The organism is Paenibacillus sp. NPDC058071 (assembly GCF_042885235.1).
Taxonomy (GTDB): Bacteria; Bacillota; Bacilli; order Paenibacillales; family Paenibacillaceae; genus Pristimantibacillus.
This window is the reverse complement of the sequence record NZ_JBHVSK010000003.1, coordinates 416,303-473,973: the sequence shown is the minus strand read 5'-3', so window position 1 is coordinate 473,973 and position 57,671 is coordinate 416,303. Positions and strand designations below refer to the sequence as shown.

Annotated in this window: 53 protein-coding genes and 5 tRNA genes (2 of these 58 running past the window's edge); 50 read left to right on the top strand and 8 right to left on the bottom strand. The window is 45.9% G+C overall.

From position 1 onward, the window contains the following. From ACFVTB_RS07635 to cls, 20 genes are all read left to right on the top strand, one after another. Positions 1-741, top strand: the 3' portion of a protein-coding gene (locus ACFVTB_RS07635) for a class I SAM-dependent methyltransferase (protein ID WP_387746972.1). Its footprint begins 159 nt before the window's first position; the window shows 741 of its 900 coding nt (coding positions 160-900); the start codon falls outside the window, past its left edge; it ends in the stop codon at positions 739-741. Further along, a complete protein-coding gene (locus ACFVTB_RS07630; RefSeq protein ID WP_387746969.1) occupies positions 741-4,034 on the top strand; it encodes a glycosyltransferase in 3,294 nt (1,097 codons plus the stop codon). Before ACFVTB_RS07635 ends, ACFVTB_RS07630 begins: the two co-directional genes overlap by 1 nt. After that, a complete protein-coding gene (locus ACFVTB_RS07625; RefSeq protein WP_387746966.1) occupies positions 4,027-5,394 on the top strand; it encodes a mannose-1-phosphate guanylyltransferase/mannose-6-phosphate isomerase in 1,368 nt (455 codons plus the stop codon). Before ACFVTB_RS07630 ends, ACFVTB_RS07625 begins: the two co-directional genes overlap by 8 nt. A 27-nt stretch (positions 5,395-5,421) precedes the next feature. After that, a complete protein-coding gene (locus ACFVTB_RS07620; protein ID WP_387746963.1) occupies positions 5,422-7,458 on the top strand; it encodes a YfhO family protein in 2,037 nt (678 codons plus the stop codon). A gap of 25 nt (positions 7,459-7,483) precedes the next feature. After that, positions 7,484-7,894, top strand: coding sequence for a sugar 3,4-ketoisomerase (locus ACFVTB_RS07615; protein ID WP_387746960.1), 411 nt, complete (start codon positions 7,484-7,486; stop codon positions 7,892-7,894). A 98-nt stretch (positions 7,895-7,992) separates the two neighbouring features. Beyond that, complete coding sequence (rfbC, locus tag ACFVTB_RS07610; RefSeq protein WP_387746957.1) at positions 7,993-8,550, top strand: dTDP-4-dehydrorhamnose 3,5-epimerase; 558 nt, start codon at positions 7,993-7,995, stop codon at positions 8,548-8,550. Positions 8,551-8,577: 27 nt separating this feature from the next. Next, positions 8,578-9,450, top strand: coding sequence for a glucose-1-phosphate thymidylyltransferase RfbA (gene rfbA, locus ACFVTB_RS07605; protein WP_387746955.1), 873 nt, complete (start codon positions 8,578-8,580; stop codon positions 9,448-9,450). Positions 9,451-9,453: 3 nt separating this feature from the next. After that, complete coding sequence (gene rfbB, locus ACFVTB_RS07600; protein ID WP_387746952.1) at positions 9,454-10,473, top strand: dTDP-glucose 4,6-dehydratase; 1,020 nt, start codon at positions 9,454-9,456, stop codon at positions 10,471-10,473. Between the two features lie 43 nt (positions 10,474-10,516). Beyond that, complete coding sequence (locus ACFVTB_RS07595) at positions 10,517-11,608, top strand: DegT/DnrJ/EryC1/StrS family aminotransferase (RefSeq protein ID WP_387746950.1); 1,092 nt, start codon at positions 10,517-10,519, stop codon at positions 11,606-11,608. Further along, positions 11,598-12,530: a glycosyltransferase family 2 protein gene (locus ACFVTB_RS07590; RefSeq protein WP_387746948.1), complete on the top strand. Its 933-nt coding sequence runs from the start codon at positions 11,598-11,600 to the stop codon at positions 12,528-12,530. Before ACFVTB_RS07595 ends, ACFVTB_RS07590 begins: the two co-directional genes overlap by 11 nt. 9 nt (positions 12,531-12,539) lie before the next feature. Next, complete coding sequence (locus ACFVTB_RS07585; protein WP_387746946.1) at positions 12,540-13,223, top strand: acyltransferase; 684 nt, start codon at positions 12,540-12,542, stop codon at positions 13,221-13,223. A gap of 20 nt (positions 13,224-13,243) precedes the next feature. Continuing rightward, positions 13,244-14,242 (top strand): ketoacyl-ACP synthase III, encoded by a 999-nt coding sequence (locus ACFVTB_RS07580; RefSeq protein ID WP_387746944.1) that lies wholly within the window; start codon positions 13,244-13,246, stop codon positions 14,240-14,242. A 20-nt stretch (positions 14,243-14,262) separates the two neighbouring features. Continuing rightward, positions 14,263-14,493, top strand: coding sequence for an acyl carrier protein (locus ACFVTB_RS07575; protein ID WP_387746942.1), 231 nt, complete (start codon positions 14,263-14,265; stop codon positions 14,491-14,493). Positions 14,494-14,496: 3 nt separating this feature from the next. Beyond that, positions 14,497-14,910 (top strand): GtrA family protein, encoded by a 414-nt coding sequence (locus ACFVTB_RS07570; RefSeq protein ID WP_387746939.1) that lies wholly within the window; start codon positions 14,497-14,499, stop codon positions 14,908-14,910. A gap of 82 nt (positions 14,911-14,992) precedes the next feature. Next, positions 14,993-15,850 carry a dTDP-4-dehydrorhamnose reductase gene (gene rfbD, locus ACFVTB_RS07565; RefSeq protein WP_387746936.1) on the top strand — a complete coding sequence of 286 codons (858 nt, stop codon included), beginning with the start codon at positions 14,993-14,995 and terminating at the stop codon, positions 15,848-15,850. Between the two features lie 56 nt (positions 15,851-15,906). Continuing rightward, positions 15,907-17,235 carry a glycosyltransferase family protein gene (locus tag ACFVTB_RS07560; RefSeq protein ID WP_387746933.1) on the top strand — a complete coding sequence of 443 codons (1,329 nt, stop codon included), beginning with the start codon at positions 15,907-15,909 and terminating at the stop codon, positions 17,233-17,235. Positions 17,236-17,278: 43 nt separating this feature from the next. Further along, a complete protein-coding gene (locus tag ACFVTB_RS07555) occupies positions 17,279-19,558 on the top strand; it encodes a YfhO family protein (protein ID WP_387746931.1) in 2,280 nt (759 codons plus the stop codon). Positions 19,559-19,659: 101 nt separating this feature from the next. Beyond that, positions 19,660-21,066 carry an undecaprenyl-phosphate glucose phosphotransferase gene (locus ACFVTB_RS07550; RefSeq protein ID WP_387746929.1) on the top strand — a complete coding sequence of 469 codons (1,407 nt, stop codon included), beginning with the start codon at positions 19,660-19,662 and terminating at the stop codon, positions 21,064-21,066. Then, positions 21,056-22,036, top strand: coding sequence for a glycosyltransferase family 2 protein (locus ACFVTB_RS07545; RefSeq protein ID WP_387746927.1), 981 nt, complete (start codon positions 21,056-21,058; stop codon positions 22,034-22,036). Before ACFVTB_RS07550 ends, ACFVTB_RS07545 begins: the two co-directional genes overlap by 11 nt. Before the next feature lie 190 nt (positions 22,037-22,226). Further along, positions 22,227-23,660, top strand: a complete 1,434-nt coding sequence (gene cls, locus ACFVTB_RS07540; RefSeq protein WP_387746925.1) for a cardiolipin synthase — start codon at positions 22,227-22,229, stop codon at positions 23,658-23,660. A gap of 49 nt (positions 23,661-23,709) precedes the next feature. Here the strand turns inward: cls and ligD are convergent, their stop codons facing one another. Genes ligD through ku form a run of 3 tightly spaced genes read right to left on the bottom strand, consistent with a single transcriptional unit; the run spans position 23,710 to position 26,707 of the window. Next, on the bottom strand, positions 23,710-24,615 hold the full coding sequence (gene ligD, locus ACFVTB_RS07535) for a non-homologous end-joining DNA ligase (RefSeq protein ID WP_387746923.1): 906 nt from the start codon (positions 24,613-24,615) through the stop codon (positions 23,710-23,712). Continuing rightward, positions 24,612-25,775, bottom strand: coding sequence for an ATP-dependent DNA ligase (locus ACFVTB_RS07530; RefSeq protein ID WP_387746921.1), 1,164 nt, complete (start codon positions 25,773-25,775; stop codon positions 24,612-24,614). Before ACFVTB_RS07530 ends, ligD begins: the two co-directional genes overlap by 4 nt. After that, a complete protein-coding gene (ku, locus tag ACFVTB_RS07525) occupies positions 25,775-26,707 on the bottom strand; it encodes a non-homologous end joining protein Ku (RefSeq protein ID WP_387746919.1) in 933 nt (310 codons plus the stop codon). The genes ACFVTB_RS07530 and ku overlap by 1 nt, the downstream gene beginning before the upstream one ends. Before the next feature lie 149 nt (positions 26,708-26,856). On the opposite strand from ku, the gene ACFVTB_RS07520 reads away from it, so the two are divergent. Then, positions 26,857-27,060: a hypothetical protein gene (locus tag ACFVTB_RS07520; protein WP_387746917.1), complete on the top strand. Its 204-nt coding sequence runs from the start codon at positions 26,857-26,859 to the stop codon at positions 27,058-27,060. 17 nt (positions 27,061-27,077) lie between these two features. Further along, the gene (locus ACFVTB_RS07515) at positions 27,078-27,260 is read left to right on the top strand and encodes an H-type small acid-soluble spore protein (protein WP_387746915.1); all 183 of its coding nucleotides are present in this window, start codon (positions 27,078-27,080) and stop codon (positions 27,258-27,260) included. 195 nt (positions 27,261-27,455) lie between these two features. Here ACFVTB_RS07515 and ACFVTB_RS07510 read toward each other — a convergent pair whose 3' ends face one another. Continuing rightward, positions 27,456-27,767: a dehydrogenase gene (locus ACFVTB_RS07510; RefSeq protein ID WP_387746913.1), complete on the bottom strand. Its 312-nt coding sequence runs from the start codon at positions 27,765-27,767 to the stop codon at positions 27,456-27,458. A 606-nt stretch (positions 27,768-28,373) separates the two neighbouring features. Here ACFVTB_RS07510 and uptA point away from each other — a divergent pair. From uptA to ACFVTB_RS07480, 6 genes are all read left to right on the top strand, one after another. Continuing rightward, positions 28,374-28,982 carry an undecaprenyl phosphate transporter UptA gene (gene uptA / locus ACFVTB_RS07505; protein ID WP_387746911.1) on the top strand — a complete coding sequence of 203 codons (609 nt, stop codon included), beginning with the start codon at positions 28,374-28,376 and terminating at the stop codon, positions 28,980-28,982. A 52-nt stretch (positions 28,983-29,034) separates the two neighbouring features. Then, the gene (locus ACFVTB_RS07500) at positions 29,035-29,604 is read left to right on the top strand and encodes a thioredoxin family protein (protein ID WP_387746909.1); all 570 of its coding nucleotides are present in this window, start codon (positions 29,035-29,037) and stop codon (positions 29,602-29,604) included. 24 nt (positions 29,605-29,628) lie between these two features. Beyond that, positions 29,629-30,261, top strand: coding sequence for an MBL fold metallo-hydrolase (locus tag ACFVTB_RS07495; RefSeq protein WP_387746907.1), 633 nt, complete (start codon positions 29,629-29,631; stop codon positions 30,259-30,261). 102 nt (positions 30,262-30,363) lie between these two features. Beyond that, complete coding sequence (locus ACFVTB_RS07490; RefSeq protein WP_387746905.1) at positions 30,364-32,676, top strand: Tex family protein; 2,313 nt, start codon at positions 30,364-30,366, stop codon at positions 32,674-32,676. An 82-nt stretch (positions 32,677-32,758) separates the two neighbouring features. Then, a complete protein-coding gene (locus ACFVTB_RS07485) occupies positions 32,759-33,223 on the top strand; it encodes an RrF2 family transcriptional regulator (RefSeq protein WP_387746903.1) in 465 nt (154 codons plus the stop codon). A gap of 284 nt (positions 33,224-33,507) precedes the next feature. Next, positions 33,508-34,158, top strand: a complete 651-nt coding sequence (locus ACFVTB_RS07480; protein WP_387746901.1) for a nitroreductase family protein — start codon at positions 33,508-33,510, stop codon at positions 34,156-34,158. A gap of 54 nt (positions 34,159-34,212) precedes the next feature. Here ACFVTB_RS07480 and cmpA read toward each other — a convergent pair whose 3' ends face one another. Together cmpA and ACFVTB_RS07470 are read right to left on the bottom strand one after the other, a co-directional pair. Further along, a complete protein-coding gene (gene cmpA, locus ACFVTB_RS07475; protein ID WP_387746899.1) occupies positions 34,213-34,368 on the bottom strand; it encodes a cortex morphogenetic protein CmpA in 156 nt (51 codons plus the stop codon). 84 nt (positions 34,369-34,452) lie between these two features. Next, a complete protein-coding gene (locus tag ACFVTB_RS07470; protein WP_387746897.1) occupies positions 34,453-34,803 on the bottom strand; it encodes a hydrolase/acyltransferase in 351 nt (116 codons plus the stop codon). 145 nt (positions 34,804-34,948) lie between these two features. Between ACFVTB_RS07470 and ACFVTB_RS07465 the strand changes: the two genes are divergently transcribed. From ACFVTB_RS07465 to ACFVTB_RS07440, 6 genes are all read left to right on the top strand, one after another. After that, positions 34,949-35,428, top strand: a complete 480-nt coding sequence (locus ACFVTB_RS07465; protein WP_387747050.1) for a SprT family protein — start codon at positions 34,949-34,951, stop codon at positions 35,426-35,428. A gap of 65 nt (positions 35,429-35,493) precedes the next feature. Next, positions 35,494-35,569, top strand: a tRNA-Asn gene (locus tag ACFVTB_RS07460). Between the two features lies 1 nt (position 35,570). Next, positions 35,571-35,661, top strand: a tRNA-Ser gene (locus ACFVTB_RS07455). A gap of 189 nt (positions 35,662-35,850) precedes the next feature. Further along, positions 35,851-35,925: transfer RNA gene (locus ACFVTB_RS07450), tRNA-Glu, on the top strand. Between the two features lie 51 nt (positions 35,926-35,976). Beyond that, a tRNA-Lys gene (locus ACFVTB_RS07445) sits at positions 35,977-36,052 on the top strand. A 28-nt stretch (positions 36,053-36,080) separates the two neighbouring features. Then, positions 36,081-36,163, top strand: a tRNA-Leu gene (locus ACFVTB_RS07440). 261 nt (positions 36,164-36,424) lie between these two features. On the opposite strand, the gene ACFVTB_RS07435 is transcribed toward ACFVTB_RS07440, so the two are convergent. Next, entirely contained in the window at positions 36,425-36,871 is a 447-nt protein-coding gene (locus tag ACFVTB_RS07435; RefSeq protein ID WP_387746895.1) for a hypothetical protein, read from the bottom strand. Between the two features lie 472 nt (positions 36,872-37,343). Further along, positions 37,344-37,802, bottom strand: a complete 459-nt coding sequence (locus ACFVTB_RS07430) for a GreA/GreB family elongation factor (protein ID WP_387746893.1) — start codon at positions 37,800-37,802, stop codon at positions 37,344-37,346. A gap of 369 nt (positions 37,803-38,171) precedes the next feature. On the opposite strand from ACFVTB_RS07430, the gene ACFVTB_RS07425 reads away from it, so the two are divergent. The 16 genes from ACFVTB_RS07425 to ACFVTB_RS07350 all read left to right on the top strand — a co-directional run. Beyond that, positions 38,172-39,488: an O-acetylhomoserine aminocarboxypropyltransferase/cysteine synthase family protein gene (locus ACFVTB_RS07425; protein ID WP_387746891.1), complete on the top strand. Its 1,317-nt coding sequence runs from the start codon at positions 38,172-38,174 to the stop codon at positions 39,486-39,488. Then, positions 39,463-41,244, top strand: coding sequence for a CocE/NonD family hydrolase (locus ACFVTB_RS07420; RefSeq protein ID WP_387746889.1), 1,782 nt, complete (start codon positions 39,463-39,465; stop codon positions 41,242-41,244). The genes ACFVTB_RS07425 and ACFVTB_RS07420 overlap by 26 nt, the downstream gene beginning before the upstream one ends. A 23-nt stretch (positions 41,245-41,267) precedes the next feature. Then, positions 41,268-41,981, top strand: coding sequence for an HAD family hydrolase (locus ACFVTB_RS07415; protein WP_387746888.1), 714 nt, complete (start codon positions 41,268-41,270; stop codon positions 41,979-41,981). A gap of 17 nt (positions 41,982-41,998) precedes the next feature. Beyond that, the gene (locus tag ACFVTB_RS07410) at positions 41,999-43,603 is read left to right on the top strand and encodes an ABC transporter substrate-binding protein (RefSeq protein WP_387746886.1); all 1,605 of its coding nucleotides are present in this window, start codon (positions 41,999-42,001) and stop codon (positions 43,601-43,603) included. Between the two features lie 21 nt (positions 43,604-43,624). Continuing rightward, complete coding sequence (locus tag ACFVTB_RS07405) at positions 43,625-44,566, top strand: ABC transporter permease (RefSeq protein WP_387746884.1); 942 nt, start codon at positions 43,625-43,627, stop codon at positions 44,564-44,566. Positions 44,567-44,579: 13 nt separating this feature from the next. Next, positions 44,580-45,389: an ABC transporter permease gene (locus tag ACFVTB_RS07400; RefSeq protein WP_387746883.1), complete on the top strand. Its 810-nt coding sequence runs from the start codon at positions 44,580-44,582 to the stop codon at positions 45,387-45,389. 43 nt (positions 45,390-45,432) lie between these two features. Then, positions 45,433-46,476 (top strand): ABC transporter ATP-binding protein, encoded by a 1,044-nt coding sequence (locus ACFVTB_RS07395; protein WP_387746881.1) that lies wholly within the window; start codon positions 45,433-45,435, stop codon positions 46,474-46,476. Further along, positions 46,454-47,431: an ABC transporter ATP-binding protein gene (locus ACFVTB_RS07390; RefSeq protein WP_387746879.1), complete on the top strand. Its 978-nt coding sequence runs from the start codon at positions 46,454-46,456 to the stop codon at positions 47,429-47,431. The genes ACFVTB_RS07395 and ACFVTB_RS07390 overlap by 23 nt, the downstream gene beginning before the upstream one ends. A 184-nt stretch (positions 47,432-47,615) precedes the next feature. Beyond that, a complete protein-coding gene (locus ACFVTB_RS07385; protein ID WP_387746877.1) occupies positions 47,616-49,283 on the top strand; it encodes a GAF domain-containing sensor histidine kinase in 1,668 nt (555 codons plus the stop codon). A 2-nt stretch (positions 49,284-49,285) separates the two neighbouring features. Then, a complete protein-coding gene (locus ACFVTB_RS07380) occupies positions 49,286-49,948 on the top strand; it encodes a response regulator (RefSeq protein WP_387746875.1) in 663 nt (220 codons plus the stop codon). 231 nt (positions 49,949-50,179) lie between these two features. Continuing rightward, positions 50,180-52,894: an LTA synthase family protein gene (locus ACFVTB_RS07375; RefSeq protein ID WP_387746873.1), complete on the top strand. Its 2,715-nt coding sequence runs from the start codon at positions 50,180-50,182 to the stop codon at positions 52,892-52,894. A gap of 182 nt (positions 52,895-53,076) precedes the next feature. Beyond that, the gene (locus tag ACFVTB_RS07370; RefSeq protein ID WP_387746871.1) at positions 53,077-53,700 is read left to right on the top strand and encodes an FMN-dependent NADH-azoreductase; all 624 of its coding nucleotides are present in this window, start codon (positions 53,077-53,079) and stop codon (positions 53,698-53,700) included. Between the two features lie 464 nt (positions 53,701-54,164). Further along, complete coding sequence (locus ACFVTB_RS07365; RefSeq protein WP_387746869.1) at positions 54,165-54,401, top strand: hypothetical protein; 237 nt, start codon at positions 54,165-54,167, stop codon at positions 54,399-54,401. A 310-nt stretch (positions 54,402-54,711) separates the two neighbouring features. Beyond that, positions 54,712-55,440, top strand: a complete 729-nt coding sequence (locus ACFVTB_RS07360) for an N-acetylmuramoyl-L-alanine amidase (protein ID WP_387746867.1) — start codon at positions 54,712-54,714, stop codon at positions 55,438-55,440. A 427-nt stretch (positions 55,441-55,867) separates the two neighbouring features. After that, entirely contained in the window at positions 55,868-57,028 is a 1,161-nt protein-coding gene (locus ACFVTB_RS07355) for an MFS transporter (protein WP_387746865.1), read from the top strand. Positions 57,029-57,361: 333 nt separating this feature from the next. Then, positions 57,362-57,671, top strand: partial view of a hypothetical protein gene (locus ACFVTB_RS07350; protein ID WP_387746863.1) — the 5' portion only. The gene runs 149 nt beyond the window's last position; 310 of the gene's 459 nt are visible here — the first part of the coding sequence; its start codon is at positions 57,362-57,364; its stop codon lies off the right edge, out of view.

Sequence of the window (57,671 nt, the reverse complement as noted above, 5' to 3'; positions counted from 1 at the left end):
CCGCTCAGACGCAATCTTTTAGAATGGTACCCTTTCAAAGACGGAGCCTCCTTACTGGAAATCGGAGCGGGCTGCGGCGCTTTGACGGGGTTGTTTTGTGAGAAAGTAGAGAAAGTTGTAGCAGTAGAATTGTCCAAAAGAAGAGCTGAAATTATTTCCAATAGATGCAAAGGGAAACATAATCTCGAAATAATCGTCGGAAATTTAAACGATATCGAATTTGATCAGAAGTTTGACTATATTACGCTAATTGGAGTGCTGGAGTACGCTGGAAAGTATACGGAAGGGCCGCATCCTCATAAAAGTTTTATTGAGGCAGTCAAGTCGTTATTGAAGCCGGACGGAATGCTAATTATCGCAATTGAGAATAAATACGGGTTGAAGTATTGGGCGGGAGCGAGAGAGGATCATTCAGGTCAATTATTCGAGAGTATTGAGGGTTACAACGAGAAACATGGAGTTGAAACCTTTAGCCGAATGGATATGGAACAATTGTTGAAATCAGTTGGCTTAAGTGAAACCCGTTATTATTATCCTGTACCGGACTATAAATTACCTCATCAAGTTTACTCCGATGAGTATTTGCCGAAACCGGGCGAAATTAAAAATTCGCCTAACTACGATCGCAGCCGTTACCAGCTATTCGACGAGCAGTCTGTCGTAAACGGTTTAATTGATAATAAGCAATTTCCGTTCTTCTCCAATTCCTTTTTAATTTTTACTAACCAAGGTGGTAAGTGATGGATATTTTATTTGCGAAATATAACCGTGAACGGTTGCCAGAATTCCAAACAGAAACTGTTATTTACCGACTCGCGGACAAGATGTATTCCAAGAAAAAGGCGCTGTTCCCAGAAGCGGTTGATCATATAAATGCGATGGGACGCAATTATGAAATATTGAGCCAAACAATGAGCGATGTTGAAGTGGCAAAGTGCTTTATCGAAGGGGAAGCTATTTCTTTCGTTTATTCCGATGCGCCTTTGTTAGACTCCTATTTATACCGGACAATCGTTCAAAATAATAAAGAGCAGTTTTTTCATTATTTAGGTGTATATAAAAAAATGATCCTCAACCAGGCTAATTACGTTGAGGAAACTTTTGAGTCGAGCGAATCGTTTGAGCATGTATTCAAACAGAAGGTGAGTCTGAGGCAGGTTTACTGCATGCAGTATGCCAATGTTGATCTGACTTTTGACAATCTAACGCTCTCTGAAGCTGGAACGCTGACTGTCATTGATTACGAGTGGGTATTTCCCTTCGGAATACCTGTTGATTTTATTGTTTACCGAGCGATCAATGAATTTGTCGCTAAATATATGAAACAGATTACTGGTTTTATTGAAATTAATGCGATTTATAGTTTTTTCGAACTGGACATTGCTCGACTCTCCCTGTATGAGGAGATGGAAAAAGGTTTTCAAAATTATGTGTTTGGAGAAAACCGGTTGTATAAATCGACCTATAGAGTCAGCAACGATGTAATTGCTCTGGAAGGACTGGAGCAGCGCAATGTTCAGTTAAATCATGAAGTGGAATCAAAGAATCAAGAAATTGCATCCACTTTGGAGAAGTATGAGTCTGCCAATAGGCAAATAGAAGAAGCACGCTTGCAAAGTGAGGACTATAAAAACAAGTTAAACCTGTTACATGAAAAATTGGCTGCTGAAGTTGAAGAAAACAAATTATTGGAGCAACAAATGGAGCAGCAAATGGAGCGGCAAAATCAAGAACTGCGCAATAAGGATGGGCATATTGAGCAGCTCTTGTTAAGCGAACGAGAACTACATAATATTCATGGCTCCGGCGGATGGAAATTACTAAAACGTTACTATAAGACTAGAGATGCATTAGTACCTAGTAATTCCAAGCGACGGGTCTTTTTGAAGCTGTTCGCCAGCTTGGCTAGAAATCCAAAGTTCGTTGTTTCCAAAATGAATAAGCAAAATCTGAAAAAGTTGAGATATTACTTAAACGCGGAAGATTCAAGACAACTAGAGAATCGAATTGATTCCTTTGTGGAACGTCATTTACCAGCGGATGAGAGTAAAGCGCCTATTCAACTGTTCAAGCCGGAAAATTATACGAAGCTTATATTTGAGGAGCACGAGACCCCGCTCGTTTCTATCGTTATTCCCGTTTACAATCAGTTTGATTACACATACGCTTGTCTGCAATCGATTTTGACAAATACGCAAGGAATTGCCTATGAAGTTATTATTGCCGATGATATGTCCACTGATGAAACGGTGAATATAGGACAATATGCGGACAATATTAATGTAGTTCGAGATGGAGAAAACCGTGGTTTTCTTTTGAACTGCAATAACGCGGCAAAACAAGCTAAAGGGAAGTATATCTTTTTCTTAAACAATGATACGAATGTACAGTCGAATTGGCTGGATCACTTGTTAAGTGTTATCGAGTCCGATCCAACGACAGGAATGGTAGGCTCCAAGCTGATCTACCCGGATGGCAGGCAGCAGGAAGCTGGAGGAATTATATGGAGCGATGCAAGCGGTTGGAATTATGGGCGACTGGATGACCCTGAGAAGCCGGAATACAACTATGTGAAGGAAGCAGACTATATTTCTGGAGCGGCTATTCTAATTAGAACCTCATTGTGGATAGAATTAGGAGGCTTCGACGAGCGCTATGTTCCAGCATATTTTGAGGATACCGATTTAGCTTTTGCAGTCAGGGCGCTTGGCTATAAAGTATTGCTTCAACCGAAATCGGTTATTGTGCATTTCGAAGGCATATCGCACGGGACCGATACAGGAAGTGGAATTAAGAGTTACCAGGTGAAGAACAAAGAGAAGTTTCTGGAGAAATGGAAAATAGAACTGGAAAAAAATCAGTTTGCAAATGCAGAACATGTTTTTCTTGCTAGAGATCGTTCGCGCAACAAAAAAACGATTGTTGTCGTCGATCATTATGTGCCTCACTATGACAAAGACGCGGGTGGTCGCTGCACTCACCTATATATGAAGCTAATGGTTTCATTAGGTTATCGTGTTATTTTTATAGGCGATAATTTCTTTCAGCATGAGCCTTATACAAGCGAGCTTCAGCAAATCGGCATTGAAGTACTTTATGGAAATAGTTATGCAAAAAATATTCATCAATGGATCAAAACTAATGGCGAGTATATCGACTATGTCTATTTGAATCGGCCTCATATCTCAATTAAATATATAGATAGTTTTAAAAAGAACACGCAAGCGAAGATCATATATTTTGGCCATGATCTTCATTATCTTCGCGAACTGCGTAATTATGAACTGACCCGTAATCCTGCATTGCTGAAGTCTTCGGAAGAATGGAAAGAAATAGAATTTAAATTATTTAGTCTAGCGGATGTTATTCATGTCGTAGGTTCATTCGAGCAACAAGTATTACAAAAACTAATACCGGATAAGCCTATTAGGAATATCCCTCTATTTCCGTATAACGGCCTCTATGATCGCTCAACAAACGATTTTGCCGATCGTAAACATCTGCTTTTCGTAGGCGGTTTTAATCATAAGCCAAACTATGATGGTATCTTATGGTTTATTGAGAACGTATTGCCCGCAATAAAAAGAGAAATCCCGGATATTAAGCTTTTCATTGTTGGTTCGAACCCTCCTAATGATTTATTGGAACAACAAAGCTCAAATATTATTGTGACAGGGTTTGTTTCAGATGAAGAATTGGAGCATTACTATAATAGTTGCCGGGTCGTTATCGTGCCTTTAAGATTTGGGGCGGGCGTTAAAGGCAAAGTAATTGAGGCTTTGTATTATCAAGTTCCAATCGTTACTACTGCAATTGGTGCCGAAGGATTGGAAATTAGCGAAGGCATTATGACGGTTTGTGATTCAGAAACTGAATTCGCGAATGCTGTCGTGAAAAAGTATAATGACGAGTTAGAATGGAAGACAAATGCAAACGCATCTCGTCAATTTATTAATGAGTTCTTTACTGTGGACGCTGCCAAGGAGATATTATCTTTGGATATTTCAAATATCAGGAGAGTTCAAAATGATTAACTTGGTTTTGTGTGGAGGAAATGGAACAAGGCTGTGGCCCTTATCCAGAACTTTATATCCAAAACAATTTAATAAATTTATTTCCAATCGTTCCTTGTTCCAAGAGACAGTGGAGCGCAATAAATTGCTTTGCAGTGATTCTTTTATTGTTTCAAATCAAGAACAATACTTTCTTGTGCTGGACCATTTAGAGGAACTTGGGCATACCGATACCCGATTTCTGCTTGAGCCGGTAGGGAAAAACACTGCTCCCGCGATAGCACTTGCCTGCATGGCACTTGATGAGAATGAGTTAGTGTTGGTTACGCCATCAGACCATATAGTGGCTAATCAAGATGCTTATATGTCCTGTATAGAAATGGCTAAATCAATGGCCGAAGAAGGGTTTATGGTTACATTTGGAATAAAACCGAGTTATCCAGAAACAGGATATGGTTATATTGAGTCTAAAGGCAGCGATGTACTTTCGTTTAAAGAAAAGCCTAGCCGTGAAATTGCAGATAAGTATATCAAGGCGGGAAACTTTTATTGGAACAGTGGTATTTTTCTTTTCAAAGCGGGAGTTTTTCTTCAACAATTGCAGAAACATGCCCCAAGCATTGAACAGGCTGCATCATTGGCTTTTAAGAATGCTTCCAAACAGTCGCTCCTTTATAGAGTTCATGCTGACGATATGGAGACTATTCCAGCCGACAGTATAGATTATGCGGTTATGGAGAAAAGCGATATTGTAAAAGTAGTGCCATCTGATTTCGGTTGGTCGGATCTGGGCAGTTTTGAATCGCTCTACGATCAAATGGAGAAGGACGAAAGTGGCAACTCTCTATCCGAGAAGCATATTAATATCGACTCGCATCAAAATTTGATTATAGCGGACAGCAGAGTCGTAACAACCATTGATGTGGAAAATTTAATCATTGTTGATACACCTGACGCTTTACTAGTTTCTAAACAGGGATCGTCTCAGAAGGTTAAACAAGCGGTAGAAGTATTGAAGCATAGAGGCTCGTTGTTAGTGGACAGCCATGTGACAGCTTATCGTCCTTGGGGTAAGAATACTGTTTTAGACCACTCTTCTAACTACAAAATTAAAAAAGTCATTATCAAACCTGGGCAAAGACTAAGTATGCAAAAACATTTTCATCGTAATGAACATTGGATTGTAGTAAGTGGAACCGCGTTAATTACAGTGAATGGTGAGGAGTCGCTGTTGAGAACGAACGAATCGACCTTTATTAGAATGGGCGAGGAGCACTCCGTTCTAAACCCTGGGAAGATCGATCTGCATTTGATTGAGGTGCAAGTAGGAGAGTATATAGAGGAAGATGATGTGGTAAGAAGTAGTAGTGCTTTGACCTGAAATTCCGTCTACTAGGAGGACTAAAAATTGAAGAAAAGAACCATAGGACATAGGATCGAAAAAATGCTCGAGTCAACGCGATATCCTATTCCTGTTATGATTCTAGTTGTGATTTGCATGTACTATAAAGTGATTATAGGAAAGCTATGGATGAAGTGGGATATGTACGGAGGGATTTTTCCAAGCTTTGTGAGTGTTTCTTCACATCTGAAAGATGGTGCACTACCTCTATGGGAGCCTTTTGTTCATAGGGGAATTCCGATCTCTCATCTGCTGGGCGCTCCAATCTGGTACCCGACAACTATTCTATTTGGATTAATTGGACAGACACAATACCTTCTTCAATTACAATTTTTTCTAATTATATTGTCAGCGGCAATTTTTATGTATTTGGCCTGCACACTATATGTGAATAATAGGTGGCTGTGCGCAATTGGAGGGATTGCCTATTCTTCTTGCGGTCTATTCGTTGCTAATGCAGAGCATATTACCTTTATCATAACGGCAAGTCTTTTTCCTCTTCTGCATTATTCAATAAAAAAAATGGTAGAAAATCAAAGCTCTAAATTTTTTTCGATTTTATTCGGAACGACTGTTGCTTTATTAGTACTAAATAGCTATCCACCATTTGTGATTTTTTGTTTGTTTTATATTGTTTTTGAGCTGATTGTGTCTTACAAGAAAATTAATAAGCTGGCATTAATAAAGCAAATGATTTTAGCGATTATCGTTGCTGTTGCCGGCTCTTTTGTGACGCTGGTTACAACTGTTCAAGTAATGAGCGAGATAACAAGAAGTAAAGTGCCATGGGATATCGCTACTAACACTTCACTAAATATATGGAATTGGTTTGCTTCGCTAACTCCAGCTATTGCACAATTGGCAAAATCATTAAATCCGCCAATGGATATTTCAATGAACAATACGTATATTGCATTGCCATTACTAATGGGAGCCTTTTTAATCGGTTCATTTGAAAGAAATAAAAAAGTTCTGTATGTATTCTTGTTTTTTTCAATATTGCTTTGTATGGGGCGATATGCACCAGTCTATCAGTTCTTCTATCATTTCGTACCAGGAATAGATACCTTTAAATTCCCTGCAGGACTTCGCTATTTTTATTTTTACTTTTTGACAATTATTGCACTGCGAAATATTCAATTTGTTATGGAAAGTAAAGAATCGAACTGGAATGAACAGTACGCGAAGATTGTTAAAGTGTTTATAGGGATATTTGTCGTAATACTGTTATCAATCAGCAGTATGATGATAAAACCAATGGAACCGATGCAACCAACCGAATGGATGATAAAATACTTTGGCGAAGAGATAGTCGTTACAATTATTATTTTGTTTCTATTTTTGATTGCTATTAATAAAAAGAGTAAAGTAGTATTTATTAGTTCATTTATTGTTTTAACTATAGTGTTTTCTGTGTTGGGAGTTTATAGAAACCAGGTATTTACAATCGGTACTGAAGAGAGACCTTTTTCTTATAACGAGGCTATAGATGCCCTTTATAAAGGTGAAAACAATACCATTGCGAATGAATATGCCGAAAATTCTACAATCTTAGAAAGTGATTCTATTTTCTACCAGAGGTTTAATACCGGGGGTTATGTTGGCAGTTTTGATCTGAAAAATTTTGAAGTTGCATTTGTAAATCAAATGCTGCCTAATGTAGGAGAGCCAGCAGTATGGGCAACCGAAACCGAATTATATGATAATGGGGTTAAAAAGATACTTCCTACTAATATTCAGTGGTTTAAAAATAAGTTTGTAGTAGATGTGCAGTCCGATACCTCTCAATCGCTCGTTTTCGAACAAACCTATTTCCCAGGCTGGAGAGCTGAAGTAAACGGTGAAAAGGTAGATGTGAGGCAATTCAGTGCTGCCGGTCTTATCGCTGTACCAATAAATGCAGGAGACAATAATGTAGTATTGGAATACAAGCCTATGCTTGTGATTATATCTGCATACGTTACATTTACAGCATGGCTCGTTTTATTCGTCTATTTTATTGTTACTTTTGTAAGACGATTTAAAGGAAATGCAATCAAATAGTAAATAGCGCTGGGAGGTAGCAAAAATGCAGAGTTCACTATCTAGTAAAATTATTGAAGTCAATGTACTTGGTGATGATAGAGGCCAACTTACTGTAGTCGAAGAAAATAAAACAATTCCGTTCGAGATGAAACGAGTATTTTATATCTATGGTACTGTTGAGGGAGTGCGGAGAGGATTTCATGCTCACTACAAAACAAGACAAGCTTTAATATGCGTTTCGGGTTCTTGCTCTATTCATTTAGATAATACGGAAAGAAAAGAAGAGGTTCAATTAGATTCACCCAATAAAGTTCTCATTTTGGAACCCAATGATTGGCATGAAATGTATGATTTTTCTCCAGATTGTGTATTGCTTGTTCTAGCGTCTCATTTGTATGATCCAGATGATTACATAAGAGATTATTCCAAGTTTTTGGAAGTGTACGGGGCGTGAATTCCAACCTAAAATAAGTAACAGACTAGGAAGATTTGATCCTTAAGTGCATATGATTATAGAGTGTGTCTGTTAATAAAACAAAGAGTAGGTGACGTATGAAAATATTGGATACGAAGCTACTGGATGCAAAGTTATTGGAGCCGGCTGTTTTTAGCGATAATCGGGGTTTTTTTATGGAGAGTTACAATCAGAAAACGTTTAACGAGAATGGTATCGCTACAGATTTTATTCAAGATAATCATTCCTTATCAGTAGAGGCGGGGGTCCTTAGAGGACTGCACTATCAACTTAATCCGCATGCACAAACCAAGCTGATTAGAGTAACTACGGGAGTCATTTATGATGTGATCCTTGATATTCGAAAAGGTTCACCGACCTTTGGACAATGGCAAGGGTTTATTCTGAGTGCATCAAACAAAAGGCAATTGTTAGTGCCGCGTGGGTTTGCTCATGGTTTTTGCACATTAGTTCAGAATTGCGAAGTTATATATAAAGTGGACTCTCTTTACTCGCCTGAATGTGATCGCGGTATTGCATGGAATGATCCGCAGTTAAACATCGATTGGCCGATTACAAACCCTATTACTTCAGATAAAGACAGCAGGCACCCTCTGTTCGCTAATGCAGAAATTAATTTTGTTTATAATGAGTAGTTTAAATATCAATAAAGTAGGTGCGACGTGAAAGGTATAATACTTGCTGGTGGAAGCGGTACACGATTATATCCGCTTACTAAAACGATCTCAAAGCAGCTTCTTCCGATTTATGATAAGCCCATGATTTATTATCCATTATCCGTTTTAATGCTGGCGGGAATAAGAGAAATATTAGTTATTTCGACACCAGAAGATACGCATCGGTTTGAAGCGCTTCTAGGGGATGGAAGTGATTTTGGACTTGCTATTAGTTATGCGATTCAGCCATCGCCTGATGGCCTAGCCCAAGCTTTTGTTATAGGAGAAAGCTTTATAGGTGATGACAATGTGGCGTTAATACTCGGAGATAATATTTTTTACGGGCAAAACTTCACTGAAATGTTGCTTAGGGCCGTTTCTAATGACAGCGGTGCAACTGTGTTTGGATATAAAGTAAAAGATCCTCAGCGTTATGGAGTTGTAGAATTTGATGATAAAATGCGGGCTATATCTATTGAAGAAAAACCGAAAGAGCCGAAGTCAAATTATGCAATTACAGGACTTTATTTTTATGACAATCAAGTCGTCAAGTATGCCAAACAAATAACTCCTTCAGCAAGGGGAGAATTGGAAATAACAGATATTAACAAAATGTATCTGGAGAACGGGACATTAAATGTTCAAATGTTTGGCAGAGGGTTTGCTTGGCTGGATACCGGGACGCATGAATCGCTTATGCAAGCATCCCATTTCATTGAAACGATTGAAAAACGCCAAGGGTTTAAAGTGGCCTGTATTGAAGAGATTGCTTACTTGAAAGGATATATAACGAAAGAACAGCTAGTTAAGCTTGCGGAACCACTTTCTAAAAATGAATACGGTCAATACTTATTGGAATTGGCGAAAAAAGGAGATTGACAAATGAAAATTATTATAACTGGCGGTGCCGGGTTTATTGGAAGTAATTTTGTTTTATATATGGTAAATAAATATCCAGATTACCAGATCATTAATATAGATTCTCTAACCTATGCTGGGAATTTAGAAAATCTTCGTTCGGTAGAGGAACATCCTAATTATCAATTCGTTAAAGCAGATATTACAGATAAAGTAGCATTAGAACCGCTATTTGAAGGAGTCGATGCGGTTCTTAACTTTGCTGCAGAATCGCATGTGGACCGGAGCATTTTGCATCCGGAAATATTCGTACAAACGAATGTATTAGGTACTCAAACCTTACTTGATTTGGCTAGAAAGCATAATGTCTCAAAGTTCGTTCAAGTATCAACCGATGAAGTATATGGAACGCTTGGCGATACTGGTTTATTTACAGAAGAAACGCCGTTAGCGCCGAATAGCCCTTACTCGGCTAGCAAAGCGGCAGCTGATTTGTTGGTTCGCGCGTATCATGAGACGTTCGGATTGGCAGTGAATATAACGCGTTGCTCAAATAACTACGGGCCTTATCAGTTCCCGGAAAAGCTAATTCCTCTTATGATTCAAAATGCACTGCAAGATAAGCCGCTTCCGGTATATGGTGACGGACTTAATGTGCGTGACTGGTTATATGTTGAGGATCATTGCAGCGCCATCGATCTTGTTCTTCATAAGGGAAAAAATGGAGAAGTTTATAACGTCGGTGGCAATAATGAGAGGAACAATCTTCATGTGGTAAAAACAATACTACAGGAGCTAGGCAAACCTGAGTCACTAATCAGTTATGTTAAAGACCGTCCCGGACATGATCGCCGTTATGCTATCGATGCGGATAAAATTCGCAACGAACTTGGATGGAGTCCACGCTTTCCTTATGAAACTGGCATTAAAGAAACGATTCAATGGTATCTAAATAATAAGGAATGGATGGAGCAGGTCGTCTCAGGAACGTATCAGCTTTATTATGAAGCACAATACAAAGAACGGTTTGAGGCGGGAGAATAAAGCAGACTCTTCCAGTATATTTTATTCCTTGAAAGGAGAATATATGATTCCATTTTTGGATTTAAAACAAATTAATGTCCGTCATAGCGCTGAAATAACAGAAAGTTTGGAACGCGTATTGCATTCGGGTTGGTATATATTAGGCAAAGAGGTTGAAGAGTTCGAGCAAGAGTTTGCGAGGTATTGCGGTACTAAATACTGTTTAGGGGTCGCTAACGGATTAGATGCGCTTTCTTTGATTTTAAAAGCACATGACATTGGAGAAAACGATGAAGTTATCGTTCCATCCAATACATACATTGCATCAATACTAGCAATATCAAGCACTGGTGCTACGCCTGTTCTTGTTGAGCCAGACATTTTAAGCTACAATATCGACCCAAAAGCTATTGAAGAAAAGATTACACCACGGACTAAGGCTATTATGGTCGTGCATCTATACGGTCAATCATGTGATATGAGAGCGATAAATGAAATAGCGGCTAAATATAATTTGAAAGTTTTTGAGGATTGTGCGCAATCGCATGGAGTAATCTTTGATGAGGTTAGAGCGGGTAACTTAGGGGATGCTGCTGCATTCAGTTTCTATCCTGGAAAAAACTTAGGAGCGCTAGGAGATGCCGGAGCGATAACATTAAACGATGAAGAGGTTTATGCTAAGTTAAAAGCACTCCGAAACTATGGTTCTCATCGCAAATATGAGAATTTATACAAAGGTGTAAATAGCCGGTTGGACGAAACTCATGCTGCAGTATTGAAAGTAAAACTCAAGTATCTAGATGAGGACAATGAGGTTCGCAGAACGATAGCAGAATACTACTCCGCTAATATAAAAAATAATCGAATTGTATTACCCGCCGTTACTGACAAAGACAGGCTGTCTCATGTTTGGCACTTGTTCGTGGTACGAACGGATAACAGGGACGAGCTTCAAAAGTTTTTGCACAGTAAAGGAATTCAAACATTAATTCATTACCCGATTCCGCCTCATAAGCAAGAAGCTTATAAAGAATGGTCGGAGAGAAGCTATCCGCTCTCGGAACAAATTCATAGAGAAATATTAAGCTTGCCAATAAGTCCGGTTATGAGTATGGAAGATGTGCGCATAGTAACGGAGGCATTAAATGAATACTAAGAAACGATTTAGTATCGTTATTCCAATTTACTATAATGAGCAGAATATTCCCCATACAGTACCGAGACTGAAAAAATTACAAACCTTGTTACCCGAATATGAATTCGAATTTATATTTGTAGACGATGGTTCAAAAGATCGCTCTTTAGAACTGCTACTGTTGGAGAGAGAAAATGACAATCGGATTAAAATCGTCAAATTGAGTCGGAATTTTGGCTCGATGTCTGCTGTTCAGGCCGGACTCAAACAAGCGACAGGTGATTGCGTAGGCATTATATCAGCGGATCTTCAAGATCCGCCTGAATTATTTGCTGAAATGATAGCCAGATGGACAGCGGGAAATAAAGTAGTTATGGCAACACGCTCCGGTAGGGAAGAATCGTTCTCCCAACGTATGTTTTCTAATACCTATTATTATTTAATGAATAAGTTCGCTTTGAGAAACTATCCTGAGGGTGGTTTCGATTTCGTTCTTATCGATAAACAAATTGTAAGAGAACTGAACAGCATCGGTGAAAAAAACACTAATATTATGAGCCTGATTTTTTGGCTTGGACATTCCCAGGATACGATCTCGTATGTGAGACAGGAAAGAAAGCACGGGAAATCGCGATGGACGTTAAGCAAAAAAATAAAGCTATTTGTTGATTCGTTTGTAAGTTTCTCTTATGCTCCGATTAGAATGATGTCCCTAGTAGGTATCTTTACAGCAGCCTTGAGCTTCCTTTACGGAATTTTTGTTGTATTCAATGCTATTTTCGGCTACATTCCGCTTGAAGGCTGGGCAACTATAATTGCATTAATTACATTTTTATTGGGATTAAATATGGTTATGTTGGGGATTATTGGAGAGTACCTCTGGCGGATTCTGGACGAAAGCCGGAAAAGGCCAACCTACGTAGTAGATGAAATTTATGAATAGAGGGATACTATGTTATCTGAAACGGCAAGAATATATTCAAAAAGTATAGGATCTAATGTAGAGGTAAGGGATTATGCTATAATATACGAGCATGCGACAGTAAATGATAATGTGGTTATTGGCGAGCACTCGGTAATTGGCAGAAGCGCTACCCCAACTACAGTTATGAAGAAAGAGCTTTCCAAAAAGAAGGAAACAATCATTTCAGATGAGGTCTCGATTTGTAGCAATGTTATTATTTATGAGGACGTAACGATTGGCAGAGACTCACTGGTAGGCGATAACTCATCCATCATGCCGAATGTTCGAATTGGAGATGAGGTGCTAATTAGCCGGGGTGTTACCATTAATACCGAAGTGGAAATTGGTAGCTTTACACGAATAATGGATAACACTCATATAACAGGTAGAGTGAAAATCGGAAGTCATGTATTTATAAGTGTTGGAGTAAATATGGCAAATGATAATTTATTCGGTAAACATGGCTATAGCGATGATGTGTTTGGAGCTCTAATCGAAGATTATGTTTCGATCGGAGTTGGAGCAACTATTTTACCTGGCGTCAAAATTGGTCGTGGCAGTATTGTTGCAGCAGGATCAGTTGTCAAAAAAGATGTTCCCGAAGATGTTATTGTTTCCGGAAACCCAGCAAAAGTGGTCTCAAAAGTGCCTAGCGCAATGAAGAGATATTAGTTCAAGGAGGTTAGTTGGAGATGGGCAGTTACATTAAGGCAATCGATTACTACTTGCCAGAAAAAAAGGATTACAATGATCCGGAAGACCGAATGACGAAAAAGATCGGAGTATCTGTCAAAAATATTGCTGGCGAAAATGAATATGCCTCTGACCTGGCTTTCCATGCAGCAACCAAACTATTCGACTCAGATGCTATCGATAAGGCGGCAATCGATTTCCTACTTTACTGCACACAATCACCGGATCATTATTTGCCTACAACGGCATGCATATTGCAGGAGAGATTAGGACTTTCGACATCATGCGGTGCGTTGGATTTTAATTTAGGCTGTTCAGGATATGTATATGGGTTATCTTTGGCAAAAGGTCTAATTGAGTCGGGCGTAGCCCGAAATGTTTTGTTTTTAACAGCCGATACTTATAGTAAATATGTGAACGCAAATGATCGCAATGTTAAATTATTGTTTGGCGATGCAGCCTCAGCTACATTAATTTCTTCTGACGACAGTATCGGCAATCATGCAATAGGGCCCTTTGAATTAGGGACGGACGGAAAGGGTGCAGAACTTCTTATTGTCCCTGCGGGGGGCCTTAAGGAGCCGTTAAGTCCAGAGTCCTTAATCGAAGTAGTTGATGAAAAAGGAAATACACGTAATCGAAGTAACCTGTATATGGATGGAAATGCAATATTTAATTTCACGGCGTTGCAGATACCTAAAGCTATTAATGCCCTGTTAGAAAAAAGTCAACAGTCTTTGGAAGATTTTGATTATTTTGTTTTTCATCAAGCCAATCAATACATGTTGGAGACGATAAGAAGAAAATTAAATATTGATAAAGAGAAGTTTTCCATTCAATTTCAGGACTGTGGGAACACAGTGTCCTCCTCTATACCAATAGCCCTTATTAGGGATTTTAAAGAGGGTAGAACAAAGAATGGCGATAAAGTGATGTTGGTTGGGTTCGGAGTAGGTTTATCTTGGGGTATTTGTTCAATTACACTTAATATACATTAACTTAGAGGAGGATTTTGAAAATGAAATTAGAAGAATTTATTGCAAATTTTGAGGATATTGTAATGGTGGATCATGGTACGATCAACATGGAGACTCAGTTAAGTGATCTTGAGGATTGGGATTCCTTATCGAAAGCATCATTACTTGCAACATTTGAAGAACAGTTCTCTTTAAAGCTAGAAGACAGTGCACTAAGAAACTTACAAAGTTTTGCGGAAATTGTTGAATTAATTAAGGATCGTCTAGAATAGACAATGAGTCGATATTTTAATCGTGAGGTTATTAGATATGTTATAGCCGGTATGCTAAATACGGCTATAACCTATCTTTCTTATATCTTAATGCTGTTATTTGTTCCTTATTCAATTGCCTATTTAATTTCTTATCTTCTAGGTATATTATTCTCTTTTTTCATAAACTCCAAAATGGTCTTTCAAACAAAAATGACTTTGTGGAAACTGATACAATACCCTTTAGTCTATGTGGCTCAGTTTTTGCTAGGGTTATTTTTGCTGTATTTATTTATTGATAAGCTTTCAATGAACAATAAAATAGCTCCTCTAATTGTAACTATTGTTTCTCTTCCTGTGACTTACTTTGTAAGTAAATTTATATTATCTGGTAAACTGGGGCATTTACTTCTGAAGTGGATTAGAAAATCAACATAACGGCAAGTATGCCGGGGAGTCAATTACATTTATGAATAGGATATGAAGACGATGCAATACAAATTCGTCTGGAGGCATATATATGAATGTTCAGAAGTTGAAAATAGCGGTTACTGGAGCTAATGGGCAGTTGGGCAAGGAGCTTGCCGAATGGAACACTGAAAATTTGAATATTGAAATCATTGGTTTTGGGCGGGATACGCTTAATGTAACAGATCTGGAAAATTGTCGTGTGGTGTTGGCTCAGCATCGTCCTGATGTCGTCATACATTGCGCTGCATATACTGCGGTAGATCAAGCAGAGTCCGAAGCAGATACGGCCTTTCTTGTTAATTATTCCGGTACTCGCAATATTGCTATTGCCACGAGGGAAATAGGGGCAAAGCTTTGCTACATTAGCACAGACTACGTTTTCGATGGAAAAAGTTCGATTCCATACAATGAATATGATCTTACGAATCCTCAAACTGTTTATGGAAAATCAAAACTTGCAGGGGAAAATTCGGTTCAGACACTGCATGATAAGTTTTTTATTGTTCGTACGTCTTGGGTATTTGGCAAGTATGGCAACAACTTTGTGAAAACTATGATTAAGCTTGGAAGCGAGCGAGATCAGATTTCTGTTGTAGCCGACCAATTAGGTTCTCCGACATACACCTATGACTTAGCACAGTTTCTACTTGAGCTTGTACAGACCGAGTATTACGGAATATATCATGCCTCCAATTCCGAGGTTTGCTCCTGGTTTGATTTTGCGAATGAGATATTCCAATTATCCGAATTGAATCCTCAAGTAATTCCTTGCACAACGGAGGAGTTTCCAAGGCCGGCACCGAGACCAGCTTTTTCCGTTATGGATCATACTGCAATTCGGATACATGGACTTCAGACGCTGCGTACATGGAGAGAGGCATTGAAACACTTTATGCAAATGCAGTAAGGGTAAAGTTTCAAAGTGACTAGGGATTTGTTTATTGAAATAGGAGGTAGCAATAGTTGAATATTTTTTTCAAGAATGAATTAAAAGCTACAAAAAAGGATTATTTGATATTATCTCTAGTTATAATTGGCTCTTTACTGCAGTTGATTTATTACATTAAACAAAACAGTATAGTTAATTATTATGATGAGACTAGATATTATGAAATCAGTAAAATCATATTAGAGAATGGACTATTCAGTATCACTGATGAATTACGTACTTACTTGTATCCTTTATTAATTGCATTAATCCATGTATTCACCGATGGTAATGTGGTTAACGTAAAAATTGCTTTTAGTATATTTCAATATTTAATCTATGCTATTACAATCTTTGAGATTTCCAAATTCGCATTTCGTATAGCTGATCGTAAATTAATATTTCATAGTATTATTTTTTGTGGTTTGTTGAATCCTTATTTGATACAAGCAACCACTCTTTTCTTAACTGATATACTAGCAACTTGTTTAATAATGATATCTCTAATCTACTTAATTAAATCTGATCTTAATAAAATAAGTAATGGTGCTGTAGTCGCTATCACTTTATACAGTTCGGTGTTGATCAGACCTTCAAGTGCCATATTTATGATTTTATTTTTATTGATTGGTCTATATAGATTACTTAAACAAAAAGATTTCAAGCCTTATAAGTTTATTGCTGTTGGGTTAGTCTGCTTAGTTATTTTTTTACCTCAAATCTATATGAATGTTACAAAGTTTAATCATTTTACACCGCTCATTCATTTAAATTTGTTTGAACAACAATCTATATGGGCTAGTCAGTATTTAAAATACAGCACAGTAATAATTGAAGGAGAAACTCCACAGCTGTATTTTCCATCGCCCTGGATACTTGAGAGCAATATGAGCATTTACAAACTAGCTTTCCATAATTTTGGTGCATTTTTGACTGTAGTAAGTTCCCACCTCTTTGGGATGTTGGATTGGGGTTATGTTGATGCATATGTAAAAAATCTGGACGGCACTACCAGACTTTTACCTAGTGTTTTACTTTGGCTGAATTGGTTATTGATATTTATTGGAGTATATCAGTTCAGAATAAAACGAAAAGAAAGCTTATTTATAATCAATTCGTTATTATTTGCTTCAATTTGCTATACATTGTTTATGTCAATGACTGCAATTGAATCAAGATTTGGGTACCCATCATATTTGTTGTTACTAGTACTAGCAGGCTTTGGACTTGAGTATTTAATTGAAAATAGAAAGAGAAAAAAACATATCATAACTATTGGAATAGCGATGATTCTGCTTGTTTGTTTCGTTTTTTATATTAGCTATCTTATTGATATGCAAACAGGAAGAATTACCTGGTTTTAAGCCATCATTCGATATGAATTGATTGAGATGTGAGGGATAATGGTTGAGTTATTTAAAATCAATAAACTATCGAATTTGGATTTTTTTCATATTTATAGCAATAATAGCATGTGGATTTCTGCCTTTTATAGTAGGGGATAAATTTTTTGTTTATAAGAGCTATGGAGCTGATTCCTTATGGTCTTATTGGCCATTAAAACATATTTCACTAGATTGGCTCCGTTCGAATGATAAGGGAGGATGGCTCTGGGAATTAGGATTAGGTACTAATATTTTTGCTATTCAAGGTACCTTGTTTGACCCGTTTAACCTCTTTCTTCTTCCATTTAACAGTAGATTTATTCCAATAGGGTTTCTAATAACGGCAGTATTAAAGTTTGGTATCGCCGGATTTATGTTTTATCGGTGTATGATTTTGAGAGGTAATTCGAATAATGTTTCAGCTCTAACTGCTTTAATTTTAACCTTTAATGGTTATGCCGTCTTGTGGAGTTGTTTGGATGCAAACCTTACTGTTTATGTATTTATTATTGGTATTTTATTTGGCTATGAATACTTTCGAAAAAAAAATAAATCGTTTTTTTTAGTTTTATTCGTAGCTCTGCTTGCTGCCAACTCTCCTTATTATACTTGGATGGCTGGTTTGTTTTTTATCGTATATGTTTTAATTGATTCGTTTTCTTTGTCCTTGATCACTAAATCGATAAAACATTTACTGAAAACTGCAATTTGGGTTATTTGCGGGGTAAGCTTGGTAGGGATCTTATTTATCCCTGGAGTCTATATCTTATTTGATAATCCTCGCCTAACAGGTGGAGTATTACCTAGCTTAATACCCGGATCAATTGCAGATTATACAGGTTTTATTCTTAGGGGGATAAATACAAATATATTGCCTGCTGAATTTGTTCCTGTAAGTTATTTTAGTGGACCATTGTGGACAACCAGCATTATTGTATTAATCACATTGCCTCAATTGTTTAGAAAAAGATTTCATTCTAAAACTATGGCTATCATTATGTCAATTTGCTTCCTTTCCATTTTATTTACTAATATTACAATTCCTTTGTTTAATGGATTTAGTCAAGAAACCTATCGGTGGAGCTGGTTCTTAATTATCCCTATTCTAATGGGGGCGGCCAAGGTATGGTCATCATGGGAGAGCGGGCAACCTTTAAGCGGCAAACTGCTGTGGGTAGGCTGGAGTAGCATTACCATCCTATGGATATCAGGGTTATTTTATCTTAACTTGATTAAGAAAGTTGATTTGAGAGCTGCCGGAAATGAAGCTGTGGTCTATTCCAACATTTTTTTAGCTTGTTTATTACTCGCGATTGTTATGATTATCATCTTACGTGAGCGTGTAAACAAAAAGACATTTGCTACATTAATCACGATATTAGTGGCAGTTGAATTGGCCTTTAGTACAAGTGCGACTTTGCAGTCGAGGCAACCCATGCAATCCAGTGACTTTGAAACAACTTATTATGATGGAACCCAAGAAGCGGTTTCGCAAATTGCAAAACTTGAGGAGGATCGATCCTTTTATCGTATAGATAAAGACTATCAATCTGTATTTCTAGACGATGCACCAATTCAAGGGTTTAAAGGAGTCAAATCCTATTTGTCAAGTAACAACCCTGCTTACTTTGCATTTAGTGAGATAATGGAGGCTAATCCTCATTATAATTTTATTTATGGATTTGACGGTAGGCCTAATATTCAATCTTTGCTTGGTGTGCATTATTTAATTTCACGTAACCAAACTGAGGTTGCAGGGTACCAGATGATAGGTCAGGAAGGTAATTTATATATTTACGAAAATGTACATTCATTGCCTCTCGGTTTTGTATACTCAAACAGGCTGCTGGTAGACGAGTTTATGAAACTTGATGTGGGAAACAAAGAATTAGCTATACTAAATGCCGCTATTGTAGGAAAAGGAATGGCAACAAATTTACCAGCAGTAACAGGCTTTTTCGATCCAGAAATAGCAATCTCTAAATTAAATGAAAGCCCCCTCGTACCAAATCGAATTGATCGAAGTCACGTATCAGGCGAAGTCAACATAAATGAACAGGGGATGCTTTTCTTATCCGTACCGTATGATAGAGGCTGGAAGGCTTGGATAGATGAAACGCCGACACAAGTCAAAAACATTAACATGGGATTTATAGGTCTGGAAGTGGCCCCTGGTAAGCATAACGTTGAACTGCGCTATGTGCCTCCAGGTTTTTATGTCGGACTTTGGGTTACCAGTGCGGTTGGTTTGGTATTGTTGCTAAGATACATATATCTTAAATTAATAAGTAAGAGGAAATAATATGGATATTGATTGGAAAATGGTTTAAAAATATGCCAGGCTCTGATACAATTCTATTAGGTTCCTATTATAAAGCAATGGAATGCGGGTGAATCTGGTGAATGCTTAGGCAAAATCAAAAAATACTAACGCAGCTATACGTACTTGCCGATTTGCTTTGTACGTTGGTTGTTTTTCTAGTTGCTTATTGGTTGAAATTTCAAAGTGGTTTATTGGACTACGTTAAATCGGTGCCCTTCTCGACTTATTTGCTATGGGGAACGATTTATTCATTTTCAGCTGTCGTAATAGGTTTTTACTTGCAATTTTATGCGCCAAAGCGGCGTAAGAGATATACATTGGAAGTATTGAAGATTGTACAAATTCAAACACTCAGTTTTTTAGGGTTGCTAAGTTTGTTTTATTTCACGAAAGAGATACATATCTCTAGGGAATTTCTCGCCATATTCTTTATTATGAATGTCATGGTCATTACGATTTATCGTTTTATGGTGAAGAAGACGCTGTCGGCATTTCGCCGGCGCGGTTTCAACAAACGCTTCGTACTCATTTTAGGAGCGGGTACGGTTGGCCGAAGCTTTTATAACAACTTGAAGAACTATCCAGATCTTGGCTATGAAGTGGTAGGGTTCTTAGATGACTACCAATCAGAACACGCGGAAGAGCATCGTGAAATGATGCCGATTCTAGGATCACTCGACGAACTGCGTGCACAGTTGAATCGTCATCCGATTGATGAAGTCATCATCGCGCTTCCGCTTGACGCACATAAGAAATATGCAGAAATTATCGAAATTTGCGAGCATGCGGGCGTGAAGACGCTGATCATTCCGGATTATTTCGATTTGCTTCCGGCAAAGCCGTTTTTCGATAATTTTGCCGGTATTCCGCTCATTAACGTGCGGGACGTTCCGCTTGATGAACTGAGCAACCGCATGCTGAAACGGACGTTCGATATCATATTCTCGCTTGCGGCGATTTTAGTGACCTCGCCGATTATGCTGGCTGCCGTCATCGGCATCAAGCTGACTTCCCCGGGGCCTATCTTATTCAAGCAGGAACGGGTTGGCCTAGACCGGAAAACGTTCCACATGTACAAATTCCGTTCTATGCGAGTATCTACTGCTAAAGTGGCAGATACGCAGTGGACGGTAGAGAACGATCCGCGAAGGACGGCCTTCGGCAGCTTCTTGCGCCGTACGAGTATCGACGAGCTACCGCAATTTTTTAATGTCCTGTTTGGACATATGAGCGTAGTCGGTCCAAGACCGGAAAGACCATTTTTCGTTAATCAATTTAAAGAAGAAATTCCGAAATATATGGTCAAGCATCAGATTCGTCCGGGCATTACCGGTTGGGCGCAAACAAACGGCCTGCGCGGCGATACATCGATCCAGGACCGCATTCTTCATGATTTGTTCTATATCGAGAATTGGACGTTCTTATTCGATATTAAAATCATTATGAAGACGATTGTGAAAGGGTTAGTTAACAAAAATGCCTATTAGACAGCAAGATGAACTAACGAATCCACTCGTTTCCGTTATTATCCCATCGTTAAACGCAGGTCCGGCATTCACCGAATTGCTTGAGAAGCTGAACGATCAAACTTTACGCCCGCACGAGATTATCGTGGTCGACTCTTCGTCGGAGGACGGCACGCTGGAGCTTGCGCACCAAGCGGGTGCGAAGACGATAAATGTGCTTCGCAGCGAGTTCGATCATGGGGGAACCCGCAACTTCGCAGCTTCCAACGCTATCGGAGATATTCTCGTGTTTATGACACAGGATGCCGTGCCTTGCAACGAACGTATGCTGGAGGCGCTTGTCGCTCCTATTGTCGCTGATGCCAGCGTTTCGTCGGCTTACGCCCGTCAGGTAGCGTATCCGCAGGCAAGCTTGCCTGAACGGCTAGCAAGGGAAGGCAATTACCCGCAGCAGTCTACAATTAAGTCGAAAGCGGATGTCGAGCGGCTCGGCATCAAAACGTTTTTCTGCTCGAATGTCTGTTCGGCAATCCGACGGGACGTCTTCAACGAGATGGGACGTTTTCCAGCTCCAGTTATTTTCAATGAAGATTTATTTATGGCTGCCAAGTGCATTATGGAAGGCGGCTACAAAGTAGCCTACGCGGCGGATGCTGCCGTATATCACTCGCATGACTACACGATTCGCCAACAGTTTAGGCGGTATTTCGATAACGGTGTGTCCATGCGTATGAACGAGTGGATCCTACGGTACAGCGCGGTTGGACGAGCCGGTACGGGCTTGCTGCGAAAGCAGCTTTCTGGCCTCTGGGCTGGACGTTCATGGTATTTGATTCCGAAGCTGATACTCGAAACGGCAGCAAAGCTGGTCGGTTACAAGCTTGGACAGCATTATCATCGTTTACCTAAAGCACTTTGCAGAAGGTTCAGCATGCACAAGCAAATATGGCTGTCGCTGGAGACGAGGCAAGAACGCTCGCTCGGACAATGAAGAAGCATCGGCTTCCCGCTATGGGGAATTGATGCTTCTTTTTCCATTTTCGCGTATAGCCCCGCATATCCCCGACCACACTAGAAACATTTCGCCGAATCGCCTTTTGGCAATTCGCGACTCCACCGCACGAGGCCTGGAGGGGCGCGACGGCTGCCGATCATACGCCGCAGGAAGGGAGGGGCTGTCCATGGGCTGGCTCGTTGCGGGCATTTTATTTTCCTTTTTCTATACGCTCCAGACGGCAATTATTCTTTGGGCGGAGAAGCCACGGCCCGCTAAGATGGCGGCTTGGCTTGTGATCGCCTATGCGGCGCCGCTGATCGGGTTCGTCTTCTGGCTGCTGGCAGGCCGGGCCGGAAATAGCCTAAGCCGAACTTCCAACAGGGTCGGATTTGATACGGCGCTTCGTCGTTCCCGCAGCGCAATTTCGCCGTCCGCGACAGGCAATAAGCAGTTTGACGAGGAGGAAAAGCTGTCTCGTCTGCTGAACGCAACGATTCGACAGCCGCTTACGTTCGGCAACGATACAGTCGTGCTGACCAACGGTAAGGCTTACTTCGGAGCGCTGCTGCAAGCGATTGATGAAGCCGAGCACCACATTCACTTTGACTACTATACATTTCGCGACGATGATATCGGCGGCAAAATAACGGCGAGACTTGCGGATAAAGTCGCAGCAGGCGTTGAAGTGAGGGTCCTATTTGATAGGGTCGGTAGTATAGGCTTGCGTAGGAGGGCCGTTCGAAAGCTTAAAGAAAAGGGGATTCAGGCCTATAGCTTTTTGCCGCCAGGCGCTACGTTCGGCAGAAGGTGGCTGAACAACCGCAATCATAGCAAAATAGCTGTTATTGACGGTCGAACGGCATTTGTAGGAGGAATGAATATTGGCGACGAGTATTTGGGCAAAGACCGGCGGCTTGGCTTTTGGCGAGATACGCAGCTGAAGCTCAAAGGAGATGCGGTATATTGGATCCAAGAGTTGTTTCTCAAGGATTGGGAGCTTGCGTCGGAGGAAAAGCTGATTCCCGATACTTACATGCCTGATCGGGACAGTGAACCGGATGTCGATAGCGGCGAGGCGGTATGGATTGTATCTAGCGGACCTGATGAACCGGGTAAGCCCATATTAACCGCAGCGCTTGGCGCCATAGGTGCAGCCAAAACGAGCATCTGCATGTCTACGCCTTATTTTATTCCGGATGAGAGCTTGCTTGCTGCGATCTGCACAGCTGCACGAAGCGGAATCGATGTCCGCCTTATCATTCCTGGAACAGCGGATACCCAGCTTGTGCTGTGGGCGACGCTCTCTTACGTGGAACGTTTGCTGGAAGCCGGAGTACAGGTCTACCGCTATCAAAAAGGCTTTATTCACGCCAAGGTGCTGCTTGTCGACCGGATGATTGCATCGGTGGGTACGGCGAATATGGATATGCGCAGTCTCCACAGCAATTTCGAGCAAAATGCGCTGCTGTTCGGAGAATCGACCATCGACAGGCTCTATCGCGATTTTGAGCAGGATGTGAAGGATAGCGTGCAGCTAAAGCTTGAAAGCTTTAAAGAGCGATCAGGCAGGCAAAAACGGAAGGAAGCGTTCGCCCGATTGCTTTCCCCACTCTTATAAGAAAACGGCAGATCCCAGGATCAATTCATCTCGGGAACGGCCGTTTTTTTTATTGGCGTTTGCCGCCTATGAAATCGAGCAGCCGGTCGAGGGGCTGGGGAGAAACGCTGTCGATCAAATCTCCTTTCAGCTGCAATCTTTCGCCGATATTCAGCAGATGAAAGTCGGAAGGCCGATAAAGGCCGCTTTTTACCTCGTCCCATAACAGAGGAGTCGATACGGGAGCACCCGGTCTTGCTCTTGGCGTATAGGGAGCGGCGATTGTTTTGCCTGCATAGTGCTGCAAATAATCGACATAGATCAGGTCGCCCCTATTTTTTTTCAGCCGTTCTATTGTGAATAGTTGGGGATGGGCGCCCGCCAAATATTCGCCGATGAACTGCCCTAAAATACGAAGTCGATCGAAGGTTAAGCGACCCTGCTCGATAGGCACGATAATTTGAACGCCGGTCGCTCCGGACGTTTTCGGAATCGAATCGACGCCAAGCGAATGAAGCAGATCGCCGACAAGTCCCGCAGCTTCCATAATGCGCGGCTCCTCCTGCAGCGAGGGATCGAGGTCAAGCACCCATTCGGTCGGATGCTCCGGCTCGCCGATCCGGTCGAACGAAGCATGGAATTCGAGACAGGCTAGATTGCCCAGCCAAAGCAAGGTCGGCACATCCTCAAGCCGCACATAATCGATATCGCCGAGAGTGGCTACGGAGACGAAGTCGGGCGCAGGAGAAGGGCAATTTTTTTGATAAAACGATTTGCCTGAGATACCGTTTGGATAGCGAATCGTCGTCAAGTACCGGTTCCGGCAATGCTTCAACAGAAACGGAGCCAGTACTGCCAGCTTTTCTAAGTACACGAGTTTCGTGATGCCCTGCTCGGGCCAAAGTAGCTTGTCTGGATTGGATACGGCGATTTCATGGCCGTCGCAAGTGACGACAGCTTGTCTGGTGGAGCTCATCGGGGTCTCCCGGCCGTACGGGGAGCGGAGCTTCCTTTTTCGGTGTTCTGTGTGGAGGGCGAGCCGAAAGAGACAAGCTTTGGATGGCGAAGCAGTCCGGCCGATGTGATTTCGAGACCAGTCACCCGGCAAGCCATTGGAGCGGGCAGCCAAACGATTTCCTCGCCTTTCAAATCGGCGGGCAGCATATCGAATGGCATGGGCCACAACGGTATGGCATCAGGTTCGCCGAAACGGAGCATCGTCCCAATGGCGTCACGCATCGCCTCGGTGAGACCGAGCGAGACGCTTCCAAAGTAACGCCCGTCTTCATTTGCCATCACGAAGCTTGCGGCACGCCCGTCGCGCCGTTTGACGCCTACAATGCCGACGTCAAGCACGAGCGCGGTCTTCTTTTTCAGCCAGTCGTCATGCTTTTTGTCCGGCTTATAAGGGCTGCTTAAACGTTTGCTCACAATGCCTTCCCAACGCATGCTACGGACCCAGTCCCATAATGCTTCGCCATCCGTATAGACGGCGGTGGTAAGCAACTCGCGGCCGCCGATTGGTGCTATTTTCGCTTGCAGACGATCATGGCGTTCACTGAACGGAAGACTGCGCAAATCATGGCCGTTCTCGTACAGCAGGTCGAACAGTACGTAAAAAATCCGCCCCTGCACGCTTCGATAGTCTGGCTCCGCTTTTCCAACCTCGTTAAGGCTAACGTGTTCCGAAAGTAGCACATGTTCGGCATCGGTCTCCGCTTCCGTTTGCTTCTCGAGATCAAGCCCGGTCTGAATGTTCGAAGGCTCGCCGTATGGCAAGGAAGAAGAAGATGCGTTTACTCCGCTTCGCTCCCGTTGCAGCACTTTCTGGAAGCTGGGCTTAGCCCCGTCCCAATAAATAACCTCTCCATCCAGCACGCATTCACTAAGGTAAGCGGCATGTCCGGATAAGGCGCGAAGGACTTCGGGATAAACGTCGTTTTTAGGCAGCAGCTTCCGGGAGTAGAGCTGCACGTTTCCGCTAGCGCTGATATCGGCGAGTATTCTTACACCGTCCCACTTCAATTGATAGGCCCATTCGCTGGCGGCCGGAATGCGGCCATTAGTTATCGGAGCCATCGGTGAGCCGCCAAGACGTTCGATAAAAGACAGATCCTTCTCCGCGCTCGCGGCCATTACGATACCGTCTCTTTCTTCTCTTTGGATGATCTAGGCTTGCGCGGCTTCGGCAGCTTAGGCTCGGTGCCGTCTGCAGCTGTTGTATTGGCGGCCGCCTGCGTCGTCGTCGCGGCAGGCTTTTCCCCAGCTCCCGTATCGAGTCCCGCAGTGCCGCCCGGCGGCAGCTTGGCCGCTTCCAGACTGGCTTGCAGCGCGGCCATCAGGTCGATCACATTGGTTTGCTCTTGCTGAGGTGCTATACGAATCTCTTCGCCCGCCACTTTGCGGTTAATAAGGTCGATCATTTGGCTCCGGTACTCGTCTTCGTATTTGGTCGGTTCAAATGGCGTGGATAGCTGTTCAATAAGCAGCTTGGCCATCGTCAATTCCTTGTCATTTGCTTCCGAAGGCTTCGGCAGTCCAGGAACCTGTTCAATCGAACGAATTTCGTCAGGATAAAAGATCGTTTCCATCGCTAGGCAGTTATCGATGACGCGTATCGCTGCCAGGCTGCTTTTGGAGCGGATGGATATTTTGGCGATACCGATTTTTCCGGTTTGGTTCATGGCCTGAAGCAGCAGATTATAGGCGTTTCCACCGGCTTGATCTGGCGATAAATAATACGTTTTCTGAAAATAGATCGGATCGATTTCCTCCAAAGCGACAAAATCGAGAATTTGAATCGTCCTCGACTTTTCCCCGGCAAGCTGGTCGAGCTCTTCTTTTTCAAACAAGACGAAATGGCCTTTGTCGTATTCATAGCCTTTCACGATGTCATCCCATTCCGCCTCGACATCGCAGTTTGGGCAGCGGCGAACGTAAGCGATCGGGCCGCCGCAGGTCCGATGAAGCATGCGCAGCGAAATATCTTTGTCCTCCGTAGCTGAAAACATTTTAACCGGAACGTGCACCAGCCCGAAGCTGATCGCTCCTTTCCAGACGGTATGCATCTGAAATCATCCTCTCCGTTTCGTTATGTTTCTTGTTTTTCGAACGATGTCTCATGGTACTTAGTGTTGCCGGAATGAATGAAATCCAGTCTTTACGGGCATATTTTGCTGGAGCGCACCACGAGAAAGGACGGAGGAGGAAACAAGAAATGAGCGATTCGAATAAACGCACCGACTGTAACGGCGATAATTGCAACGAGGGCCGCGACGATTATTTTATGGATATCGATCGTATGGTCAACGAAGGATTGGGAGGCGGGCAAGTAACGTTGCATAACGGCCTAATCGAGGAAACAACTACCGATACGATGGATTTGGACCGCAAAAATCCAGACAGCATCGAGCTGGAGTAGAAGGGAGACGTTCGAAGATGGACGCACAGCGAGCAAAGCAGATTTACGATTCTGAGACAACGATTGGCGTTTCGCTGGATGGCGAGAAAGCGGTCTGGATTGAGAACGTGGACGTCGAGAACGGCATGGCGACGGTGCAGGTCGGCTCTGATCCGCTCAATACACATACGGTGTCAGTGGACCGTCTTAAGGAAGACTAACGACAAAGAGAGAGTGGTCTTTTCGCGAGCATCTCTCGGCACACGTAATGGCACTGAAGACACCGTGAGTCAGGGCGCAGCACGATGACGGTGTCGGCGATTGCACACGAGTGAATATGAAAAGCCTGTTTCCCATACGGCGCATGCAAGGACAATGCGCCAAACGGAGAAACAGGCTTTTCTTTGTGTGCAAGCTCATCCGCCGAAAGCTTCGCGAAAAGCTTGGCGCAGCCGGTCACCGTCGACTTCCCAGAGCGCGGCGATTTCCTCGCTTACATTTTCGTCCCACCAATCGGCAAGAACTTTGCGGTTGCTTTCGTGCTCGGCAATCCATACCAAATTTAGAATGACCTTCTTGAAGTAGATTGCTTCCGCTTGTTCAAGCTTTTCCTCGGGAACCCATACCTTCATTCGTTTAACCGTACGGTACAGCTCGTTGCTGCAGGCTCGCCTTATTTTACGCGCGGTCGGCAGGCCCGAAGCGTGTTTTTGTGCGGATTGTTTCATGTTTTTGAGTCTCCTCCAAAGTTTTGCATAGCAAAACTTACTTCGAAAGCATGCGCTTAATTTTTTGCGAAGCAAAAAATTGCTTCGGAAGCATAAACTCAAAAGTTTTGCGCAGTAAAACTTACTTCGAAAGCATACGCTTAAGTTTTTTCGGTTCTTCATCAAAATCAGTTCTTGACGGCAAAGAAGAGAGTAGCGAAGGGTCAGAGGGATTCTGGAGAAACGGCAGTGGTCGCTTTTAAAGCATGATTCCTACCTCAAACCTCAATAAAATAAAGGAATCAGGCTTTAATGGCGATCGGAAGAACCCTCTGACCCGCAGCGCTTCCACTCACTTATAGTCAAGCACTGATTCCGGTTTTGATCCCAAAACTGCCTCGAATGCAGCAGCTTCCTCTATCCATATGTATGCGCCCGCACAGGCGGCGGTCACACAGCGCCGAACCAACGGTACAACTACGGCGCTGCTGCCCGCTTCTTTTTCCGAATACCGCTAATGGCCAAGCCATATATATCTTTAGTACAAGGTGATAGCTCATTTAAGGTCTAATATGGTAGAATACAGGCGGGAATACCTGATCGCGGAGAAAGGTTGAGGACATTGTGATGGATTTCATTTCAAATTTGCTGCACCAGTTGCTGTTGTGGATCGAGAGTCTCGGTTACTTCGGCATTCTTATCGGATTGATGATTGAGGTCATTCCAAGCGAGATTGTTCTAGGCTACGGCGGTTATCTAGTCTCGAAAGGCGACATTTCCTACATAGGAGCCGTTATATTCGGCACGATCGGAGCGGTGGGGCAAAACTGGATCTTGTATGCATTTGGCAGATTTGGAGGCCGCCCGCTTGTCGAAAAGTACGGCAAGTACATCAAGATCAAGCCAAAGCATGTGGATACCGCTGAAAATTGGTTTAACAAATATGGAGCTGGCATCGTATTTACAGCTCGATTCGTGCCAGTTATGCGGCAGGTTATTTCCATTCCGGCTGGAATGGCGAAAATGCCTTTCGGCTTGTTTACGCTGCTAACCGCGCTTGCTTCGCTGCCGTGGTCGCTTTTGTTCGTTTATTTGGGCATGTCTTTGGGCGACCAATGGGAGAAGATTGATGAGAAGGCGGGAGCATATGTGCAACCAGCGATTCTAATCGCCATCGCGCTGCTTATCGTTTATCTCGTATTCAAATTTGTGCGTTCGCGCGGCAAATCGGTATAATAAAAGAATAGGCACAGCTATCCATAACATCGATTTAACGGAGGATGAGAATATGAGCAAAAGCATTGCAAATAAATTGGGAACAGGTATCTCGCCCAAGCAGTTTATAGACGGCATGACCAAAAATCAGGATACGTTTCTGGGCTGGTATAACGGCTTCGAATGGCAAAGCGCCGAAGATCAAACCTACTTCGAATCGTTAAAAGGCCGCGACGATTTGCTCGTCAGCATTCTGATGGCCGATTGGTGCGGCGACGTCGTTCGCAACATTCCAGTCGTATTCCGCGCGCTGGAAGCGGCGGGAGTCGTGCCAAACGTACTCATTATGGAAGAGAACCTCGATACGATGGACGAGTTCTTGACGATGGGCGGACGTTCCGTTCCTGTCGTGATTTGGACAAATAAAGAAGGAACAGTACTCGGCACGTGGGGACCACGTCCCGTATACGTACAGGAGCCGATGGTCGCTTTCAAAAAGGCGAACCCTGATCGTGAGGCTGCAGATTATCAAGATAATTTGAAAGCGACTCGCGAGGAAATTATGAGACGTTACGGCGAAGGTACGGGCTATCAAGCGCTTATTACGAAAGAGCTGCGCGAGCTCGTCCAATCGTTTAACTAAGCGGACGGGGGCGAATCGAACGATATGCGCATCGAATCATTTGCACTCGGACCTTTGCAGACCAATGCTTACTTATTAACTAAGACCGTCGACGGCGGCGGGGAGATCGGCATCGTTATCGATCCCGGCATGCAGCCGAAACGACTGCTCGATCGGATCAAGGACGTGAAGGTCGAAGCGATTTTGCTCACCCATGCTCATTTCGATCATATGGGCGGCGTGGACGAGGTACGGAAGGCAGCCGGATGTCCGGTCTATATCCACGACTTGGAGGCCGATTGGCTTACCGATCCGAAGAAGAACGGTTCGGCCCGCTGGCCCGACGCGACGCCTCCGTTGACAGCGGAGCCTGCGGAATATGCGCTGGATGAAGGCATGAAGCTCGAACTGATCGGCGAGACGTTTAAGGTCATGCATACGCCGGGCCATTCGCCGGGCAGCGTCAGCTTCCTGCTCGGCAACGATTTGTTTTCCGGCGATGTGCTGTTCAAGCAATCGGTAGGCCGGACGGATCTGCCTGGCGGCCGAGAACGCGACCTGTACGACTCAATTCAAACGAAGCTGTATACACTGCCGGACGAAGTGACAGTCTATCCTGGTCACGGTCCGCGAACGACGATTGGGTACGAGAAAGCGAACAATCCGTACACGAGATAAATAAACATGAGCCGGTTCTCCCAGTGAAGGAGAGCCGGTTTTTTAGTAACGCTTCCGGCTAGACACTAGGTCGTATGGAAAAGTAGCTGTGAATTTGAGACAATGAAGGAGAGCAATTCGATTCTTTTTTCACTAAATCGAACGAAGGACGGTGCAGGCCAGTTGGCGGGAACGACGACAAAACAGAGCGAGGCGGCGGAAACAGCCTCCGGCAAATCAGTAAGAACGGCGGAGCAAATCACGGCCGAAAACGAGCGGATCATAAAAGAGGTGGCCCAGTCGCTTACTTTGCCGCTTACGAAAGTAAAAGCGGCGGTATCGCTGCTCGATGAAGGAAATACAATTCCTTTTATCGCCCGCTATCGGAAGGAAATGACCGGAGAGCTGGACGAAAACGAGCTGCGGAATATTGAAGAGCGTCTGCAATATATGCGCAATCTGGAAGAGCGGAAGCGTGAGGTCATTCGCTTGATCGATGAGCAGGGCAAGTTGTCGCCAGAGCTGCAGGGACTGATCGAGGCGGCGGGAAAGCTGCAGGAAGTTGAGGATTTATATCGTCCCTATAGGCAAAAGCGAAAGACTCGTGCAAGTGTAGCAAAAGAAAGAGGCCTGGAGCCATTGGCAGACTGGGTCTGGTCGCAGCCTAAGCAGGGCGCTCCGCTTAAGGAAGCGGAGCGATACGTCGATCCCGATAAAGGGGTAGGAACGGCTGAGGAGGCGCTTCAGGGCGCAATGGACATTTTGGCTGAAAATACGGCCGACGAGGCCGCTGTCCGGGCTTGGGTGCGGAAATTTACATTCGATCACGGTTTGCTGCGGACGGAAGCCAAGGATTCTTCCGCAGAATCCGTGTATGAAATTTACTATAGCTACGAAGAGCCGATTCGCAAGCTGCCTCCTCATCGCATTCTCGCGATTAATCGCGGAGAGCGGGAGGATGTGCTGCGCGTAAGCTTTCAGCTGGACGCAGGACGCATCCACGATTATATGAAGCGGAGAACGCTCCGTACGCACACGGCTGAAGCCGTGAAAGAGGTATTGATTGCGGTAATCGAGGATGCTTACAAACGGCTCATTTCGCCGTCGATCGAACGCGAGGTAAGAGGCGAGCTGACAGAGAAAGCGGAAGAACATGCGATCTCGATATTCTCCGAAAACTTACGGAATTTGCTGCTCCAGCCGCCCGTTGGCGGGCATGTTGTGCTTGGCGTCGATCCCGCTTATCGGACAGGCTGCAAGCTGGCGGTAGTAGATGACACCGGCAAGCTGCTGGAAGTGGCAGTGTCCTATCCAACTCCGCCGAATAATAAAGTAAAGGAAGCGGAGCAGCTCATTAACGGCCTGATCGACAAATATGGCGTCGGGTTGATCGTAATCGGCAACGGAACCGCGTCTCGCGAAACGGAGCAATTTATCGCCTCGTTGATCGGCAAACGGAAAGCGAATGGACAGACGGACCAGAAATATATCATTGTCAGCGAAGCGGGCGCCAGCGTCTATTCCGCTTCGAAGCTGGCGGCCGAAGAGTTTCCTAAGCTTGACGTAGCGGAGCGAAGCGCTGTGTCGATTGCGCGGAGATTGCAAGACCCGCTCGCAGAGCTGGTGAAGATCGAGCCGAAGGCGATCGGCGTCGGACAATATCAGCATGACGTCAGTCAGAAAAGGCTCGACGAAAGTCTGGGCGGCGTCGTTGAGTCGGCCGTTAACCATGTCGGCGTAGACGTCAATACCGCATCCGCCTCGCTGCTATCATACGTAGCGGGCGTGAATGCGACAATAGCCAAAAATATTGTAAAATATCGCGAGGAAAACGGCCGTTTCGTTAAACGCGGGCAGCTGCAAAAGGTTCCGCGTCTCGGAGCGAAGTCATACGAGCAATGCATCGGATTTTTGCGTATTCCGGATGCGGGCAATCCGCTCGACCGGACCCCGATCCATCCGGAGTCTTATGGCATTGTAGACAAGCTGTTTGCAGAGCTTGGGCAAAAGCCGGAGCATGTCGGCACAGACGGACTGAAAGAGGCGCTGGCAGGTGTAGACACGGCTGCTTTGGCCCCTCGCCTCGGCGTCGGCGTACCAACGCTGAAGGATATTATAGACAGCCTGCTTCGTCCGGGACGTGATCCGCGGGAGGAGCTGCCGGCGCCGATTTTCCACACAGATGTGCTCAATATTGAAGATTTGACGCCTGGCATGGAGCTGCAGGGCACTGTGCGCAACGTTATAGATTTCGGCGCCTTCATCGATATCGGCATTAAGAACGACGGTTTGGTTCATATTTCGCAAATGAGCGACAAATTCGTCAAGCATCCGATGGACGTTGTATCGGTCGGTGACACCGTTACCGTCTGGGTATTGAATGTCGACCTGAAAAAAGGAAGAGTCGGCTTAACGATGCGTAAACAACAGCAGTAACCGGTAATGGGCTTGCCGCTTTAGCGGCAAGCCCATTATAATGAAGAGGACGGCAAGACGTCTGAGACAGGAGGGTAAAGGGATGCAAACGGAGAAATGCACAAGTTCGCCCAATCATAAATGGTTCGGTCTGGCGCTGCAAGCGATGGTCATTTTGGCACGCAAGCAAACCTGTATCTCCAGCGCGGAACTGGCCGTTCATCTGAAATCCGAAGCAACCCTGCTGCGGCGCATTATGGCCAAGCTGGTAAAGGAAGGGCTGCTGGATACAAGAGAAGGACGAGACGGAGGCTATCGGCTTGGGCGTCCGCCGGAAGAGATAACGTTAGCTGACGTTTATTCGGCGCTGCGTGTAGGCGACCCGTTCTGCAGCGGCGTGATTGATACGACTGGCGTTCACGAATTCGGGCAGGAGATGAAGGCTGCTTTTACCGAAATAACGGATGAAGTGGAGCGCAGAACGGTCGAGGTGCTGCAACAAGGGACAATTGCGCAGCTGGCTGAGCGGATTTGCGCGCTGAAGCGGTTGGAACGCGAGAGTGTTTAAGCGAAAAAAAAGGCAAATGAGGACGAACATCCTAATTGACAGCTCAATCGGCACACACTATACTGTATTTGAATCCATTACAGTTGATTGTTTCTTACTGTGCAGAATATAGCATAGTAATAAGCAAACTGCCAGTCTTCGAAGAAGGCTTTCAAGAAAGAACTGTATTGAATGGACCGATAAACGATAAATGGCTGCGATCCGTCTCATGAGAGAGTGAGAGCTTCATCATTTTAGTATTAACTGAGTAAAATAAAACACAGATTAGAGTGGAGGAAAACAAAATGACACAAACACAAACCGCAACATCGGTAAATCAATCGTTTCTTGACGTCCTGCAGTCCCGCCGTTCCGTTCGGCACTACGATCCAAGCTTTGTTATTTCACAAGAGGAAATTCAAGAAATATTGGAGCTGGCGACAAAATCGCCGTCTTCGTCGAACACGCAGTCTTGGCGTTTCCTAGTCGTGACCGATCCTGAATTGAAAAAGCAGCTTCAACCGATCGCCAATAATCAGCAGCAGGTGGCTGACGCTTCCGCTCTTATTATTTTGCTCGGAGATCTTGAAATGTATAATAAAGTCGAGAAAATCAATCAGCTGGCTGTCGATGCGGGCTATATGCCGGAGGATTTCGCCAAGCAGTTCACGGAAAACTCCATTAAGCTCTATACGTCGCTGCCGCGGGAAAGACTCCATGAAGTGGCTGTATTTGACTCTGGGCTTGTTGCGATGCAAATCATGCTCATCGCCAAATCGAAAGGCTACGATACAGTACCGATGGGCGGATACAACCGCATTCAGTTGAAGCAGTTTTTCAATCTGCCGGATCATTTGGAGCCAACCATCATATTGCCAATCGGTAAAGCGGCTACGGAAGGCCGTCAAACTGCGCGCCTGCCGATTGCCGACGTTACTTTCTGGAATCACATTTAAGAAAGATAGACAAAAACCCGCAGCGGCCCTTGAGGCTTCACTGCGGGTTTTTATTCATGAAAAAGTCGTTCGCTCGGAGCCCGATTCATGCTCCTCCTTCGGACTTTGTCGGTTGCGGTAAAAAAACCAGCATTCGTTCAGCAGCTTGATCTGCCTGCGATCTTTCTTCTGAAAGGCCCGCATCATCTGGTTGCACAGCCATTGCGGCATATGCATCGTCCTCCTTCCGGCAATCCATGGCGTATATTTACGATATGGAGGAGGAGGGCGAATCGTGCAGGTCCCAGAATCAGACTAAATCATCTCTTCTTCGTACCATTGCTCGAGCTGCGCTTGCAGAGCGCGGATTTCAGTCAGCAGAGCGATCAGCGGATAAGCCGACTCCTTAACGGCTGCAAAATCCTGCTCCAGTTCATTAATGTAGTCGAGCCCGGATAAAATGCGCACGGACGGATCATGCAAATCGACATTGTCGCACTCTGCGATGGCATAAGCCAATTGAGGCACGCGGTCGGCGGTCAATTTATCGATTTCTTTATGAAGGCGCAAATTGAGCGCGCTTAGCTGGTAAGCGTGGGTATCGGGCATTTCTACGAAAAAGACGCTGCTTTCATTTTTCATCAGCACATAACGCATAGTTGGCATAAGTAAGACTCCCCTCGGATTCGATCCGCAGCGCGGGCTGTACGCAGCCGTCGCCGTTCATAATTGCTTCTTGCTACTTGACAGTGTAGCGTATGATCGCTTTAAAATTCAAGTATCGGAGGCGAGAAACAAAATGAACAAAACGATGGATGACGTTATGCTGCAGCAATGGGTGGAACGGGTTTCCCTGGAATCGTTCGGCCTACCCTTCAAACACCGGGCAACATTTAACGGCAGATTAAAGGCGACGGGCGGAAGATATTTTTTGAAATCTCATAATATCGAAATTAGTCCGCATCAATTATCCGTGTTCGGAGTGGAGGAGACGGAAAAAATAATTAAGCATGAGCTTTGTCATTATCATCTTCATATAATGAAAAAAGGGTACCGGCATCGGGATGACGATTTCAAGCGTCTGCTTGCGATGGTCGGGGGTTCACGGTTTTGCAGCACGTTGCCGGAGCGCTCCGTGCGGCAGCCTGAGCCGTTTCGGTACAAGCTCGTATGCCGCGATTGCGGCATGGAATATATGCGTCGTAGAAGGATAAATCCAGCCCGTTATGCGTGCGGAAAATGCCGCGGAAAATTATTTATAAAAACGCTTGACCTAACAAAAAAACCGTGATATATTATTACTTGTCGCCGCTGCTGAACGGCAACGACGAAGAGAACTAAATAATTAGCACATATTCCCTGATAGCTCAGTTGGTAGAGCACTCGACTGTTAATCGAGTTGTCACAGGTTCGAGTCCTGTTCGGGGAGCCATGGAGAGATACCCAAGTGGCTCAAGGGGACCCTCTGCTAAGGGGTTAGACTGCGTAAGTGGTGCGAGGGTTCGAATCCCTCTCTCTCCGCCACATTATTACCAAGTGATTGTAACGGAAGGGCCGTTCAATAACAGCTCTTTTTTTTACGCCTTGTACAGGAATGAAACGGTTGATTTCGTTGAATAAATGAAGTTGATTGAAAAAAGACTTGCACAAGCGATAAGAAAGTGTTACAATAACGAACGTTGCTTGAGAGAAGAGCAAGTAAGAAGTTAATATGGCCCGTTGGTCAAGGGGTTAAGACACCTCCCTTTCACGGAGGTAACAGGGGTTCGAATCCCCTACGGGTCACCATCTACCTAATGTAAGCGAAACAGCTCTCGGTGAGTTGGTTTACATTCATGAGAGCCATTAGCTCAGTTGGTAGAGCACCTGACTTTTAATCAGGGTGTCGAAGGTTCGAGTCCTTCATGGCTCACCATTTTTACTAAAGATTTTCCCTTATATGTGCGGTAGTGGTGGAATGGCAGACACGCTATCTTGAGGGGGTAGTGGGTGTACGCCCGTGGAGGTTCGAGTCCTCTCTACCGCATACAATGAAAAGTCCTTGCGTAGCAAGGGCTTTTTGCTTTTTAGTTTATTTCTCCGAATTATAGTCATCTATTTTCACTTTTTAGAAAGCTTATTAACGAAATAAATGAATCCCAGCACAATCCCCAAAATAATTATTTTCTCAACCATGTTTTTCCAATGAAGCGAGTCGCCTTTTTCATTCATGTTAAGAAAAAACGTAACTACAAGAATGATTGGCGCATAAAGGAATAATTTTCTCATCGTAGGTAACCTCAGTTTTTTACTTAATCGAAGCTTTCATTTTGTCAAAGCTTTCTTTAAAGCTCGGGTCTGTATTATCAGAGTTAAACACCCAAGCGATTTTGTTTTCGAGGAAAAAGACGATTCGTTCCAGCCCGTTGCTGTTCTTAAGCAGGACGACCGTTCCCTTTTCGCCATCCTTGACATATTCGGACGAACCTACTACCGCAGGATCATCAAATGGCTTGACACCCGCATCGGAAGATACGCCTAGACTGAAGATCATTTGGACGTCGGGATGGATGCGTTCCTTCACAAACTTCGCCTTCGCCTCTTCGTCCGAACCGTTGTAGTAGATTGTCATGAACTCAAGGGCCGTTTGCTCCGCTGCTTTTGCATCGCTTTGTCCCGGCTTGGAAGTGCCATTATGACTGCAAGCGGATAGGAAAAGCAACAGGAGGAAAGCCCAAATCAATGATTTTCTCATGAAGCAGAACCCCTTTTCTGTTTCTATATAAGGGCTCAAACTAAAATCAGTGCTTGACGGAAAAGGAGAAAAAGCGGAGGGGCAGAGGGATTCTGGAGAAACGAAAGTGGTCGCTTTTAAAGCCAGATTCCTACCACAAACCTCTACCAATTAAAAGGAATCAGGCTTTAATGGCGATCGGAAGAACCCTCTGACCTGCAGCGCTTCCCGCTCACTTGGAGTCAAGAGCTGATTTCAGTTTTGATCCTATAAAAGAAATAATTGTAATTTTATAGACGCAGATAGAGCAGAAAAGTTACGAAGAACGACAAAGCCTCCCCCTGCATAAAAGCTGGGGGAGGCTTTGAGACATTCGGCTAGCCTAGCAAAGCGTTCATAAGAAACCAAACGGCGATCACAACGATCGTCAAGCTGGAGAGTACAGATAACAGCTTGAAAAACCAGTACAGCTTACCGTCGGCATCGCGCTTGCTCATAGCATCCAAGCTCCGAAAGGCTCCGGTGTCAGACGTATGTCATCGATGCGGACTCGCACGACGGCGGACGGCGTTTCGATGGTAACGACATCGCCCTTCTCGGCAAGCAGCAACGTCATGCCGACCGGAGACAGAAACGAAATTTGATTGTCATCGGCGTTTGCCAAATTGGGCAGCTCGATAACGAAGCGTTCTTTCCCCATGTCGGGCAAATAAGAAAGCGTAACTTCGCTGCCGACCCAAACCCTTTGATGGAGCGCCGTGTCGTCTTCAACTGTTTGCAGCAATTTGTCGACGGTCACTGCATATTCGGATAAATAATGGCTGATATCGATTCTTTTTTTACCATATACGGGAAAATACTCATCGAGAAATTTCTTTTTTTCCTCGCCAAACAAGACAAGCTGGCTTTCGAGTCGGGCTCGCAGCGTCGATTCCGGCAAACTACGGTTCATAGTAGATTTCACCCCCGGCGCGTTGTCGGTCACGGCTGTTTGCGTTGGTCGCTTTGATTGAGCAAAGTAGCATGACAAATCCCTCCTAATAGTAATAAAGACCTCTTCGAGAAGAGGTCTTGACTCTACTCTAACATACCCGTTACAGAAGAGCCAGCCTTTAAGAGGAAAAGGTCCCGCTGGCATCGGAAATAAAAGGATTGACAGTCGAGTCTACTCTCGGTAGAATAAACACATATTATCCGACAGGATTAATTGGTTATTGAATTTTACAGTTACCAGAACACTGGAGACTGCATGAATGCCGTACGCGGCCATTCATCGGTCTCCTTTTTTTATTTCCTTATAAGAAGAGAGGAAGGTGCTTAAATGAGCGAACAGGCAAACGCAAAATGGAGATTTGATACGTTGCAGGTGCATGGAGGACAGCAACCCGATCCGGAGACTGGTGCAAGAGCGGTGCCCATCTATCAGAGTACGGCGTTTGTATTTAAAAACACGGATCACGCACAAGCCGTCATCAACTTTGAGGAAGTGGGGAATACGTACTCGCGCATTGGAAATCCAACGAATGAAGTGCTGGAGCTGCGGATTGCCGCGCTCGAAGGAGGCGTTGGAGCGCTTGCAGTCAGTTCCGGCGCGGCCGCGGTCACCTTTTCGATACTGAACATAGCTGGAACAGGTGATGAGATCGTCTCTGCTTCGACTTTGTATGGGGGTACTTATAATTTATTTGACGTCACGCTGCCGAAGCTCGGCATCACGACGAAATTCGTCCATCCCGACGATCCTGAGCGATTTCGTGAAGCGATAACCGACAAGACGAAGGCACTCTTTATCGAGTCGATCGGTAATCCCGGACTCAACATTCCGGATATTCAAGCGATCGCCGATATTGCCCACGAGCATGGCATCCCGCTTATCGTGGATAACACGTTTGGCACTCCTTACCTCATTCGTCCGTTCGAGCACGACGCCGACATCGTCGTTCACTCCGCGACGAAATATATCGGCGGGCATGGCACGACAATCGGCGGTCTGATTGTAGACAGCGGACGTTTTGATTGGACGAACGGCAAGTTCCCTGAATTTACGGAGCCGGATCGAAGCTACAACGGCTTGAAATATGTAGAGAAGTTCGGCGAGCTTGCTTATATCACAAAAGCTAGAGTTCAGTATCTACGCGATATCGGCGCCTCTCTCAGCCCGTTCAATTCGTTTTTGCTGCTCCAGGGTCTAGAGACGCTGTCGCTTCGAGTGGAAAAGCATATTGCCAATGCGAAGCAGGTAGCCGAGTATTTGAACGGACATCCGGAGGTGGCGTGGGTCAATTACCCGGGACTGCCAGGGAACAAGTACTATGAGCTGGCTCAGCGCTATTTCCCTAAAGGGGCGGGTTCGATTTTCGCTTTTGGCTTGAAAGGCGGCTACGACGCAGCCAACACCTTAATCAATCATCTTAAGTTATTTTCCCATTTGGCGAATGTTGCGGATGCGAAATCGCTCGTCATTCATCCGGCTAGCACGACGCATGCGCAGTTGACCGCTGAAGCGCAAGAGAGCGCAGGACTAAGCCCTGACCTGATCCGCCTGTCGATCGGAATCGAAGATCCGCTCGATTTAATTGAAGATTTGGAACAAGCGATTCAGGCGGCCTCGGTTGCTGAAGCCGGAACAGCAGGATAAGGAGGCGGCAACAACGATGACTGTGCAGGAAGCGGCATTGGAAATTGAAACGGAGCGAAACGTCCCGGTTCCGATGCGCGACGGCGTAACGCTATTCGCCGATATATACAGGCCGAAGCAGGGTGGGCCATATCCGGTCCTCCTTATCCGAACGCCTTATAACAAAGAGGATGCGCAAACGATGAACTATGCGCATCCTTCCTGGTACGCGCGCCACGGTTATATTGTCGTGGCGCAAGACACTCGCGGCAGATGGTCGTCGGAAGGAGCGTTTTCTCCTTACGTAAACGAAGGGGAAGACGGCTTCGATACGATCGCATGGGCGGCGAAGCTGCCCGGCGCCTTGCCGAAAGTTGGCACGTACGGCTTCTCCTATGTTGGAGCGGCGCAATGGCTGGCGGCGGCGGAACGGCCGCCCGAGCTTGCCTGTATCGCGCCTGGCATGATCGGGTCCGATGCGTACCAGGGCCGTTCTTATCGGAACGGCGCCTTTGCGCTCGCGCTGTCATTATCCTGGGCGCTGTTTGTCGCTCAAGATACGGCGCTGCGGCAGAAGCGGGCAGACTGGACAGCAGAGCTGGGGGCGCATTATGCCGGGATACATAGCTTGTACCGGAGGCTGCCGCTCACAGCATTGCCGGAATCGGCAATCGAGGCTGCTCCCTTTTACCTAGAGTCTCTTCGCCACCCAGAGCGGGATTCGTACTGGGCATCCCAGTCATTAGGCTCGTTGTACAGCAGTATCCAAGTTCCGGCTCTGCATCTTGGCGGCTGGTATGACGTGTTTGTCGACGGAACGATCGACAACTTCAATGGCGTCAGGCGGGAAGGGGGATCGCCGGAGGCGAGGGAAAACCAATATTTACTGATTCAGCCATGGTTTCATATGCCTTGGTCGCAGTATGTCGGCGAGCTTGATTTCGGCAGCGAAGCAGCCAATCGGATCGACGAGCTGCAGCTCGAATGGTTTGATTACTGGCTGAAAGGAAAACGGGACGGCAATCGTTTCGCGACGCAGCCTGCCGTCAGCTATTTCGAGATGGGCAGCAACCGCTGGCGCAGCTCGGAGAGCTGGCCGATTCCGGAGACCAAACCGACGCCGTATTATTTGCGCAGCGTAAGCCGGGCCAACTCGGTGAACGGCGACGGTCATTTAAGTCCGGAACCGCCGCCAGGCACCGAGCCGGCGGATGTCTATGTATACCACCCGTCGATAGCGGTGCCTGCCCTTGGCGGACGTTCAGGCGCGGTGCCGGAGCTGACGCCGATGGGGCCGAAGAATCAGCTGCCGATCGAAGTGCGCAACGACGTGCTGGTCTACACGTCGGAACGTCTTGAGCAGGAGCTTGCCATCGCGGGCGAGGTTGAGATTGAGCTGTTCGCGGCGACGAGCGCCGAGGATACCGACTTTGTCGCCAAACTCGTCGATGTTTATCCGGACGGCCGCGCCTACAATGTCGCGGAAGGCATCATCCGCGCCAGCTTCCGGAATGGACTCGACCGGCGGGAAGCAGTGCCGAAAGGGGAGGTCGTCCGCTACCGGTTTTCGCTAGGGCCGACCGCGCACGCCTTTCTTCCGGGACACGCCGTGCGGCTTCATATTACAAGCTCGCTGTTTCCGACGTTCGACCGCAATCCGAATTCGCTCGTTCCGCTGGGAGAGGCAACCGAAGCTGATTTTGTTACGGCGACGCAGACGATTCATCATGGCAACATATATCCTTCCCGGCTCTGGCTTCCGGTGGCAGGGAGATAAAGACAGCAGGGCAGGAGGGCAGAATGAGAAAATCGTTTATTTGGTTCGATTTAGGATACACGCTCGTTTACCAGCAAAGAGAAGAAGCTTACCGCAAATATTTGCTGGAACGGGGCATCGATATCTCAATCGCAGAGATCGAGCGGGCTTATCATTTGACCGACAAATTGTTCATGAGGCAGTATCCCGGCGCTCTCTCCAAAGAGCTTACAACGTTTTACTCCTGGTATATCGGTATGCTCAATTATTCGCTTGGTGTCCGGTTCGATCTGAGCGTGCAATGTGCAAGGCTTCTTCAACTGCAGAAGGAAGGCGGACAGGGATGGAGGCCGTTTCCATTTGCAAGCTCTGCGCTTAGCGAGCTGAAGCGGAACGGCTACGGCCTCGGTCTCATTAGCAACTGGGACGAAAGCTGCCGCACGTTGCTGCGGAACATCGGATTGGAAACGTATTTTGACGAGATCGTCGTTTCCTCTGAGGTGGAGCTGGAAAAGCCGGATACGCGCATATTTGAGCACGGACTGCGTGCTGCGGACGTTCGTCCGGAGGAATGCGTGTACGTCGGAGACAATTATTATGACGATGTCGTCGGCAGCGGAAAAGCGGGCATGGATTGCTTTTTAATTAACCGGTTTGGGAGGCTCGGCATCGAGGAGCTTCAGTATGAGAAAACGATCTCGTCTGTACAGGAGCTCCCGGCGCTGCTGCTGAAGCCGGAACAACAAATTATTCGTTAAGGGGAATGGTTATGCGTATGAAGAAGAAACGGTTATCGATTGTCTCGGTCATTATAGGATTATCGCTTGTGCTGGCCGCATGCGGCGGCGGAAATGGAAACAACGGGGGGAGCGGCAGCGGAAACGCAGCGAAAGAAACGAGCTCTCCTGCGGCAGCTACGGACAAACCAGCGGAGGAAACGGGCAAAACGGAAGGCGGAAAAAAGGCGGGCGGCAGCGTTGTCGTATCGATTCCGCAAGACTTGGATTATCTGGACCCCCATCTTGCCGTTGCGGCAGGCACACAGGAAGTGCTGTTCAACGTATTTGAAGGATTGCTGAAGCCAAACGAGAAGGGCGAGCTTTATCCGGCTGTCGCTGAATCGTACGAAGCGTCGCCTGACGGTCTTACTTACACGTTCAAGCTGCGTCAGGGCGTGAAGTTTCACAACGGCAATCCGGTAACGTCGGCAGACGTGAAATTTTCCTACGACCGCCTAGCCGGTACGGCTACGGGCAAGCCGCTTTCGCCTGCCTTTGCGAGCGTCGGATCAATTGAAACGCCAGATGCTAGCACGGTCGTTATCAAGCTGAAGGAGAATAATACCTCCTTCCTCACCACGCTTACGTCGGCGATCATTCCGAACGGTTACGAGGACAGCAATAAAAATCCGATCGGCACCGGCCCGTTCAAGTTTAAGGAATATTTGCCTGGACAACGCATCAGCGTCGAGAAGTTCGCCGATTATTACGTTGCCGGCGTGCCGTCGCTCGATCAAGTCGAGTTTCGGATCATTACCGATCCGGAAGCGTCGCTCCTTGCGCTCAAGTCCGGTGAGGTCGACATTTATCCGCGAATCAGCACGGAGCGGCTGGAAGAGATTGCAGATAAGTTCCACACGCTTAGCGCTCCGCAAAACCTCGTTCAATTGCTGACCTTTAATATCGACCGGAAGCCGTTCGGCGACATTAAGGTGCGGCAAGCGATCAATTATGCTGTTAATGTCGACGAGATTATTGAAGGCGTTGCGCTTGGCAAGGGCACTAAGCTGGGCTCCAATCTAAGTCCAGTACTGGCGAAATACTATCAAGAGGGTCTGGAAGATACGTACGCTACTGATATCGAAAAAGCGAAAAGCTTGCTTGCAGAAGCCGGCTACAAGGACGGCTTCGAGACAACACTTTCCGTTCCATCGAACTATCAATTCCATGTCGATACTGCGCAAGTAATTGTCCAGCAGCTGCAAAAAATCGGCGTAAAAGTAAAAATCGAACCGGTCGAGTGGGCCGTGTGGCTCGAACGCATTTATAAAGGAAGAGATTACGAACTGACGATTATCGGGCTTGACGGCAAACTTGATCCCTATCAGATTTTGAATAAATATTTGTCTGATTCTCCGAACAACTTCTTTAACTATAAGAGCTCGGAATTCGACGCTACGCTTAAGGGAGCGGTAACGGAAGTGGACGACGCCAAACGCGTCGCGCTTTATAAACAGGCGCAGACGATCCTGACGAAGGACGCGGCCGCCGTCTATATTATGGACCCGAACTTGAATGTAGCGATCAACAAGAAGCTCGACGGCTACAAGCAATATCCGCTCTACGTGCAGGATTTGTCGACCGTCTACTTCGTTCAATAAGAAAGCGAAGGAGCGGCGAAAATGAATTACTATGCCAGGCGTCTGCTGACGTTGCTGCTGACGGTTCTGTTCGTTGTCGTACTGACGTTCGCCGCTTTCCGCATCATTCCGGGCAATCCGGCGCTGACGATTCTCGGAACGGAAGCGTCGGAGGAGCAAATTGCGCTGCTTGAGGCGAAGCTCGGCACCGACCGGCCGCTTGGCGTTCAGTTCGCGGACTGGCTGAAAGGTGCGGCGGTGCTCGATTTTGGCGACTCGCTGCGATTTTCCGAGCCGGTGACGAAGCTGATGAAGGACCGGTTTCCAGTTACGCTTAGCCTGTCTCTTCTAGCGCTAGTGATTACGCTGGTTGTCGCGGTGCCGCTTGGTATCGCGGCCGCCCGTGCCAAAGGGAAGGCCGCCGATCTGCTGATCTCGATCGGCACGCAATTCGGCTTGGCCATTCCGTCGTTCTGGATGGGCATTGCGCTCATATTGGTGTTCGGCCTTGCGCTGCGCTGGTTTTCGGTCAGTACTTATGTGCCTTTCGCGGAAAATCCGCTGCTTTCGCTGAAATCGTTGCTGCTGCCTGCCGTTGCGCTGGCGATTCCGCAAATTGCGATTGTTGTCCGCTATTTGCGCACGACGATGCTGGAGCAATTGCAGCTCGATTACGTTCGTACGGCAAAGAGTAAAGGATTGCGGGAGAGGACGGTGCTTTTCCGCCATGTGCTCCGCAACGCTTTACTGCCGGTCGTGACGGTTGTCGGCATCAACTTTGGCGAGCTGCTGGCCGGCAGTCTCGTCGTCGAACAAGTGTTTACGCTGCCAGGGTTCGGCAGCCTGCTTATAACCGCGATCGGCAATCGCGATTATCCGCTTGTGCAAGGGATGATCATTGTCATCGCTTTTATTGTTGTAACCGTAAACTTCCTAGTCGATCTGTCTTACCGGTTGTTAGACCCGAAAATTCGAATGAAATAGGAGCGGGCGAGAGATGAGAAAAAAAGCGAGCTTCAGCCTGCTGCTCGGACTGGCGTTCGTGACGCTGCTGCTGGCGGTCATGCTGGTCAGCCTGTTTTATACCCCTTATGAACCAAATGAAATGAACGTAACCGAAAGACTTCGGCCGCCGGGCTTCGACCATCTGCTCGGAACCGACAATTTCGGCAGAGATGTGCTCAGCCGGATTATGGTGGGTGCGCAGACCGCCTTTCTAGTCGGCCTATCGTCTACCGCAATCGGGCTCACGCTCGGTTTTCTTGTTGGCGCAACGGCCGGTTATTTGGGCAAATGGGCCGACGAGCTGCTGATGCGCGGCGTCGACGGACTGCTAGCCTTTCCCGGCATCTTGCTTGCGCTGCTGCTCGTTTCGATCTTCAAGCCAAGCTTGTCGCAGACGATTTTGGCGATCGGTATTTTGTCGGTGCCGTCTTTCGCCCGCGTTATTCGAAGCGGGGTGCTGCAGCAGAAGGAATCGGAGTACGTGAAGGCGGCTAGGGGAATCGGGGCGAGTCATTGGCATATTATCGCTAAGCAAATTTTGCCCAACATCGCTTCTGCGATCTTGACGACTGCGGCGCTCAGCTTTTCCGCGGCAATATTGATCGAGGCAGCGCTCAGCTATCTCGGTCTAGGCGTCCAGCCGCCCGATCCGAGCTGGGGCCGAATGCTGAACGAAGCGCAGAGCTACTTGAACAAAGCGCCTTGGTTTACGCTTGCGCCGGGCGCGCTCATTACGCTCACGGTGCTCGGTTTCAATTTGTTAAGCGACGGCGTTCGAGATTTGAGGGATACGAGACAATGAGGCTTTCACGTACCCTGTCGTCTGTCTATGGAGGTGAAAAAAGATGAAGACGCCCAATCGCCGGCAAGAGCACTTGACGCCGCCGCTGCTGGACATCCGCGATTTGCGCGTCGAGCTGCAGTTGTCTCGCAAGACGAGCGCCGCCGTGCTGGACGGCGTTTCGCTGTCCGTCGGGCAGGGCCAGGCGGTCGGTATCGTAGGAGAATCCGGCAGCGGCAAAAGCGTACTGGCGCTGTCGCTGCTCGGACTGCTGCCCGGGGCTATGAAGTTGACGGGCGGTGAAATCCTTTATAAGGAGCGCCATCCGCTGCACCGGTTGAAGGAGAAGAACATAAGGCCGTTTCGCGGCCGTGATATCGCGATGATTTTTCAAGATCCGCTCAGTTCCTTGAACAATGGGTTGACGATCGGTATCCAAGCGACGGAAATGCTTCGGCTCCATCTTGGCCTTTCGAGAGAGGAAGCGGAAGAGCGGGCAATAGCGTTGTTTCGACGCGTCGGCTTGCCGCGGCCGGAGGCGCTGCTGAAGGAATATCCCCATCAGCTGTCTGGCGGGATGCGCCAGCGTATAATGATTGCCATTGCGCTTAGCTGCCATCCGGGCCTGTTGATCGCCGACGAGCCGACGACTGCGCTGGACGTGACGATTCAGGCGCAAATTTTGGATTTGCTGCGGCAAATTCGCGAGGAGAACGATACGGCAATTATGCTCGTTTCTCATGATTTGGGCGTTATTGCCGACGTTTGTGAGCGTATTGCGGTCATGTACGCAGGACAAATCGTGGAGGAAGGACCGACTGAAACGCTGCTATCGGAGCCTCGTCATCCTTATACAATCGGGCTGCTGCAGTCCATCCCGACGCCTTCCATGAAGCGGCAAAAGCTGTTCTCTATTCCAGGAACGGTGCCAGCGCTCTCCGAAAGGCAAACGGCCGGCTGCTTGTTTGCGTCCAGATGCAGCTACGCCGAGTCTAGATGCTTTGCCGAGCGGCCGTCTCTGTATGCATCGTCGTCTCGCCATGCGGCGCGATGCTTTTTGCTGGAGCGGGAAGGAGGGATCCGCCATGCGGACGCCGTCGGCGGCTGAGCCGCTTGTCGAACTGCTCGATATTCGCAAGCATTATGGCAAGAACGGCTTTGGGAGCGGACGCGAAGAGAAGGCAGTGAGGGCCGTAGACGGCGTTACGCTTCAGATTCGTCCGGGTGAAACGCTTGGGCTGGTCGGGGAGAGCGGTTGCGGCAAGTCGACGGTTGGCCAAATCGCGGCGCAGCTGCTGGAGCCGACCGATGGGAGTATTCACTATCGTCATACGCCGATTGGCCGAGAAGCCCGCCAAACCCTCAGGCGACAAATTCAATACGTGTTCCAAGATCCTTATACTTCACTTAATCCGCGTCATACAATCGGTCAAATCTTAGAGCAGCCGCTAGCGATCAACCGGCTGGGCGGAAGCAGCAAGGAACGAAAGCAGCTGGTACTGGAGATGCTCGAAAAAATCGGGCTGGAGCCCCGTTATGCGGACAGCTATGCTCATCAGCTTAGCGGCGGCCAGCGGCAGCGCGTCGGAATAGCCAGAGCGCTCATGCTGAACCCGTCGTTTATCGTGCTTGATGAGCCGGTTTCGGCGCTGGACGTCTCCGTTCAGGCACAAATTCTCAACCTGCTGAAAGAGCTGCAGGAGGAGCTTTCATTAACCTATTTGTTCATTTCGCATGATCTGAAGGTTGTTCATTATATGAGCGACCGGGTTGCTGTCATGTATCTGGGCCGAATAGTCGAGTTGGCTGATGTGGAACAGCTGTACGAGCAGCCGCTCCATCCGTACACGCAGGCGTTAGTTTCAGCGATTCCTCAAGGCTTCCGCAAGGAGAAGCAGCAGCGAATCGTGCTGCAGGGCGAATTGCCGTCCTCAAGCGAGAGACTGACGGGCTGTCCGTTTCGCACCCGCTGCGCGCATGCCTTTGAGCGGTGCGCTGCGGAAGCGCCAAAGCTGTCCGCTTTCGCGGAAGATCATTACGTCAGCTGCCATCTCTATTCATAGAATAAAGGGCCGTGATTCGCCGTCTAACGGGGGAGTCGCGGCCTTCTTTCTTACCCAGTGAGCGAGGTGTATAATATAATAAGAAGTGAAATAATTGACGAAGTAGATAATTGCGGGATGACGCGGTTTTATCGTGACGCGCTGGCTCCCGCTTTTTTAAATAAGGAAAGAGGGTTCGAACGGGATGTCTCGTGAAATTCGCGCAAACGAGCTGGCCGCGCTTAAAGATATTGTAGAAACGCTGAATACGTCAAACGATTTGGATCTGATTTTGAACAGCGCGCTTGCCAAATTGCTCGAAGTGACCGGCTTTACAACGGGCTGGATTTTTTTATTGAACACGGAAGAAAATGGTCAGGGAAATAACTGCGTTGCGTCACGAAACCTGCCTGAGGCGCTGCAAGCCGGCGATTGGGCAGTGATGGCCGGCAATGATTGCTGGTGTGTCGATGAGTATCGGAACAGCAGGCTGGAGCACGCAGTGAATATAATCGAGTGCAGAAGAATTCAATTTGCGGTTACGCATCGTCTCGGCAGTACGGAAGGCGTTACGCATCATGCGACGGTGCCTCTGTCGGCGGGCAGCGACCGTTTCGGTTTGCTGAACGTGGCGGCTGCGGGCAAGACTTGGTTTGACGAAGATGAACTGGCGTTGCTGCAAGCGGTCGCTTTCCAGATCGGAACGGCGGTGAAGCGAATTCTGCTCTATCAGGCGCAGGAGCGGCATGCCATGTTGTACGCGAGGCTGGGCGACGTTATCCAACGGATCAATGCCATTCAGGACAGTCATCAGCTCCCGCTGCAATCAGTGAAGCTAATTGGCGATGCGTTTGATTGGCCATTTGTCTCGTTATTTATTTATGAGCAGCAGGAGCTGTCGCTGCGAGCGAGGCTGATAGACACCCGCGTTAGTAAGGAATGGGAATCGTTGGCGCTGGATCAGGCAGGTCCCGTCAGCCAGGCTTTTCGCGAGAACAGACTTGTTATTGAATCGAATAAAAGCGCGAGCCCCTGTGCCTCGCTGACCCGCATCGGCATACCGGCGTACAATTCGGCGGCGGCTATCCCGCTGCGCATACGGAACCGCCCGATTGGGGTACTGTTCATATCCAGCCCGAAATGCCAGCAGTTTGACGAGTATCATGAAGAATTCATGTACTCCCTGGGCGATCATATTACGCTGTGTATGGAAAATTTGCGGGTATATGAACAGCGGCGGGAATTGGCGAGGATGGAAGAGAGAAACCGGATGGCGCGGGATTTGCATGATTCGGTCATTCAGAAAGTGTTCTCGCTGTCCTTTCTCGCCAAGGGAGCGGAGACGGTACTGGCGGATGGAGCGCCTGTGGTAAAACAATCGTTGCAGGATATTCAACAGCTGGCACAGGAGGCGCTCAAGGAAATGCGCGGCTTAATCTGGCAGCTTCATCCGCCCGGACTGGAGAACGGTCTGCTTCCGGCACTCAAGGAATACGGGCAAGGAATGGATTTGAATGTATTCGTGCAGGCCGAAGGAGTAAAGGAATTGCCGAGAGCGGTTGAAGAAGCATTGTGGAGGATTGGCCAGGAAGCGCTCAACAACGTGCGCAAGCACGCCGGAACGAGTGATGTTCATATTCGATTGACGAAAACCGACGAGTTGGCCATGCTCGAAATTCGGGATCGGGGGAAAGGCTTTTCAACGGAGAAGAAAAAAGGCAGGCCTTCCATGGGTATGGTATCGATGAGAGAACGGGCCGAGGCGCTGAACGGCGAGTTATCGATCGAAAGTGGAGGCAAAGGAAAGCCGACCGTCGTTCGCGTACGAATCCCGATTGCGGCACAGGAAATTTGCCAGGAGAAAGAGGTTTAACGGTGACAATAAAAATATTGCTGGCCGACGATCATCAGATCGTGCTCAAAGGCATTTCGTTTTTTTTGAGCATGCAGCCCGATTTCGAGTTGGTCGGTGAAGCGCATAACGGCAAGGAAGCGGTCGAGAAAGCGGCTGAGCTGCACCCGGACATCGTGTTAATGGATTTGAACATGCCCGTCATGGACGGTATTGAAGCGAGCGAGCGGATCGCTGCCCAGCATCCTGATATTAAAGTGCTTGTGCTGACCAGCTTCTCTGATCGGGGTCACATATTGCCTGCGCTGCAGACGGGCGCTGTTGGCTACATGCTGAAGGATGTGGAGCCGGAGCAGTTGGCGGAAGCGATTCGCAGCGCGTATATGGGCAATATTCAGCTGCACCCCGAAATTTCAGCGGCGCTGTTGTCACAGCTTCAGCCGCAGACCCAGCCGGAGCGGGTGGCAAACGTCGTCGGCCGCAATCCTTCCGTCGAAGTGTTGACGCCGCGAGAGCAGGAAGTGCTGCAGCTGCTGGCGAAAGGGCTGAGCAATAAAGAAATTGCTGTTCAACTCGTCGTCGCTGAAAAAACGGTCAAGACGCATGTCAGCAGCATATTGAGCAAGCTTGGTTTGTCCGATCGCACGCAGGCGGCTTTATACGCGGTGAATGCAATTCAAAGATAATTTTATGTAGTAAATCAATATAACAAATTATAGGAAGCTAGCCATTTTAGTAAATGGATTAGTTTCTTTTTTATATGAACTTTTATTTATCAAAATATTGTTTTCGCTGAATATAAATTATTGATTATTTGTAAATTTTGATTGCATGCTCATGAAACTTTATTTAATATATTAAGGGGATTTAAGGATAGTATTTCCTGCTCGTTTAACATAATCGAAAGGTGATTGGTAATGAGTTTGTTACGCAAATTTGTCGGCATGCTTTTATTCATTTTCTTTTTTTCATTCCATTCAAGCATTTCTGTTGCTACTGTAGGCCAATTAAATCAACAATTCGGTGCAGAGATTAAACAGCAATCAGATTATTTAACTTTTGAACATGGTCAAGATATTTATCATCAAGAAGTTTTAATCAAAAATACGGGAGACGAGGTTTGGGAGCCGAATATACATAATTTATCTTATCATTTATATGACACCAATGATGATATGATTATTTTTGACGGCGTAAGAACCGTTTTGCCACGTCAGGTTCTCCCTGGAGAAACGATTGAAATGCAAGCGGTATTTGAATTGCCGGTGCCTAATGGTCTTTATACCGTTGTATGGGATATGGTGAAGGAAGGCGCAACGTGGTTTGGGGAATTGGATACGAACGCACTAGCGGTAACCACTGTCCATCTTAACAAAACATTAGATTTTTCAATTGTAAAAAAGAAAAGCGAGTTGTATGCGTTTTCGGATAAAACAATCTCAACCCGCATAGTTATTAAAAATGAAGGCAGCAAAGCGTGGAAATCGGAAGAACATATAAATTTGTCTTATCATATTGCCGACAACTCAGGCAATAGAGTCATTTATGACGGTCTTCGCACAGAATTACCTAAGGAAGTGAACCCCGGCGAATTTATTACTCTTCACGCAAAAATAAAGTTGCCGGACAAGCCCGACTCTTATCTAATCGCATGGGATATGGTGCAAGAAAATGTATCCTGGTTCAATGCTGATACTGCCGTTACGAAAATCAAAGTAATCAGTAGTATATGGCAATATGTTTTGAGTGCATTTGCTGTTGTTATGTTTAGCATAATTGTATATATCGCAAATAAAAGAACGAATATTTTTAGAAGCAGGTTGTTTGAAAAACTGACTTCCTATTTGTTTGTCAGATTGGATTTAATTTTCTTTTTTGTAGCCGTTTATTACAAGACAGTTATAATAACAGCTAATATTTCTTTAACAAATAACGAAACAAAGAATTATATATTTATGGTTACTTTAATGATGTGCATTTTATTTAATTTTATTCATACAAATAAATTAAGATTAATAGTGCTTTTTAGTGTTGATATTTTTATTAGTTTCATTTTGTTCGGAAATTTAGTATATTACTCTTATTTTAAAGACGTGCTTTCACTTAATTTGCTTTCTATGGCTAATCAATTGTCATCGGTCAGCGATAGTGTCTATAATTTGATTAAGCCGTCTTATTATTGGCTATTTGCTGATCTTGCGGTATTTGTAATTATTTTCATCGTCCATCGGTTAAAGAAGTTAGATATGAACTGGATATCTCCAAAAATAAATCGCGGGATATCGTTTGCACTTCTTACTGTCATTTTCATTCCTTTTATGACCAATATTAAAGATTTAGCTACAGGCGATTTCTATTTAAAAAGATATTACAATATGGGGATAGTTCAAGAGTTAGGACTAGTCAATTATCATTTGTATGATGCATACAGTTTTGTGAGTAATAAATTTGATAGAATCTCGGCTAATGATTTAAAAACCATTCAGAATTGGAAAGATAGTAAGGAACATCCGGTTGGGGATGGAGATTATTTTGGTTTAGGAAAAAATATGAATGTTGTTCTAATTCAGTCTGAAGCGCTGCATGACTTTACAATTGGTCTAAAATATCGTGAACAAGAGGTTACGCCTAACTTGAACAAGTTTATATCGGAAAGCTATTACTTTACGAACTTTTTCAACCAAACTTCTCAGGGCCGGACGTCTGATGCGGAATTTACAACTTTAACTTCTTTGTATCCGTTGCAATCGGGTTCCGTGTATACGACATATCCTGCCCATAAATACAAGTCCCTTCCTGTCATTTTAAGCGGGAGGGGTTACTATACTTTTTCAGCTCATGGTTACAGGGGGGATTTCTGGAATAGAAATCAAGTTCATAAAGCAATGGGGTTCCGGGAATCTTTTTTCGCTAAAGACTTTGAAATGGATGATATCGTAGGAATGGGAATATCAGATAACTCTTTTTTTAAACAGTCTCTTTCGAGAATCGATCAGCTCCCGCAACCATTTTTTTCTTTTCTAATTACCTTAACCAATCATCATCCCTATAATTATCAGGTTCCGGGGGAGAAATTCGATGTAGGTGTATGGGAAGGAACATTCTTAGGGGATTATTTGAAAAGTGTACATTTTGCCGATGCCAATTTAGGAAAGTTTCTTGATAGCTTGAAGCAGAAAAGCTATTATGACAATACTATTATTGTAATTTATGGGGACCATGATTCTGGTGTATCTTTAGAGGATATTAAAGCTATCGATGATCGTGTAACAGGAAATGCACGGACTAATAAGGTTCCATTAATTATTTATATTCCAGGTGAGAATAGTGAGACATTTTCAAAAGTAGCCGGACATTTAGATACCCTGCCAACGTTACTACATCTTCTCGGCATCAATAATGAACAAAGTTTATTTATGGGCAAAAATTTGTTCTCATTCGACAAATCTCCGGTTGTTTTTAGAAATGGAAGTTTTATTTCAGAAGATATAATTTATATGGATGGTACTTGCTATAGAGATGATCTTGAAGTGAACAGTGAATTATGTGAGCCTACAATAGATAAAGTAAATGAAGGGCTCTGGATATCTGATCAGATCGTAAAATTCAATTTATCCGAAAAATTGAAATAGACTTGACGTAGTCCTACGTCTATAGTCTTACGACTAGTCCTCCGTCTTCGGAGGGCTTTTTCGTTTACTTTTCCGTCTTTTTGCCGATGTGGACGGTCTTTGATCTGTATAAAATGAAGGTAGTTACAAAAAGTTAGCGAATTAAAGCTAGCGATAGACAAATTAGTGGAGGGAATTACATCATGAGCACAGTATTGTTCGTAAAAGCAAACGACCGCGGCGATCAAGCGGTCAGCGTAAAATTGTATGAATCTTTCTTGGCAAGCTATAAAGCAAGCCATCCGCAAGACAACGTTGTAGAACTGGACCTGTTCAAGGAAGAGCTTCCTTACATGAACGCCGACATGATTAACGGCAACTTCAAAGCAGCTCGCGGCTTCGATCTGACTCCAGCAGAGCAAGCGCAAGTAGCAGTTGCAGCGAAATACATCGATCAATTCCTTGCTGCGGATAAAGTCGTATTCGGCTTCCCGCTGTGGAACCTGACGATTCCTGCTGTCCTTCACACTTATATTGATTACATCTACCAAGCAGGCAAAACGTTCAAATATACGGAAAACGGTCCTGTAGGCCTTATCCCGGATAAAAAAGTTGCTCTGCTGAACGCACGCGGCGGAGTATACTCCGAAGGACCAGCCGCTGCAGCGGAAATGTCCCTCAATTATGTGAAAAACATTATGAACTTCTTCGGCGCTACAAACATTACTGAAGTAATTGCCGAAGGTCACAACCAATTTGCGGACCGCGCTGAAGCGATTGTAGCTGAAGGCGTTGCCGCAGCTGCAAAAGCGGCTGAAAGCTTCTAATTTATTGCGAAGAATGGAATAGATAAGCACGGTCAAAAAGGAACGCTCTCGTTGGGCGTTTCTTTTTGTTTGGGAGCAAAAATGCATGCCTATCAACAGCTGTAGCAAAAGCTGTATCAAAAGCGGTAACATAACGAAAATAAACGGTGGCGGAATTCGCTTTTTAGGGCGGTTTTAATGGCGGTAGAGAGTATGTGGTGTGTGTGGTTGACCGGATTGACTGGACGCCGTTTTGCATTTTTACACCGTGCTCTGCAGTTTGTGGAGTTGTGTAAAAAGAAGAACTCTGACAGTCATTTTTGCGGAATAGCCGGAAATTACGGCCTATTCTCGCCGAAAATTAACAAGCATCGCCTAAGGCTAGCAGGGGATGCTTGTTTTTGCGTTTTGAGCCTTTGACACCTTTCGAAAGCAAAAGGTACTATAATAGTCTATGCAACTTAGAGGGGCCTGGAGATGATCGAATGAACAAGCAGTTTTTCGAGGAAATGCGCAAGGTAAGCCACCATGACGAGCTGCGCTCGAAGCTGCTGCTGCACGGTGTTAAGCGCATTTTAGAGGAGAAGCAGGAACATAAGGGGAAGCGGAGATTATTCGGTTTCCTCGATAAGCGGCGTTCGATCCGAGAGGCGGAGCGCCACCTGTCTCCGTGGAAGCACGACGAGGCGCCTCAGACAGAAGAAAGCAATCCCGGTACATAAAAACAAACGGCAGTCCTGGCTTATAGCCGCGGACTGCCGTTTGTTTTTTTGTCGCACATTGTTGTTGTTGTTGTTGTTGTTGTTGTTGTTGTTGTTGTTTCATGTCCAAGACGCATCGCTCCATCGCAAGCTAGAACTGCGCGTTGTTGATCCGTTCGATTTTTGCAGGTTTGTCGAACATGTCTTCTAAGTGAAACACGAAACACCAGCGCCTCTTTTTCGGTATGTGAGGCGGACGTACGAACCAATCTAGCGATTGCTGCACTATTTTAATAGAAGAGAGTCGATTTTAGAAAGAAGGGAAATCAGTATGGCTACGATTATTCGTGATTTCATTCCCTTGGGCAGAGCCAACCGAACGAACAAACCGATTGACGGTCCTCGGTTTATTACCGTTCACGATACGGCGAATAAGGGGAAGGGGGCGAATGCCATCTCCCACGCTGCCTATTTGAAGAGCGATAGAGCTGCGGCGCTGCCCGTCTCTTGGCACTTCACTGTAGACGACAAGCGGGTTGTCCAACATCTCCCTTTGACGGAGCATGGCTGGCATGCGGGAGATGGCGGCAAGGGGCAGGGCAATTTGTCCTCCATCGGTATCGAGATTTGCGAAAATGCGGACGGCGATCGGGCAAAAGCGGAACAGAATGCGATCGTTTTGATCGGTGACTTGCTGCTTCAGTTTAAGCTGCCAATTACTTCAGTCGTGCAGCATAACCGTTGGAGCGGCAAAAATTGTCCCCATACGTTTCGGTCGAAACCGGGCAGTTGGGAAACTTTTATCGAATATATTAAGCGTTACATGGAACAAAATAAGGAGGAGGATACTCCGATGACTCCCGCGGAAAGAAAACAATTGCTCGATTTGCAAAATCGCTTGGCGGAGCTGGAGGCGACAGCGAAAATGAAGATACCGCCGTGGGCGCAATCCGCTATGGAGGCTGCAATTAAAGCGGGCGTAATTGATTCCCCCGCCGACGAAGCATCGCGCGACTTTTACAGATTGCTAACGATTATGCATCGTAAAGGACTTCTGTAAGTTCATTTCATTGACGGATATAGTTGCCTGACCGCTTAATAGGGCGATGAGCAGCGTTGTGCAGTCGAAGGATACCGTCTAGCATTTAACTGTAGCACGGTGCACGGTGTGAACTCTAGCAACATGGTCAGCGTCTGACCAGTCTACATTTCGTTTGACCGCCGAAGTTGACCGGGCACCGCGATCCTCGATGGTAACACATGCCGGGAGGCACGCCGACTATGTCGTGCAAATTGATTGTTTTGTGTCATGCAGCCGCGTTCCATAAGGGTGGATCTAGAGGCAATATGTTTTCAGCTCCTGACACGCGGATTCGAGAAATGGGCGTAACATCAATTAATGCATTTTTAGGTTAACAGTTGACGGAGCAAGGGGGACGGTCCCATAATGGATTCGACTAAGCATTATGGGAAGGAGCGTCGTTTTCTTGCACGTAAGATCGGTATCGCTCTATTATTTTTTGTTTTTTTTGGCGGTCTCCTCATTTCCGCCATATGTTAGCAGTTATTTGAGTGAACGGGGTTTGACCAACACGTCAATTGGTTTATTCGTATCGTTGTCCGCCGCTATTGCGATTGTCGGGCAGCCGCTGCTCGGCATGATTAACGATCGGATGCGAGATTCGCGTATCATTTTAATGCTGTTAACGGTGCTTGCACCGTTGTTCGCTGCCGGTCTTCATTTTGCGGGCAGCTTCATTTTGCTGCTGTTATTTTATTTAATGTTCAATTGGTTCCAGCAATCGGCCGCTCCGATCAGCGATTCGCTTGCTGTCGTAATCGGGGCCAAGGAAGGTTTCGCGTTCGGCAATGTCCGGCTGTGGGGAGCTCTTAGCTACTCGCTCGGCGTTTTTGCGACTGGTTTTATATACGATCGCGTCGGTTTTACAGCGGGTTTTCCACTATATTTGGGTATTAGTGTGCTGGCAGCCGCCGTTTTATGGTTGTATCCCAAAACAAAGCCAGCGATGCAGAGAGCATCGATCTTCGAGCAAGGCCGTCAGGTACTGGCCGATAAAAAGTTTATGGCGTTTACAGGTATCAGCCTGCTTGTTGCGACAGCAATTACGGTAAACTTCACGTTTCTCCCGATCTATTTCATTGAAGCGGGGTTGGGCCGCAGTTGGACAGGCACAGCATTTGCGGTAACGGCGATTGTCGAAGTGCCGATGTTCTGGCTGGCCGGGAAAATGATTGCCCGGATCGGTCGGATGAACATACTTGCTTTAGCAGCAGCTCTTTATGCGGCTAAAGGGCTGGCGATGTTTTTATTCACCGACGTAACCGTTATCATATTTGCACAAGTGCTGGAAGGAATCGCTTATGCCTTCTTTACAAGTGCAACGGTTGAGCTTGCCGGACAATACGCAAGTGACAGGCTGAAAGCAACCTACTTGACCTGCTTTTCAGCGTTCACGTTTGGGATTGGCAATATAATCGGCAGCACCTCATTCGGTATGATTATCGATCGTAGCGGAGCCGCATTTGTATATTTGATACTTGGACTTCTCTCCGCTGCCGCCGCAGTTCTTTATATGACGGCAAGGGGCATCGCTCCGAAAGAGACGCAGTACCTACAGCAGGCTTGATTAGTATTCTCCCCTTTAGGCAGACAATGGAATGTTCATTTTGGAATGGACATAACACTGTTGCCCGAAGGGGGTTTTTTGTGTCGCTCAAAATGAAGGAGTCAACGGGGCGGGGCTTTGGATTGAACGGCTGCTTGTCGGACGTGGGCCATTGGTTGTGTATCGTTGTGTATCGTTGTGTATCGTTGTGTATCGTAATACAAAGCAACGTGCGGAATAGAAAGAATACTGCCATATGGAGGGGCAGATTTCTGCAAAGTTAGGCAGTTGATCGGCCTCGCTCAGGATTCGGTAGGGGCAGAGTAAAAAAACGGCACTCAGGGATGTCAGATTATGCGTCACTGTAAGCCGGAAAACCGTCTAACAGTGGCGAAAAACGAGCCTGCGCCCGTCTGTAAGCCGAAAAACCGTCTTACAGAGGCGAAAAACGAGTGTGCGCCCGTCTGTAAGCCGAAAAACCGTCTTACAGAGGCGAAAAACGAGTGCGCGCCCGTCTGTAAGCTGGAAAACCGTCTTACAGAGGCGAAAAACGAGTGTGCGCCCGTCTGTAAGCCGAAAAACCGTCTTACAGAGGCGAAAAACGAGTGCGAGCCCGTCTGTAAGACGGAAAACCGTCTTACAGAGATGAAAAACGAGCCAGCGC

What these genes read in the sequence shown, in the direction of transcription:
- ACFVTB_RS07630 (WP_387746969.1), top strand. Translation starts at nt 741, where the DNA reads ATGGATATTTTATTTGCGAAATATAACCGTGAACGGTTGCCAGAATTC.
- ACFVTB_RS07625 (WP_387746966.1), top strand. Translation starts at nt 4,027, where the DNA reads ATGATTAACTTGGTTTTGTGTGGAGGAAATGGAACAAGGCTGTGGCCC.
- ACFVTB_RS07615 (WP_387746960.1), top strand. Translation starts at nt 7,484, where the DNA reads ATGCAGAGTTCACTATCTAGTAAAATTATTGAAGTCAATGTACTTGGT.
- rfbC (WP_387746957.1), top strand. Translation starts at nt 7,993, where the DNA reads ATGAAAATATTGGATACGAAGCTACTGGATGCAAAGTTATTGGAGCCG.
- rfbB (WP_387746952.1), top strand. Translation starts at nt 9,454, where the DNA reads ATGAAAATTATTATAACTGGCGGTGCCGGGTTTATTGGAAGTAATTTT.
- ACFVTB_RS07595 (WP_387746950.1), top strand. Translation starts at nt 10,517, where the DNA reads ATGATTCCATTTTTGGATTTAAAACAAATTAATGTCCGTCATAGCGCT.
- ACFVTB_RS07590 (WP_387746948.1), top strand. Translation starts at nt 11,598, where the DNA reads ATGAATACTAAGAAACGATTTAGTATCGTTATTCCAATTTACTATAAT.
- ACFVTB_RS07585 (WP_387746946.1), top strand. Translation starts at nt 12,540, where the DNA reads ATGTTATCTGAAACGGCAAGAATATATTCAAAAAGTATAGGATCTAAT.
- ACFVTB_RS07580 (WP_387746944.1), top strand. Translation starts at nt 13,244, where the DNA reads ATGGGCAGTTACATTAAGGCAATCGATTACTACTTGCCAGAAAAAAAG.
- ACFVTB_RS07575 (WP_387746942.1), top strand. Translation starts at nt 14,263, where the DNA reads ATGAAATTAGAAGAATTTATTGCAAATTTTGAGGATATTGTAATGGTG.
- ACFVTB_RS07570 (WP_387746939.1), top strand. Translation starts at nt 14,497, where the DNA reads ATGAGTCGATATTTTAATCGTGAGGTTATTAGATATGTTATAGCCGGT.
- rfbD (WP_387746936.1), top strand. Translation starts at nt 14,993, where the DNA reads ATGAATGTTCAGAAGTTGAAAATAGCGGTTACTGGAGCTAATGGGCAG.
- ACFVTB_RS07550 (WP_387746929.1), top strand. Translation starts at nt 19,660, where the DNA reads ATGCTTAGGCAAAATCAAAAAATACTAACGCAGCTATACGTACTTGCC.
- ACFVTB_RS07545 (WP_387746927.1), top strand. Translation starts at nt 21,056, where the DNA reads ATGCCTATTAGACAGCAAGATGAACTAACGAATCCACTCGTTTCCGTT.
- cls (WP_387746925.1), top strand. Translation starts at nt 22,227, where the DNA reads ATGGGCTGGCTCGTTGCGGGCATTTTATTTTCCTTTTTCTATACGCTC.
- ligD (WP_387746923.1), bottom strand. Translation starts at nt 24,615, where the DNA reads ATGAGCTCCACCAGACAAGCTGTCGTCACTTGCGACGGCCATGAAATC.
- ACFVTB_RS07530 (WP_387746921.1), bottom strand. Translation starts at nt 25,775, where the DNA reads ATGGCCGCGAGCGCGGAGAAGGATCTGTCTTTTATCGAACGTCTTGGC.
- ku (WP_387746919.1), bottom strand. Translation starts at nt 26,707, where the DNA reads ATGCATACCGTCTGGAAAGGAGCGATCAGCTTCGGGCTGGTGCACGTT.
- ACFVTB_RS07520 (WP_387746917.1), top strand. Translation starts at nt 26,857, where the DNA reads ATGAGCGATTCGAATAAACGCACCGACTGTAACGGCGATAATTGCAAC.
- ACFVTB_RS07515 (WP_387746915.1), top strand. Translation starts at nt 27,078, where the DNA reads ATGGACGCACAGCGAGCAAAGCAGATTTACGATTCTGAGACAACGATT.
- ACFVTB_RS07510 (WP_387746913.1), bottom strand. Translation starts at nt 27,767, where the DNA reads ATGAAACAATCCGCACAAAAACACGCTTCGGGCCTGCCGACCGCGCGT.
- uptA (WP_387746911.1), top strand. Translation starts at nt 28,374, where the DNA reads ATGGATTTCATTTCAAATTTGCTGCACCAGTTGCTGTTGTGGATCGAG.
- ACFVTB_RS07500 (WP_387746909.1), top strand. Translation starts at nt 29,035, where the DNA reads ATGAGCAAAAGCATTGCAAATAAATTGGGAACAGGTATCTCGCCCAAG.
- ACFVTB_RS07495 (WP_387746907.1), top strand. Translation starts at nt 29,629, where the DNA reads ATGCGCATCGAATCATTTGCACTCGGACCTTTGCAGACCAATGCTTAC.
- ACFVTB_RS07490 (WP_387746905.1), top strand. Translation starts at nt 30,364, where the DNA reads ATGAAGGAGAGCAATTCGATTCTTTTTTCACTAAATCGAACGAAGGAC.
- ACFVTB_RS07485 (WP_387746903.1), top strand. Translation starts at nt 32,759, where the DNA reads ATGCAAACGGAGAAATGCACAAGTTCGCCCAATCATAAATGGTTCGGT.
- ACFVTB_RS07480 (WP_387746901.1), top strand. Translation starts at nt 33,508, where the DNA reads ATGACACAAACACAAACCGCAACATCGGTAAATCAATCGTTTCTTGAC.
- cmpA (WP_387746899.1), bottom strand. Translation starts at nt 34,368, where the DNA reads ATGCCGCAATGGCTGTGCAACCAGATGATGCGGGCCTTTCAGAAGAAA.
- ACFVTB_RS07470 (WP_387746897.1), bottom strand. Translation starts at nt 34,803, where the DNA reads ATGCCAACTATGCGTTATGTGCTGATGAAAAATGAAAGCAGCGTCTTT.
- ACFVTB_RS07465 (WP_387747050.1), top strand. Translation starts at nt 34,949, where the DNA reads ATGGATGACGTTATGCTGCAGCAATGGGTGGAACGGGTTTCCCTGGAA.
- ACFVTB_RS07435 (WP_387746895.1), bottom strand. Translation starts at nt 36,871, where the DNA reads ATGAGAAAATCATTGATTTGGGCTTTCCTCCTGTTGCTTTTCCTATCC.
- ACFVTB_RS07430 (WP_387746893.1), bottom strand. Translation starts at nt 37,802, where the DNA reads ATGAACCGTAGTTTGCCGGAATCGACGCTGCGAGCCCGACTCGAAAGC.
- ACFVTB_RS07425 (WP_387746891.1), top strand. Translation starts at nt 38,172, where the DNA reads ATGAGCGAACAGGCAAACGCAAAATGGAGATTTGATACGTTGCAGGTG.
- ACFVTB_RS07415 (WP_387746888.1), top strand. Translation starts at nt 41,268, where the DNA reads ATGAGAAAATCGTTTATTTGGTTCGATTTAGGATACACGCTCGTTTAC.
- ACFVTB_RS07410 (WP_387746886.1), top strand. Translation starts at nt 41,999, where the DNA reads ATGAAGAAGAAACGGTTATCGATTGTCTCGGTCATTATAGGATTATCG.
- ACFVTB_RS07405 (WP_387746884.1), top strand. Translation starts at nt 43,625, where the DNA reads ATGAATTACTATGCCAGGCGTCTGCTGACGTTGCTGCTGACGGTTCTG.
- ACFVTB_RS07400 (WP_387746883.1), top strand. Translation starts at nt 44,580, where the DNA reads ATGAGAAAAAAAGCGAGCTTCAGCCTGCTGCTCGGACTGGCGTTCGTG.
- ACFVTB_RS07395 (WP_387746881.1), top strand. Translation starts at nt 45,433, where the DNA reads ATGAAGACGCCCAATCGCCGGCAAGAGCACTTGACGCCGCCGCTGCTG.
- ACFVTB_RS07390 (WP_387746879.1), top strand. Translation starts at nt 46,454, where the DNA reads ATGCGGACGCCGTCGGCGGCTGAGCCGCTTGTCGAACTGCTCGATATT.
- ACFVTB_RS07385 (WP_387746877.1), top strand. Translation starts at nt 47,616, where the DNA reads ATGTCTCGTGAAATTCGCGCAAACGAGCTGGCCGCGCTTAAAGATATT.
- ACFVTB_RS07375 (WP_387746873.1), top strand. Translation starts at nt 50,180, where the DNA reads ATGAGTTTGTTACGCAAATTTGTCGGCATGCTTTTATTCATTTTCTTT.
- ACFVTB_RS07370 (WP_387746871.1), top strand. Translation starts at nt 53,077, where the DNA reads ATGAGCACAGTATTGTTCGTAAAAGCAAACGACCGCGGCGATCAAGCG.
- ACFVTB_RS07365 (WP_387746869.1), top strand. Translation starts at nt 54,165, where the DNA reads ATGAACAAGCAGTTTTTCGAGGAAATGCGCAAGGTAAGCCACCATGAC.
- ACFVTB_RS07360 (WP_387746867.1), top strand. Translation starts at nt 54,712, where the DNA reads ATGGCTACGATTATTCGTGATTTCATTCCCTTGGGCAGAGCCAACCGA.